At 37.0% G+C, this 57,671-nt stretch carries 50 protein-coding genes, 1 tRNA gene and 1 pseudogene (2 of these 52 only partly in view); 22 read left to right on the top strand and 30 right to left on the bottom strand.

The window, feature by feature from the left end; translation table 11 throughout:
• The 3 genes from ACFIJ0_RS04795 to ACFIJ0_RS04785 form a co-directional block, all read right to left on the bottom strand.
• Positions 1-734 carry the 5' portion of an ABC transporter ATP-binding protein gene (locus ACFIJ0_RS04795; protein WP_375624859.1) on the bottom strand. 61 nt of this gene lie to the left of the window's left edge, so 734 of the gene's 795 nt are visible here — the first part of the coding sequence; it begins with the start codon at positions 732-734; its stop codon lies off the left edge, out of view.
• On the bottom strand, positions 727-1,623 hold the full coding sequence (locus ACFIJ0_RS04790; RefSeq protein WP_375624858.1) for an ABC transporter permease: 897 nt from the start codon (positions 1,621-1,623) through the stop codon (positions 727-729). The genes ACFIJ0_RS04795 and ACFIJ0_RS04790 overlap by 8 nt, the downstream gene beginning before the upstream one ends.
• 62 nt (positions 1,624-1,685) lie before the next feature.
• Positions 1,686-2,663: an ABC transporter substrate-binding protein gene (locus ACFIJ0_RS04785; RefSeq protein WP_375624857.1), complete on the bottom strand. Its 978-nt coding sequence runs from the start codon at positions 2,661-2,663 to the stop codon at positions 1,686-1,688.
• Positions 2,664-2,847: 184 nt separating this feature from the next.
• Between ACFIJ0_RS04785 and ACFIJ0_RS04780 the strand changes: the two genes are divergently transcribed.
• A tRNA-Gly gene (locus ACFIJ0_RS04780) sits at positions 2,848-2,922 on the top strand.
• Between the two features lie 139 nt (positions 2,923-3,061).
• Here the strand turns inward: ACFIJ0_RS04780 and ACFIJ0_RS04775 are convergent.
• Positions 3,062-3,211, bottom strand: coding sequence for a hypothetical protein (locus tag ACFIJ0_RS04775; protein ID WP_375624927.1), 150 nt, complete (start codon positions 3,209-3,211; stop codon positions 3,062-3,064).
• 246 nt (positions 3,212-3,457) lie between these two features.
• On the opposite strand from ACFIJ0_RS04775, the gene ACFIJ0_RS04770 reads away from it, so the two are divergent.
• Positions 3,458-4,069: an N-acetyltransferase gene (locus ACFIJ0_RS04770; protein WP_375624856.1), complete on the top strand. Its 612-nt coding sequence runs from the start codon at positions 3,458-3,460 to the stop codon at positions 4,067-4,069.
• A 2,023-nt stretch (positions 4,070-6,092) separates the two neighbouring features.
• Here ACFIJ0_RS04770 and thiD read toward each other — a convergent pair.
• Entirely contained in the window at positions 6,093-6,947 is an 855-nt protein-coding gene (gene thiD / locus ACFIJ0_RS04765) for a bifunctional hydroxymethylpyrimidine kinase/phosphomethylpyrimidine kinase (protein ID WP_375624855.1), read from the bottom strand.
• 130 nt (positions 6,948-7,077) lie between these two features.
• Between thiD and ACFIJ0_RS04760 the strand changes: the two genes are divergently transcribed.
• The 3 genes from ACFIJ0_RS04760 (at position 7,078) to ACFIJ0_RS04750 (ending at position 11,111) form a co-directional block, all read left to right on the top strand.
• The gene (locus ACFIJ0_RS04760; RefSeq protein ID WP_375624854.1) at positions 7,078-7,884 is read left to right on the top strand and encodes a lysophospholipid acyltransferase family protein; all 807 of its coding nucleotides are present in this window, start codon (positions 7,078-7,080) and stop codon (positions 7,882-7,884) included.
• A gap of 693 nt (positions 7,885-8,577) precedes the next feature.
• The gene (locus ACFIJ0_RS04755; RefSeq protein ID WP_375624853.1) at positions 8,578-9,630 is read left to right on the top strand and encodes a D-alanyl-D-alanine carboxypeptidase family protein; all 1,053 of its coding nucleotides are present in this window, start codon (positions 8,578-8,580) and stop codon (positions 9,628-9,630) included.
• Positions 9,631-10,049: 419 nt separating this feature from the next.
• Positions 10,050-11,111: a CobW family GTP-binding protein gene (locus ACFIJ0_RS04750; protein ID WP_375624852.1), complete on the top strand. Its 1,062-nt coding sequence runs from the start codon at positions 10,050-10,052 to the stop codon at positions 11,109-11,111.
• A gap of 736 nt (positions 11,112-11,847) precedes the next feature.
• On the opposite strand, the gene ACFIJ0_RS04745 is transcribed toward ACFIJ0_RS04750, so the two are convergent.
• The 4 genes from ACFIJ0_RS04745 to ACFIJ0_RS04730 all read right to left on the bottom strand — a co-directional run bounded on the left by ACFIJ0_RS04745 (position 11,848) and on the right by ACFIJ0_RS04730 (position 14,774).
• The gene (locus ACFIJ0_RS04745) at positions 11,848-12,597 is read right to left on the bottom strand and encodes a L,D-transpeptidase family protein (RefSeq protein ID WP_375624851.1); all 750 of its coding nucleotides are present in this window, start codon (positions 12,595-12,597) and stop codon (positions 11,848-11,850) included.
• 40 nt (positions 12,598-12,637) lie between these two features.
• Complete coding sequence (locus ACFIJ0_RS04740; RefSeq protein ID WP_375624850.1) at positions 12,638-13,594, bottom strand: acetyl-CoA carboxylase carboxyltransferase subunit alpha; 957 nt, start codon at positions 13,592-13,594, stop codon at positions 12,638-12,640.
• A gap of 78 nt (positions 13,595-13,672) precedes the next feature.
• Positions 13,673-14,611 (bottom strand): site-specific tyrosine recombinase XerD, encoded by a 939-nt coding sequence (locus tag ACFIJ0_RS04735; RefSeq protein WP_375624849.1) that lies wholly within the window; start codon positions 14,609-14,611, stop codon positions 13,673-13,675.
• 1 nt (position 14,612) lies between these two features.
• A complete protein-coding gene (locus ACFIJ0_RS04730) occupies positions 14,613-14,774 on the bottom strand; it encodes a hypothetical protein (protein ID WP_375624848.1) in 162 nt (53 codons plus the stop codon).
• A 97-nt stretch (positions 14,775-14,871) separates the two neighbouring features.
• Here ACFIJ0_RS04730 and ACFIJ0_RS04725 point away from each other — a divergent pair, with 97 nt between their 5' ends.
• From ACFIJ0_RS04725 to ACFIJ0_RS04710, 4 genes are all read left to right on the top strand, one after another.
• Complete coding sequence (locus ACFIJ0_RS04725; protein WP_375624920.1) at positions 14,872-15,504, top strand: shikimate kinase; 633 nt, start codon at positions 14,872-14,874, stop codon at positions 15,502-15,504.
• Complete coding sequence (gene aroB / locus ACFIJ0_RS04720; RefSeq protein WP_375624847.1) at positions 15,479-16,612, top strand: 3-dehydroquinate synthase; 1,134 nt, start codon at positions 15,479-15,481, stop codon at positions 16,610-16,612. The genes ACFIJ0_RS04725 and aroB overlap by 26 nt, the downstream gene beginning before the upstream one ends.
• 418 nt (positions 16,613-17,030) lie before the next feature.
• Positions 17,031-17,426, top strand: coding sequence for an MliC family protein (locus ACFIJ0_RS04715; RefSeq protein WP_375624846.1), 396 nt, complete (start codon positions 17,031-17,033; stop codon positions 17,424-17,426).
• A gap of 17 nt (positions 17,427-17,443) precedes the next feature.
• Entirely contained in the window at positions 17,444-17,833 is a 390-nt protein-coding gene (locus tag ACFIJ0_RS04710; RefSeq protein WP_375624845.1) for an MliC family protein, read from the top strand.
• 16 nt (positions 17,834-17,849) lie between these two features.
• Here ACFIJ0_RS04710 and mnhG read toward each other — a convergent pair whose 3' ends face one another.
• From mnhG to ACFIJ0_RS04675, 7 genes are all read right to left on the bottom strand, one after another.
• Positions 17,850-18,260 carry a monovalent cation/H(+) antiporter subunit G gene (gene mnhG / locus ACFIJ0_RS04705; protein WP_375624844.1) on the bottom strand — a complete coding sequence of 137 codons (411 nt, stop codon included), beginning with the start codon at positions 18,258-18,260 and terminating at the stop codon, positions 17,850-17,852.
• On the bottom strand, positions 18,257-18,538 hold the full coding sequence (locus tag ACFIJ0_RS04700) for a K+/H+ antiporter subunit F (RefSeq protein ID WP_375624843.1): 282 nt from the start codon (positions 18,536-18,538) through the stop codon (positions 18,257-18,259). Before ACFIJ0_RS04700 ends, mnhG begins: the two co-directional genes overlap by 4 nt.
• Positions 18,535-19,020, bottom strand: coding sequence for a Na+/H+ antiporter subunit E (locus ACFIJ0_RS04695; RefSeq protein WP_375624842.1), 486 nt, complete (start codon positions 19,018-19,020; stop codon positions 18,535-18,537). The genes ACFIJ0_RS04700 and ACFIJ0_RS04695 overlap by 4 nt, the downstream gene beginning before the upstream one ends.
• Entirely contained in the window at positions 19,017-20,639 is a 1,623-nt protein-coding gene (locus tag ACFIJ0_RS04690) for a monovalent cation/H+ antiporter subunit D (protein ID WP_375624841.1), read from the bottom strand. Before ACFIJ0_RS04690 ends, ACFIJ0_RS04695 begins: the two co-directional genes overlap by 4 nt.
• Positions 20,639-20,980: a Na+/H+ antiporter subunit C gene (locus tag ACFIJ0_RS04685; protein WP_375624840.1), complete on the bottom strand. Its 342-nt coding sequence runs from the start codon at positions 20,978-20,980 to the stop codon at positions 20,639-20,641. The genes ACFIJ0_RS04690 and ACFIJ0_RS04685 overlap by 1 nt, the downstream gene beginning before the upstream one ends.
• Entirely contained in the window at positions 20,980-23,901 is a 2,922-nt protein-coding gene (locus ACFIJ0_RS04680) for a monovalent cation/H+ antiporter subunit A (RefSeq protein ID WP_375644256.1), read from the bottom strand. The genes ACFIJ0_RS04685 and ACFIJ0_RS04680 overlap by 1 nt, the downstream gene beginning before the upstream one ends.
• 231 nt (positions 23,902-24,132) lie before the next feature.
• Positions 24,133-24,630, bottom strand: coding sequence for a BA14K family protein (locus tag ACFIJ0_RS04675; RefSeq protein ID WP_375624838.1), 498 nt, complete (start codon positions 24,628-24,630; stop codon positions 24,133-24,135).
• 168 nt (positions 24,631-24,798) lie between these two features.
• Between ACFIJ0_RS04675 and ACFIJ0_RS04670 the strand changes: the two genes are divergently transcribed.
• Complete coding sequence (locus ACFIJ0_RS04670; protein ID WP_375624919.1) at positions 24,799-25,896, top strand: carboxynorspermidine decarboxylase; 1,098 nt, start codon at positions 24,799-24,801, stop codon at positions 25,894-25,896.
• A 53-nt stretch (positions 25,897-25,949) separates the two neighbouring features.
• Positions 25,950-27,188 carry a saccharopine dehydrogenase NADP-binding domain-containing protein gene (locus tag ACFIJ0_RS04665; RefSeq protein ID WP_375644255.1) on the top strand — a complete coding sequence of 413 codons (1,239 nt, stop codon included), beginning with the start codon at positions 25,950-25,952 and terminating at the stop codon, positions 27,186-27,188.
• A gap of 1,146 nt (positions 27,189-28,334) precedes the next feature.
• On the opposite strand, the gene lpdA is transcribed toward ACFIJ0_RS04665, so the two are convergent.
• The 8 genes from lpdA to ACFIJ0_RS04625 form a co-directional block, all read right to left on the bottom strand.
• Positions 28,335-29,741 (bottom strand): dihydrolipoyl dehydrogenase, encoded by a 1,407-nt coding sequence (lpdA, locus tag ACFIJ0_RS04660; protein ID WP_375644254.1) that lies wholly within the window; start codon positions 29,739-29,741, stop codon positions 28,335-28,337.
• A gap of 31 nt (positions 29,742-29,772) precedes the next feature.
• Positions 29,773-30,984 carry a 2-oxoglutarate dehydrogenase complex dihydrolipoyllysine-residue succinyltransferase gene (odhB, locus tag ACFIJ0_RS04655; protein WP_375624835.1) on the bottom strand — a complete coding sequence of 404 codons (1,212 nt, stop codon included), beginning with the start codon at positions 30,982-30,984 and terminating at the stop codon, positions 29,773-29,775.
• 32 nt (positions 30,985-31,016) lie between these two features.
• A complete protein-coding gene (locus ACFIJ0_RS04650) occupies positions 31,017-34,016 on the bottom strand; it encodes a 2-oxoglutarate dehydrogenase E1 component (RefSeq protein WP_375624834.1) in 3,000 nt (999 codons plus the stop codon).
• 164 nt (positions 34,017-34,180) lie between these two features.
• Positions 34,181-35,083 carry a succinate--CoA ligase subunit alpha gene (gene sucD, locus ACFIJ0_RS04645; RefSeq protein WP_375624833.1) on the bottom strand — a complete coding sequence of 301 codons (903 nt, stop codon included), beginning with the start codon at positions 35,081-35,083 and terminating at the stop codon, positions 34,181-34,183.
• 3 nt (positions 35,084-35,086) lie between these two features.
• On the bottom strand, positions 35,087-36,283 hold the full coding sequence (sucC, locus tag ACFIJ0_RS04640; protein ID WP_375624832.1) for an ADP-forming succinate--CoA ligase subunit beta: 1,197 nt from the start codon (positions 36,281-36,283) through the stop codon (positions 35,087-35,089).
• Between the two features lie 89 nt (positions 36,284-36,372).
• Entirely contained in the window at positions 36,373-37,335 is a 963-nt protein-coding gene (mdh, locus tag ACFIJ0_RS04635; RefSeq protein ID WP_375624831.1) for a malate dehydrogenase, read from the bottom strand.
• 288 nt (positions 37,336-37,623) lie between these two features.
• The gene (zapE, locus tag ACFIJ0_RS04630; protein WP_375644279.1) at positions 37,624-38,823 is read right to left on the bottom strand and encodes a cell division protein ZapE; all 1,200 of its coding nucleotides are present in this window, start codon (positions 38,821-38,823) and stop codon (positions 37,624-37,626) included.
• Positions 38,824-38,921: 98 nt separating this feature from the next.
• Positions 38,922-39,467 (bottom strand): AprI/Inh family metalloprotease inhibitor, encoded by a 546-nt coding sequence (locus ACFIJ0_RS04625; protein ID WP_375624830.1) that lies wholly within the window; start codon positions 39,465-39,467, stop codon positions 38,922-38,924.
• A 226-nt stretch (positions 39,468-39,693) separates the two neighbouring features.
• On the opposite strand from ACFIJ0_RS04625, the gene dapF reads away from it, so the two are divergent.
• The 5 genes and pseudogenes from dapF (at position 39,694) to gloB (ending at position 44,611) form a co-directional block, all read left to right on the top strand.
• Positions 39,694-40,545, top strand: coding sequence for a diaminopimelate epimerase (dapF, locus tag ACFIJ0_RS04620; RefSeq protein WP_375624829.1), 852 nt, complete (start codon positions 39,694-39,696; stop codon positions 40,543-40,545).
• Positions 40,545-41,828 carry a tRNA (N(6)-L-threonylcarbamoyladenosine(37)-C(2))-methylthiotransferase MtaB gene (gene mtaB / locus ACFIJ0_RS04615; protein WP_375624828.1) on the top strand — a complete coding sequence of 428 codons (1,284 nt, stop codon included), beginning with the start codon at positions 40,545-40,547 and terminating at the stop codon, positions 41,826-41,828. Before dapF ends, mtaB begins: the two co-directional genes overlap by 1 nt.
• A gap of 14 nt (positions 41,829-41,842) precedes the next feature.
• Positions 41,843-43,097, top strand: a pseudogene (ftsY, locus tag ACFIJ0_RS04610) (signal recognition particle-docking protein FtsY).
• Positions 43,094-43,780 carry a septation protein A gene (locus tag ACFIJ0_RS04605; RefSeq protein WP_375624826.1) on the top strand — a complete coding sequence of 229 codons (687 nt, stop codon included), beginning with the start codon at positions 43,094-43,096 and terminating at the stop codon, positions 43,778-43,780. The pseudogene ftsY and the gene ACFIJ0_RS04605 overlap by 4 nt, the downstream one beginning before the upstream one ends.
• A 69-nt stretch (positions 43,781-43,849) precedes the next feature.
• Positions 43,850-44,611, top strand: a complete 762-nt coding sequence (gloB, locus tag ACFIJ0_RS04600; protein WP_375624825.1) for a hydroxyacylglutathione hydrolase — start codon at positions 43,850-43,852, stop codon at positions 44,609-44,611.
• Between the two features lie 458 nt (positions 44,612-45,069).
• On the opposite strand, the gene ACFIJ0_RS04595 is transcribed toward gloB, so the two are convergent.
• The 6 genes from ACFIJ0_RS04595 to rho form a co-directional block, all read right to left on the bottom strand.
• Positions 45,070-45,975, bottom strand: a complete 906-nt coding sequence (locus tag ACFIJ0_RS04595) for a ParB/RepB/Spo0J family partition protein (RefSeq protein WP_375624824.1) — start codon at positions 45,973-45,975, stop codon at positions 45,070-45,072.
• Positions 45,976-46,016: 41 nt separating this feature from the next.
• Positions 46,017-46,814 carry a ParA family protein gene (locus tag ACFIJ0_RS04590; protein WP_375624823.1) on the bottom strand — a complete coding sequence of 266 codons (798 nt, stop codon included), beginning with the start codon at positions 46,812-46,814 and terminating at the stop codon, positions 46,017-46,019.
• 6 nt (positions 46,815-46,820) lie between these two features.
• Positions 46,821-47,468, bottom strand: a complete 648-nt coding sequence (rsmG, locus tag ACFIJ0_RS04585; RefSeq protein WP_375624822.1) for a 16S rRNA (guanine(527)-N(7))-methyltransferase RsmG — start codon at positions 47,466-47,468, stop codon at positions 46,821-46,823.
• Entirely contained in the window at positions 47,468-49,336 is a 1,869-nt protein-coding gene (mnmG, locus tag ACFIJ0_RS04580) for a tRNA uridine-5-carboxymethylaminomethyl(34) synthesis enzyme MnmG (protein WP_375624821.1), read from the bottom strand. The genes rsmG and mnmG overlap by 1 nt, the downstream gene beginning before the upstream one ends.
• Before the next feature lie 105 nt (positions 49,337-49,441).
• A complete protein-coding gene (mnmE, locus tag ACFIJ0_RS04575) occupies positions 49,442-50,749 on the bottom strand; it encodes a tRNA uridine-5-carboxymethylaminomethyl(34) synthesis GTPase MnmE (protein ID WP_375624820.1) in 1,308 nt (435 codons plus the stop codon).
• Positions 50,750-50,780: 31 nt separating this feature from the next.
• The gene (gene rho, locus ACFIJ0_RS04570; RefSeq protein WP_375624819.1) at positions 50,781-52,046 is read right to left on the bottom strand and encodes a transcription termination factor Rho; all 1,266 of its coding nucleotides are present in this window, start codon (positions 52,044-52,046) and stop codon (positions 50,781-50,783) included.
• A gap of 545 nt (positions 52,047-52,591) precedes the next feature.
• On the opposite strand from rho, the gene ACFIJ0_RS04565 reads away from it, so the two are divergent.
• From ACFIJ0_RS04565 to polA, 6 genes are all read left to right on the top strand, one after another.
• Positions 52,592-53,416, top strand: coding sequence for a pyruvate, water dikinase regulatory protein (locus ACFIJ0_RS04565; RefSeq protein ID WP_375624818.1), 825 nt, complete (start codon positions 52,592-52,594; stop codon positions 53,414-53,416).
• 12 nt (positions 53,417-53,428) lie between these two features.
• On the top strand, positions 53,429-54,025 hold the full coding sequence (locus ACFIJ0_RS04560; protein ID WP_375624817.1) for a Maf family nucleotide pyrophosphatase: 597 nt from the start codon (positions 53,429-53,431) through the stop codon (positions 54,023-54,025).
• Positions 54,018-54,890: a shikimate dehydrogenase gene (locus tag ACFIJ0_RS04555; RefSeq protein ID WP_375644252.1), complete on the top strand. Its 873-nt coding sequence runs from the start codon at positions 54,018-54,020 to the stop codon at positions 54,888-54,890. Before ACFIJ0_RS04560 ends, ACFIJ0_RS04555 begins: the two co-directional genes overlap by 8 nt.
• Positions 54,887-55,471: a dephospho-CoA kinase gene (gene coaE, locus ACFIJ0_RS04550; RefSeq protein WP_375624815.1), complete on the top strand. Its 585-nt coding sequence runs from the start codon at positions 54,887-54,889 to the stop codon at positions 55,469-55,471. The genes ACFIJ0_RS04555 and coaE overlap by 4 nt, the downstream gene beginning before the upstream one ends.
• 4 nt (positions 55,472-55,475) lie before the next feature.
• Positions 55,476-56,183 carry a DNA polymerase III subunit epsilon gene (dnaQ, locus tag ACFIJ0_RS04545; protein WP_375644251.1) on the top strand — a complete coding sequence of 236 codons (708 nt, stop codon included), beginning with the start codon at positions 55,476-55,478 and terminating at the stop codon, positions 56,181-56,183.
• A gap of 299 nt (positions 56,184-56,482) precedes the next feature.
• On the top strand, positions 56,483-57,671 hold the beginning of the coding sequence (gene polA, locus ACFIJ0_RS04540; RefSeq protein WP_375644250.1) for a DNA polymerase I. 1,724 nt of this gene lie beyond the right edge of the window; 1,189 of the gene's 2,913 nt are visible here — the first part of the coding sequence; its start codon is at positions 56,483-56,485; its stop codon lies off the right edge, out of view.

The following is a 57,671-nucleotide window of genomic DNA, read 5'->3' as shown; positions in this document are numbered from 1 at the left end:
ATTAAATCATTGACATCCAATCCCTTACGCTCTTCATGACAGACATCCAAAATCACTTTTCCACCATGCAACATCAAGGTGCGATCGCCATAATCAAGAGCCTGACGCATAGAATGAGTCACCATAATAGTCGTTAACTTTTTCTCTTCAACGATTTTTTCAGTCAACTGCATCACAAAATCAGCCATTCCAGGATCAAGCGCTGAGGTATGTTCATCAAGCAATAAAACATCCGCATGGGCTAATGTTGCCATCACAAGGCAAACAGCTTGGCGTTGCCCACCTGATAAACTGTCCATAGGATTATGAATATATGCTTCAAGACCAATGCCTAATTGAGCAATTTTCTCTCGAAAAAATTGCCGTTTCTCATGGTTTAAAGCCGAACGCAAACCACGACGATTTCCTCGAAGAGCAGCAAGAGCCAAATTTTCTTCAATTGTTAAAGAACCACAACTGCCTATTAAAGAATCTTGAAAAACACAAGCAACCTTTCCAGCGCGTTCACTGATTGATTGCCTAGAAACATTTTGCCCATTGATAACCACTTTCCCTGTTGAGGGAAGCGTTGCACCTGCTAACACACTGAGCAAAGTTGATTTACCAGCGCCATTTGAACCGATAACCGTAACAAAACTACCCTGATCAATTTTAAGGTTAATATCAATTAAAGCCTGTTTTTCCAAAGGTGTTTGCGGTTTAAATGTAACCCCAACATGAAAAAACTCAATCACGTTTACGCCTCCTCCAATAGCGTGGCACAATAAGGGTTAAAATAACCAACAGTGAAGTAATCAACTGAAGATCTGTCGACGTATCAACACCAATTCCATTTGCCTCAAATGCAAATTGCACCGCCACACGATAAAGTACAGACCCCACAATACAGCTGATTATAATCCAAAAAATCTTACGCGTAGGAAATAAAGTTTCACCGATAATCACAGCTGCCAACCCAAAAATAATTGTTCCAATTCCACCGGTAATATCCGTTGCGATCGCAGTTTGAATATAAAGAGAACCACCAAGTGCAACACACGCATTTGAAAGCCCCATACCAAAATAAATTAACGCCGACGTATGAACCCCTTGAGCTGTAGCCATCCGTGGATTAGCTCCCATTGCACGCATAGCAAGACCTATTTCACTTTCCAAAAAACGCCAAATCAAAAACGCCACAACTAGCAATACAATACCAATGAAAAGAGGACGCACAAAAATATCAGACAAACCAAACAGATTATAAAAGGGCGTTAACGCTGTATCAGCAAGCGCTAAATTAACATTAGATCCTCCCATAATTCCCATAATACGAAGATTAACCGTATAGAGCGCTGACATTGTTAAAATGGAAGCCAAAAGATTCAAAATACCAAAACGCAAATTCAACATAGCTGTTAATAAACCAGCTACCATACCTGCACAAAAAGCACACACCATAGCTGTCCATGCATTAAAACCTAAAAGAATCAAGACTCCACAGACACAAGACCCAAGAAGAAATGAACCATCAACTGTTAAATCAGGAAAGTCCAAAACGCGAAAAGAGAGATAAACCCCTATAGCCACAAACGCATAAATAAGACCTAATTCCACAGCGCCAGAAAACGCAAATATATTCATGTAAAGACAATCCCCATGAAAACTTAACGTATTTTATTGTATCAACATCCTATCAATGAAAGTCATGGAATCACTTTTGTCGCACGATCAATAACTGCCTGCGGAATAACAATCCCCGCTTTTTCTGCTGCTTTCATATCAATTCGAATGTCATTACTAGCCGCCTGCACAACATCAATATCACCAGGCTTTTCACCCTTTAGAATACGCACAACCAACTTCCCAGCATCAACCCCTACATCATAGAAATTCACACCTTGTGTCATAAAAGGACCGCGTCCAATAGAATTAGCATCAACAGTAAATACAGGAACATTTGCTTCCTGTGTGACCTTTACTGCACCCTCTAAAACAGAAAGAACCGTATTATCAGCAGGAATAAAAATGATATCTACCTTACCGATTAAAGCCCGTGTTGCTGCCTGAACATCTGAAGGTTTTGGTGCTGATGAAGGAATGATTTCAATTCCAACTTTTTTTGCCACATCCTTTAACACCTTAAGTGTTGAAACAGAATTTGCTTCAGAAGCATTATAAAGATAACCAATTTTTTTCAAATCTGGTTTTACTTCTTGTAACAGTTTAACACTTTCTGCAACATCTATACGATCAGAACTCCCCGTCATATTACCGCCAGGTCTGGTAAGCGAAGAAACGATTTTAGCTCCGATAGGATCAGAAATCGCCGCAAAGACGATAGGAATTGTTTTTGTTGCCGCAAGCATTGTTTGTGCTGAAGGCGTGGTAATCGCTACAATAACATCAGGTTTATCACCAACAAATTTACGTGCAATTTGCGTTGCTGTTGAAATATTGCCTTGCGCTGATAAAAAGGTGAGTTGGAAATTTTTACCTTGCTTATAACCATTTTCTGCAAGAACATCTTCCACACCTTTACGAACGGCATCCGCAGCAGGATGGACCATAATTTGTGTTAGCGCAACTTTAACGTGTCTAACTTGGTCATCCGCTTTTGCAACACTGTTCATCATAAAAACAGCTGCAATGATAAACCCTAATATATTTATTCTCTTCAACATTATACTCCACCCCTCTCTATGCAAAATTAAAAAAGGAATAATCTATTACTGAAGAATCTTATAAAATCAATCTTTATTTCATTTTATTAAAACATGGACAAAATAAATCAAACTAAAATGATATTTTTTGTTGCAATTCGTAAAAGCCTACGCCATACAGGCAAGATATATATCGAATCGGTAAGCGGGTGTAGCTCAGGGGTAGAGCACAACCTTGCCAAGGTTGGGGTCGTGGGTTCGAATCCCATCGCCCGCTCCATTGAATTTTGTATTTATTCGTTCTTGCGTGGAGCTTGTAGCTTGCCAGCAGGTTTTGTATAATTTGCCACTAGGTTTTGTACCAATTTATTTTTTTCAAAGAGTTTTAAAGGTGTTCTTAAAGGGTCTTCAAAGACCTTTCAAAAATCATTTAAAGCTCCCTTTAACGAGTTTTTTCTGCTTCTATTTTCCAGATCGCTAAAGCGTATAAAGTCGGACTGAAACGCAAGGGGGACGATTCCTGTCGAACCATGGCGTTGTTTAGCAACAATAACTTTATTTCTCGCCATCCTGAGAATAATTTTTCAGTATTGGCGGCAGATCGTTTACGACCTTGCAGGTTATAGAAGCTTATGCAAAAGAATTTGGAATTACTTTTGAGTTGACGAATTTTTTACAGCCCCAGTATTAAAAGATCAATTAGAAATGATGAGCAATGACAAGAAAAACAAATGTTAAATAAATCAAAAATTGACTTATCGTTAGATGAATAATTTTTGTTCAAAGGTATGTTTTTACCAAAATTGTGCACCAAAATGAAAGTTGTTTATTTTTCAAATGGCGTGCCTTCTGTTAATTCAATATTTGCTTCAGACACATTCAATATTATTTATGCTAAAAATTTGCAAAAAACTATACCTGTAGAGCAGGCAAAATCTATAATCGATTCCTTTAATGCACAAAAACTACCTTTAGCTTGGTGGGTTGGACCTCATTCGTCTCATTACAAAGCTAATGAAGTTCTCTTATCTATTGGCTTAGAACATGTTGAAACAAAGGTATGGATGGCGGCTTTAGCTCAAGATCAAGATATAGATATAGACTTACATGTTACTTCTATGCTGGATAACTTCAAAATCAAGGAAGTTGAATCACTTCAAGATTTTATAGATTATGGAAATGTTATGGCATCAGTCTTCGAGACTTTTGATGAGGAGGCGGTAATATTTTATGAAACAATAGGAAGCTGTTATAAAAAAGATACTAATATAGATATGTTCGTTGGTTATATAAATAACAATCCTGTAGCAATATGTTTTTGTATTAAAGCGGATGGAATTGGTGGAGTGTATGATATTGTCACCAATTCATATTTTCAGAAAAGAGGTGTTAGGGACTTTCATGAAAAAATTGCTATTGAGCATTAAAAAAAAGAAATGTCATGTTATTGGTATGCAAGCCTCTCACGAGGAAATTGGCATTTATAAAAAATTGGGTTTTATAAATTTTGGTGAATTCAAAGTTTATTTCAATAAACACATGATCGTTGAGCTATGAATTCTTTTCATCGATAAACAAATTTATTATTTTCAGCAAAACTCAAATATAGAAAACCAATCTATACAAAAAAGAAATTTTAGCCAATCTCCTTTAATAATGATAGTGAAAAGCTAAAATCAGTTATTACAAATATAATTGTTCCAAATGACTCACTCAAATTTTCTTACTTTTATGATTTTCAGGATTATTGTCTTAAAAAAGATATCTATCACAGATCTAAGTTGAACAAGTGAAAATTTTTTATTTGATATGATCTATAATTTACTGTTTTTTAATGGTATTTATGAAGAACTCGAAAGCAAATATTTAAAACTATAGTTGCATCATAATTTATTAGATGGTTAGTCTGTTAGTCAATTAATAGAAAAAATCTTAGCTTTATACAATAACCAAAGGAGCTTCAAAACCCTTTCAAAGATCATTTAAAGGTCCTTTATGTATATTGTTTCTTTTTTTAGATTAAAGTTGATGATGAGAAATCTCTCACGCTAATTGTATTATTTTTACACGAAATAAACTGTTTTCACCTATTATTTAGAGTAAATTACGTTTTTGGGATTTCTGGCACATCATTTGATAATCTTCGTGCTTGAACAAATTCTTATCCGGAATAATCTTCAATACAAAAATAAATCAATAATTTGATTCATAAAGATAATTTATCATTATTTATATTGAGCAAGCGTCTCAAATATCATAGGATTATCTCATTTCAAATCTCTATATTCAATCACTCACAATCATCTTCTTACACATCACAAGCGGAATTGACGGATCAATAAAATTCACTTGAAGAAAGGGATAAAAATTCTTCTTATGAACGCTCTGAAATATCAAAGCTTATCGCAACATTGGGAGCTAAAAATAATATAGGGCACACCCCTTTCACCTTAAAAACGTAAAAATGGGAAGCATAATAGCTTTATACACTTCGTAGAGGCTTTAGACCATTCACGTATGTTATTATAAAATGGATATGACACACATTGAGAGAAATCTCTTTAAAATAAACATGTTAATTAACAATATAAGTGCGTTCTATTTGAAGCATACTATTTTATATTGAGGAACATAACTTCAATCAACGTAAAATAAGGTGTTAAACAGTCATAGCACACAATAAAATCAAATAATTTTAAATAGTTAATGATGAAATCCATTAAATGACAGAATAAAATTCAAGTTTGAAAATATTAAACCACACGCTACAGGTCTATTAAATCTCCGATTGTGCGATCGACTACCTTCTCACTAAAACTTAATCACTATAAATATAAAAACCTTAAAGATCGCTCTAAATCGGTGAAAGTTTCTAGAGCTTGCTGTATTAAATGTTGAAAGTTCTCACAGCTGCTCATCTGAAACGCCAGCAGTTCCATAAAAAGAGGATAATGACGTTGTAATATCTGAAAAGATTCACCACATCACCTGAAAGATCATTGATAATTCCATCAGGAAGTATCAATTTCCATTTAGAAAACCCTACCCATGCCGACAAAAAACTCTGTAAATGTTAAATATATTCAATAATTTTGATAACGATTTTGGCTCATCCTGTTTTGCCACAAATATAAGAAACAGCAAATATAGCGGAAACAGCCAGCTTTAATATCGCCTTGTAAAAGGTCTCTCCCTCTACCCTTTTGCTATCAAATCCTGATTTTCAATTCCTCACTCCCTTTGTTTATACTCAAAATTGCCTCTTAAACAGGATACATTAATCGTAAAAAATATACAAAAGAACGAATTATAACATTTTTTCTCATCCTTCTTAAGACAAAATAACTGTTAAGCTACAATGCGCTAACATTTATCAGTCATAAGTCCAAAACAGCATATAATGACGAAACAAATTCATAGAGTGGAGACTTTTCACAATCAATTGTTGTATTAATCTTTCCATAATGCATAAAAATGATGAAGCGGCCCTCGCCCTTTCCCTACTTTTAAAGCATTTGAGGCAGTTAAAGCGCCATGCAAATAGTCTTTTGCTTGTCTAACAGCGCAATCCAAAGGTTGGGTAGGTAACAAAGCTGCAATAGCGGCAGAAATGGTACACCCTGTCCCGTGATCATGAGTGGTTGAAAGACGAGAAGCTTCAAGTATAATAAGGTTTTCACAATCACAATAAAGATCTGGACTAGAACAATCGTAATTTTCTGTGCTATTCTTGGTAAGCATATTCAAATGTCCCCCTTTTAACAAAACTGCGTGACATCCTAGCGCCAAGAGTCGTGGAGCATATTGATACATAGTCTCTAAAGACCATTGCACTTCACCTCCCAATAACAGTGCAGCTTCAGGCAAATTTGGCGTGATCAAAGTTGACATCGGCACAAGAACATCACGCATAATTTCAATTGCATCAGACTTTAAAAGAACATCACCACTTTTTGCAATCATAACCGGATCAAAAACAATGAAACGTGTTTTATGATAAGCAAGACGTTCTGCAATAACCTGTGCAATCTGAGCATTTGCAACCATACCAATTTTAACGGCATCAACATGGATATCCTCAAAAACAGAATCAATTTGATCTGCAACAAAAGAAGCATCTAATGCCTGAAAAGAACGCACACCCTGAGTATTTTGTGCAACAACAGCTGTAACCACACTCATACCATAAGTTTTCATAGCTGAAAAAACCTTCAAATCCGCCTGCATTCCAGCGCCACCAGAAGGATCTGTTCCCGCGATAGATAAAATCCGTGGAATAAAAAGTTTATCTTTTTGTAATTCCATCAACCTCTTTCCTTCTGTTTTTAAATATCGAAAAATGAGTTACCGAAAAAATAGATGCTTGAAAAAATATAAAGAAGATGTTTTCTCATGTAAATTATATTAATATATGAAGTCTTCATATAGATATAAAATGGAAAATGTAGTGCTTATCCTTCGTTCTATTCTTTTTACGTTCGCTTTTTATACAACAACTTTCATACAAATGATTCTTTACGCTCCCGTTTATTTTTTAATGCCCCGCAAAAAGGCATGGATTGTCCCTAAAACATGGGCGCGCGTTACACTCTTTTTGCAAAAATACATCGCAGGCACAAGTTATGAGATTGAAGGATTAGAAAATCTTCCCAAAGGAGCCTACATCATTGCTCCAAAGCATCAATCTGCTTGGGAAACTTTCAGTCTCGTTCCCTATTTTGATGATCCCACTCTCATTTTAAAACGTGAATTGATGTGGATTCCATTGTTTGGCTGGTATATGGCAAAAACACAAATTATCCCCATTAACCGCACAACGCCCATAAAAGCCTTAAAAATGATTATACAAAAAGCAAAAGAGAAAGTAAAACAAGGGCGCCAAATCTTGATTTTTCCCGAAGGGACACGCCGACAACCCGGTCAAGAACCAGATTATAAGTCAGGAATTGTCGCACTCTATAATGAATTAGGACTTCAAGTTGTCCCTATTGCACACAATGCGGGTTTATATTGGCCACGCAACAATTTTCGCCGCTATCCCGGAACAATTCGTGTCCGTATTCTTCCTCCGATAGAAGCTGGTTTAAGCAAACGTGATTTTCTAGATCAACTTGTCCAAAAAACTGAAAAAGCGTGTGATGAACTGCTTCTCTTAGCAGCTCAAGATCCTACCCCTCCTCCTATGCCACCATACGCTGTTCAGAAGCTTCAAAAACTAAATCATCATGAAACAATGCACTGATTGGTCAGAATAGCGCATCACTTTCTATATTAAACGGAGTATATGGAACAAAAATATAAGAAAGATACTTCAAACTTTCTAATTCAAAATTATAAAACACATGTACATTATAAGAAATGATCAATATGTGAATTTTTTTGAGAAAAAATTCTTCTTCTCTTTAAAATCGTTTAAACAACATAAATCATATTGATTTATAAGGATATTTTAGAGTTATTCAACTTGAATGAGAACCCTGAATACCGTAAAATTCTCTCATTTCAAAGCTGTTCCATGTTGAATCAATTAAAACCATTTGCTTGCACATTACAAGCGGGAATACCTGTGTGAATAAAACGATACAAGAAACGATTAAAATGCTTTTTACGAACGATCTCAAGTGCCAAGGGCTGTCCTAACAGGAGAGCAAGAAAAATGCATCACTATGCCGATTCGTTCCTTCCTGAGAAACATCAATCCCCCCAAGAATCTAAAATCTTTTACAATCTTCATTATTTAAAAAGTATTTCTTAAGATACTTAAGTCATCAAAACAAATTCAAAGGGAAAATAAAAATGAATGTTAGTTTTTATCTCCGAGACACAACGGATACAGCAATTAACCATCTTTCCTCCTTAACCTAGACTTAAAAGCTTTGTGTACCACATTAAAACAATTCTAAACAACGAATAAGAAGGAACTGGATTTAAATTAATGCAACGTCTCTTCTATAATTTATTTTTTTCTGTGATTTTGAGTTTATCCAGCGCTGTTGCTCTAGCGCAGCCTTTTATTTCTGTTGATGTTACAACGGGGCATATCTTAAAACATAATCAAGCTTTTGAGCGTTGGTATCCTGCTTCCTTGACAAAATTAATGACCGCTTATATTATCTTTCGTGCCATGAGCCGAGGGGAAATTTCACCAGACAAACATATCACCATCAGCGAATATGCAGCAAAAGCTCCCTCATATCGTTCAGGCTATAAAGCTGGTTCTCTACTCACACTTGATACAGCCTTAAGTATCACCATGGTTAAATCTACCAATGATTTGGCCATTGCCATGAGCGAAGCTGTGGCAGGTTCACAGAAAAATTTTGTACGTAAAATGAATAGCGAAGCTAAACGTTTAGGCATGTTTGGCACCCATTTTGCTAACGCAAGTGGTTTACCAGACCCTCAAAACTACTCCACAGCACGCGATATTGCTCTTTTAGCCGTTCAAATACGTCGAGAATTTCCACAATATGCTCATTATTTTTCTATTCCAGCCATTGATTTTGGTAATAATCGAAAAATCCAGTATAACTCAAACAACCTCATTGGCCGTTTTTATGGAATAGACGGTATGAAAACAGGTTTTATTTGTGCCTCTGGTTTTAATCTTGTTGCCTCAGCCACCCGCAATAAACGTACAATTATTGCTGTCATTCTAGGTGCTAACAACATAACTGAAAGAGAAGAAAAAGCTGCACAACTTCTTGAAACAGGATTTTTGCACCAAGGAAGACCCCAATTAACACTAGCAACATTAAAACCTTATGGGAGAAACATAACACAAGCCAAAAATATGAGACAACAAACATGCACACCTGAAGCTATAAAAATGCATGCAAATTCATATGATGATCAAGGAAATATTATTCTCACCTCACCTTTTATCACTGCTCCACCTCCTTTTTCTCATCCTTTACCAGTACACCTCATTCGTACGCCACAAAAACCTAAAATAACAGTAAAGCCACTAAGAAAGCCCCCTAGTTAGTATAAAAGACGTGCAAACCATTCTATAAAAAAGCCATAAATCATAATCTAGGATTAATTATTTTGTACCTTATATCAAAACCACAAATATTGTAAGATTCTCTCATTTCAAATTTGTATTTGTTGAATCAATAAAAACCAATCTCTTGCACGTCACAGGGTAGATGAATATGTAGATAAAATAATTAAAACAAGGAATAAAAATTCCTCCTATAAATCCTTTCAAGAACCAAGAATGATCATAACATTGACGCTAAAAAGTGTATGATATACGCGCGTGCACTTACCTTTATAAGCGTAAAGATAGTGATACAATGGATTTCATGGGGGATTAACCATTATATCCCTCACGGACACCATTATAAATTGGTTAGACGTACTGAGATATGTTTTAAAACAAAACCACAGTTGATGATTAACATGAAAATAAAGCGCATCCCTCTCACGCTTATTACTGGTTTTTTAGGCTCTGGCAAAACAACTTTACTCAACCGTATGCTACAAGACCCTCTTTTAACAGAATGTGCTGTTATCATTAATGAATTCGGCGAAATCAGTATTGACCACCTTCTAGTTGAAAAAACGACAGAAGGAATTATTGAGCTTGCCAATGGTTGCTTATGCTGCAATTTACGCAGTGATCTCATCGACACATTAATTGATTTAATAAATCGCATTCAGACAGGACAGATCAAACAACTCCATCATATTATCATTGAAACCACAGGGGTAGCTGATCCTGCCCCTATTTTACAAATACTTTTAAGCCACCCGTTGTTTATTCAAACATTATCCATAAATGCTGTTCTTGCAACATTTGATACATTAAGCACACTTTCCATATGTGAGCGCTATCCTGAAATATATAAACAATTAATATTTGCTGATAAAATTATTCTTACCAAAACAGATCTTATGGCTCAACAAACGCTTTCAGATACGCTCCTTAACACACTTAATACGATTAATCCTACAGCACAAATCATTGACGCCCATTCTGAAGATTTCTGTTCAAATCTATTAATAAATAACACATTATGGGATGAAAAAGTAGAAAATACAAAACTTAAACAAAATCTTACGACTACCCCATATAATCATGCCCCCCATAAAACCATTCGTACCTTTTCACTAAACTGTGACGGTTCTTTTGATTACGCTACAATTGAAGCTTTTTTAGATCTCCTACAAGACTGTTATGGTACAAAATTATTACGTATTAAAGCAATTATCGCATTGCGTGATGACCCTTATCGCCCACTTGTATTACATGGGGTACAAACATTTTTTCATCCTCCCATAAGATTATCAGCATGGCCAAAAGGAATAAAACAAACACGTTTTGTCATCATTGCCGATGGTGTTGAAAAAGAAGCAATACAAAAGCTCCTCAATGCTTTTTTTAATAAACCAGCAATAGATACTGCAGACAAAACAGCTCTCTTAGAAAATCCTCTGGTCATTCCAGGAATAAAATTTTAATTTTTTCTCCCCTCCAATGATATAACATTAAATTCATTGGCATCACCATCTTTATGCTTTTAAAGGAGCAAACCGGCACCATCACACACTTGGCTAATCCCCAATATTGAACAGCTCTTGGCACTTTATATAGCTCATAAAAAACGTTTTAGTTTTTTCTTGCACAGTTTTACCCACGCAGCTATGCCCGCTTGTAATGTGCAAGCAAATGGTTTTAATTGATTCAATATGGAACAGCTTTGAAATGAAAGAATCTTACGGTATTCAGGGTTCTCATTCAAGTTGAATAATAAATTATCTTTATAATCAATATGTTATAAATTTATAAAAACCTTTCATATATATTCCTATTCAAGTTTATTCACATGCTAATCCAATTTTATGGTGTGCAAAAAATGGTTTCGATTGATTCATTATAAACAGATTTTAAGATAAAAGAATCTTATGATATTAAGTCCCTAATTCAAACTGAAAAATGATAAATTGTCATTATGAATCAAATTTTTATGATAAAAATTTTTAATATTCATCAATCTGTAATCAGATTGTTTTCTTTCTAAATGCGCTTCACCTGCGAACCACTTCATGTGATTTACCTACATAAGAATCTATGAAAAAACTCTGCGCTTTAAAATATTGACTACTCACTTAAACACCTTATGCGTAAAGCTTTTGCATATCCTGTATCGCCATTTATAAGTGATCGTGTTTACGGTGCAGCAGAATACAATAACACTCACTGCATTAGAGAAACTGAAGTTTTATCAATATCGCGATTAAAAACGTAACGTTTTCCATAAACTTCAACAGTTGGAGGTTGACGATTTTTTTCAAAAAAATCATAACCTTTCTTAAGCATAACCCAGAATTGATAATGAGGATCATTGCTATGACGTGACATATTATCCTCGGTCATGCGGAAAGGAAAAGCCTGCAACTGAAACTCTCTTTGTCCTCCTTTAAAAGCATCCCGTGCAAACGCATAAATCTGAGCCATGTTCTTATCACTCATAGAATAACAACCTGCGGAAAAGCAAGAACCATGCACCATAAGATTGCTTCCTGTACGACCATTTTCCTGATCATAAAGGTTAGGAAATCCTATATTAAAAGAAAGATAATATTTTGAATAAGGATTCATTTGGTTTGCGCTAATAGTATAAAAACCCTCTGGTGTCTGAAGATCCCCTTCTCTATATTTAGGTCCAAGCTTACCAGACCATTTGCAAATACCATAGCGAGCAACCAAGATAAAAGGTCCTGAACGAGATTGCTTCCAAACTTCAGCAAGATTTTCTTCCTTGAAAAATCGCATTACAATTGGTGCATAAGGATCAATATCGTACAAAGCCATTCTATTCTGGATTTCTTGTGGCAACGGCTGCTCAACTTTAGCACGAATAGAAGCTGGTAATCTTCCTTCACATGCCGTCAATATTCCCATTACAAACAACACACACACAGCGAGGAATTTGCTAAATGTCATCGAATAAAACTCCAATCCAACACCCCTCACAAAAAATAACCTATGTTAGAGATCGACCAATTTGAAGGTATTTTTCCCTTCGCTCTTGTTTAAGAGCTTCCCCATCTTTTCCAGCCATAGCTTTTAAAGCCTCTGAAATAATATCACCCGTTGCATCAATGACAATCTCTTTGCCACGATGCGCTCCCCCTAAAGGTTCCGAAATAATGCCATCAATAATCTTTAAGCGATATAAATCTTGAGCGGTAATACGCATATTCATTGCAGCATCTTTTGCACGAGCTGGATCACGCCATAAGATAGAAGCTGCTCCTTCTGGTGAAATAACAGAGTAAATTGCGTGCTCCAACATATAAACTTTGTTGGCAGCCGCGATTGCTATCGCCCCTCCAGAACCGCCTTCTCCAATAACAACGGAAACCACAGGAACTTTCAAACGCAAAGTTGCAGCTGTTGATTGAGCAATTGCTTCCGCTTGCCCACGTTCTTCAGCGCTTACCCCAGGATAAGCACCTGCTGTATCAATAAAAGTGAGGAGTGGCAAACCAAAGCGGTCAGCCATTTCCATAATACGTACAGCTTTACGATAGCCTTCTGGACGTGCAGAACCAAAATTATAGCGCAAACGTGTTTGCGTATCGTAACCTTTCTCTTGACCGATATAAGCAACGGCCTCACCTTTAAAGCGTGCAAACCCAGCTTGAATAGCCTCATCTTCAGCAAACTTGCGATCTCCTGCCAAAGGCGTAACATCACTCAATAGGCGTTTAGAATAGTCCATAAAATGAGGACGATCAGGATGACGAGCGACTTGTGTTTTTTGCCACGGCGATAATTTTTTATAAATATCGCGCAACGCTGTTTGAGATCGCGCTTCAAGACGAGCAATCTCATCACTCATATCAAGACTGCCTTTTTCCTGAGAAATTTTTTTTAATTCAAGAATTTTCCCATCAAGATCAGCAACTGGTTTTTCAAAATCAAGATAATTATACATTTGTACCAACTCATTTAGTATCACTTATACACTTATAATTTTCTTTATAAAGTCTTTTTCAAAAACATCACCTTTTCTTTAACGAGCCTTTTGCTCATCGGCAAGTGGATGATGCTCATTGACTAAACGATAAAGTCCCTCTTCCAACACATGGGTATAAATCTGAGTGGTAGCAATATTAGAGTGACCTAACAAATGTTGAACTGCACGCAAATCGGCACCATTTTGCAAAAGATGACTGGCAAAAGCATGACGCAACACATGGGGAGAAAAGCTATTACTTTCTATTCCTGCTCTTCTAGCGAGATTTTTCAACTCCCGCGCAACGACTTGACGAGAAATATATCCTGTCTTAGAATGTGCAGGAAAAAGATAAGGACTTGCGGCATCCTTTTCCTGATCACGGAAATTTAACCACTGCGAAAGAACTTGGCATGCTTTTTTTGATAAGAGCACCATTCGTTCTTTTTTGCCCTTACCACGAACCAAAACGCTGTACTCCTTCCTTCGAACAGACTGAACCGGCAGACTCACCAACTCACTAATACGCAACCCTGTTGCATAAAGCATTTCACTCAATAGCAGAAGACGCAATGCGCGCAGATAATCCTTAGATCCATAATCTGCTTGATTAACCTCAAACTGCGCCAAATCAAGCAATTTTGTCACCGCATCTTCACCAATAATTTTCGGCAAAGGGCGCCCCTGACGAGGTGCATCAATATCATGAGAGGGATCATCCGCTCTCAACCCTTCAGCATAAAGGAATTGATAAAACTGACGCAAAGTTGATAAACGGCGCGCTTGCGACGATGCCGCAAAACCAAAAGTATGCATAAGCGACAAAAGGGCAATTAAATCTTCTTTTTGTGCTGAAAAAAGCGAAACAGAGTGTGAAGACAATTCATCTTGTGCCCACTGCAAATCATGCTGATAAGCCGCAAGCGTATGAGATGAAGCCCCCCTCTCCGCGCTCATCATCTCAAGAAAATGATCTATCACAGCACCACTTTTCATTTCATTGATTCGCTTCCATAGAAAGATTCCATGAATCCAAAGGAACATCAATGTACATATCTACAGTTACTGGTTCAACCCAAATCACAAGAGCACCCATTATAATGAAAAGAACAGAAAGCAAAATGAAAAGAATCATCAAAAATCTGGTCAATGTTGGCATAAGACAATAACCTACCCAAAAATATTCTATCTCGTATTATGCCTCACAAAGATTAACAGGAATTGACTTTAAGATGGATAAATGCCGAAATAAAGTTATGAAAAGCAATCGACCAAAACGCATCCCCATAACACAAATAAAGAATCAACTCTTATCATCCCTTGATAAAAGAGCTCTTGTCCTTGTTGGTCTTATGGGGGCAGGCAAATCAGTAATCGGAAAACGCGTCGCCACCATGCTCCGTTTACCCTTTTATGATTCTGACCAAGAAATTGAAAAAGCTGCGCAAATGACAATCACTGAACTCTTTGAAATTTATGGTGAATCAGAATTTCGTGCTCTTGAACAGAATGTTATTCTAAACCTCATAAAAAAAAGTCCCCTTGTTTTAGCAACAGGTGGTGGTGCCTACATAAATGAAAATATCCGAAAAGCCATTCATCAAAATGGTATATCCGTATGGCTAAAAGTCGATCTTGATATCCTCATGCAACGTGTCTCGAAGCACCCAACACGCCCCCTGCTTCAAACAGCCAATCCTAAAGAAACCATGCAAAAACTCATGGAACAGCGTTATCCTATCTATGCAAAGGCAAATTTAACAATTAACAGTCATAAAGAAAGCCGTCATACTGTAGCACAAAATGTTATACGATCTGTACAGCACTACCTATACACAGAAATTAACAATAGGAAAAACCAGCATGCAAACAAAGACCGTCACTGTTAAACTCAACAAACACTGTTACAATATCATCATTGGTTCGGGTCTGATTACACAAGCTGCTTCACAGATTAAACATGTTCTTAACAAAAAAGATCCTCATCCAACGCGCTTGGCACTTGTTACAGATACAAATGTTGCTTCCCTTCATTTGGAAATATTACAAGCAGAGTTAACAAAAAATAAAATTCATACTGTCCCTGTTATTGTAGAAGCAGGAGAACAATCAAAATCATTTTCAACCCTGCAAGTTGTCATCGATCAAATTCTTGCTGCGCGTTTAGAAAGAAGCGACTGTGTTATTGCTTTTGGCGGTGGTGTCATTGGCGATCTAGGAGGATTTGCGGCAAGTATAATCCGCCGTGGTATGAACTTCATTCAAATGCCCACAACGCTTCTCGCACAAATTGACTCCTCCGTTGGTGGAAAAACGGGCATCAACAGCCGATATGGTAAAAATCTTATTGGTACTTTTTATCAACCGCAATGCGTTATTGCTGACACATGTCTTCTTGATACCCTACCATCGCGCGAATTTCGTGCTGGTTACGCGGAAATAGTCAAATATGGACTCATTAACCAGCCTGATTTCTTTGAATGGCTTGAAAAAAATGGACAAGAAGTCTTTTCCAATGGACCTATGCGAACAGAAGCCATTATTCGTTCATGCCAATTTAAAGCTGCCATTGTAGCGCGTGATGAACACGAAACAGGAGAGCGCGCACTCTTAAATCTCGGACATACATTTGGACACATGCTTGAAACAGCAACGGCTTATAACTCAAAGCGTTTAATCCACGGTGAAGCTGTAGCAATTGGAATAGTTCTAGCGCATCAATTCTCTGCTCAACTAAATTTAATAAGCCCCACACTTACACAACGTATTGAAGCACACTTCAAATCTATAGGTTTGCCTACACAATTAAAGGATATCCCAGGATGTCTACCAGATGCTGAAACTTTAATGACTCTCATTGCCCAAGATAAAAAAGTTTCACAGAATAATTTGACCTTCATTTTAACACGCGGACTTGGCCAATCATTTATTGCAAAAAATGTTTCACCAGATGCAGTTTTGACTTTTCTGGAACAAAAATTAGCAGAAATTCGTTAATTCATATTGAATATAATTGATTCGTTTTTATACTTCTATTAAAGGAATAAGTATGATGATGTCTGCGTAGCTCAGTAGGATAGAGCACAGGATTCCTAAAGAAATTGGGCACTTTTAGGAGAAATCCTCAAAGTGGATCTGCTCAAATTCGGGGAAAGCTTCATGGGAGACTATATGCCAATCCCGAGCCAAGTCTCTCTTCAAATGAGAGAAAGGTGTAGAGACTGAACGGGCAGCACCTAACGAGCTAAAAGCTTCAAGGTGAAGAGACAGTCCAGACCACAAACAGCCGGATAAGGCTGGCGGTGAAAATCGAAGTGGTATGAATCCTGGGGTCGCAGGTTCGAATCCTGCCGTAGACACCATCGTATCAATCAAATTATTCTTTGTGCGCAATATAGGAATATAGGGAAGCATTATGAAAAAAACTTTACATATTTTAGGATTTTTCACCGCTTTAAGTTTATCACTCTTCAGCTCAAACAATAGCTTAGCTCATTCTTTTATCATTGAGGTACCAGACAATCCAGAGCCAAAAACAGAGACCATTACCTACCAGTGCAATACTGGAACAAGTAAAGAGCGCGTTGAAGCAATCTATCTCAATGCTGATAATATTTCGTTGGTTGATTTCAAATGGAAAAGCGATCGCGTCATTGCTGCAAATGTAGTCGCCGACACAGGGGAAAAATACGAAGGAAAATGGTATGTTTGGTGGAAAATGAACAACGAAGTCACACTTTACGATCATCTTCATGATCCAGAAAGAAAAAACCCCATCCACTGTCAAGATGAATCAACATTGTTGTTCTAAATAATCAGGTAAACATTATGAAAAAAACTCTTTTTAATTTACAATTTTTAGCCGTTTTAAGTCTATCGCTTTTTGGCTCAATGAGTGCCTTTGCTGGCTCTTTAGTCATTGAGGTACCAGACGATCCAGAACCAAAAAAAGAAACCGTTGTCTATCAATGCAGCAATGAAACAAAAAAAGAGCGTGTTGAAGCAACCTACTACACTACCGATGATATTGCATTAGTTGATCTCAAATGGAATGGAAATCGCATCATCGCTTCCAATGTCGTTTCTGCTTCTGGAGCGAAATATGTAGGGGGTGAATATGTTTGGTGGACAAAAGGAAACGAGGCCTCATTCTACAATAGCCTTGCTGAAGACCACACAACGCCCCTCACATGTGTAGAAGAAAAAAGCGCAGAATAAAGAAGATTCTTACATTTCAAGAACCGCGCTGGCTCTCATCGCTTGATGTTCCTTCTGACGTAGGTAACTTTTCCTCCGTCTGGTGTAATAAAAGAGCCAGCGGTTTTTCTGACTGTTCTTCTGAATGATGTCGATAAGCTGCTGTATGTGAGAGCAACATGGAAGCTACCGGTGCTGTTAAAAACAAAAAAAACATCAGCAACACTTCATGAAAAACAAAATAATGGTCCACAAATATTGAATAAAGAAATGAAGAAATAAGAATGCTACCAACGCCCCAACTTGTACATACTGAAAGCATATGCAAACGCTCATAAAAACTGGAAAAACGCACCAAACCTATCGTTGCGATCAGTGTCAATCCAGACCCTAATATTAAGAAAACCGTGATAGCAATAGCAACCACAAGCGATACATCATCTTTCATTCAATAATCTCCCCCCGCATAAGAAATTTCGCCAAAGCGATGCTTGAAACAGCCCCCAACAACCCAATAATGAGAGCCGCAACAAAATAAATGGTTGTTCCTGAACGGATATCGAATGTAAGAAACAAAAGAACAGTGGTTATATAAAGAGCATCCAAACCAACAATTCTATCCTGTGCCCGTGGACCACGAATCAACCGAAACAATGCGAAGATCACCGCCAAACTTAAAAAAAACTGTGAAAAGAAAAGTCCCCAATAAAGGATCACCATACTCATAAGAAAATCTCCAAAAGTAATTGCTCATACCGTTGTTTGATCAATCTTTGATAATCATATCCATTTTCAAAATTTAAGACATGAAGCAAAAGTTCACCCTTTTTACTATTATAAGCAACCCAAGCCGTTCCAGGAGTTGCCGAAAGGATGCACGCTAAAATAGCCAAAGCAGTGTGATTATGAAGCAGAAGAGGCACAACAATAAAACCAGATTGCTGTTTTCGAGACCTTTTTGTTAGAACAAACCAAGCCACCGAGATATTTGAGGATATAGAATCTGTCAAAACTCGAAAAATAAGACGAAAAACCGCACTCCAGCTTCTGATAGCAACCTTCTCCGGCTCAAGAAGCCGTATCATCCAACCACAAAACAAAGCTGTTATAATACCTAAAAGCAATTGCCCTAAACTAAAACCATTTAAAATAAGCCACATAAGGACAATGACACCACTGAAAAAAGGAGAAGGACACAAACGATTCATTTATTCATCTCCCTCTTTTCGAGAGAAAAATCTGTTAAAACGCTCCCAATATAATTCTGAGGTTCATACAAAGTCTTAGCAGTTTCAGACATATAACGACTAACAGGACCGGCTACAATTGTTATAAGAAAACACAAGGCAAGAAGAAAGGTAATAGGCGCAAATTCTATCACCTGCACACGGGGAACGCGACCTTCAAGAGAAACCCAAAAAGTTCGAATTCCCGTTCGTGTCAGTGCAATCAAAGCTGCAAAACCAGAGAGGGTGACAAAAACCACAAAAAGCCAATCATGGTAAACCGGAAGAGAAGCAAAAAAATCTTCTCTACTATGGTTTAAAACTGCCATGAACATCATAAATTTAGCAACAAAACCAGAAAAAGGTGGCAATCCAATAATCAAAATGGCACAGATACCAAAACAAGCCCCAAGAATTGCCAAGGTTACAGGGAAATATGTGCCAACTTCATCTTCTTCCTCCTCTTCATCGTCACCATAAACCTCCATTGTGACAGCCAGAACATTAGCAGCCACATCTTGACAGCGTTCAACCAGCTCTACCAAAAGAAAAAAAGCCCCCAATGCTAAAGTTGAAGAAACAATATAAAAAAGTGCACCTGCTGTCAGTGCTGCATTGCCGATCCCAAGCGCAGTCAACAATGTACCAGAAGAGACAAGAACACTATAAGCTGCCAAACGTACCAAAACTTGGCTCGCCAATACCCCAATAAAACCAAAAATCATAGTGGCAAGCCCACCATAAAACAAAACCGTATGACCAAAATGGTTAAAATATTCACTTTCAGGACTAAACCATAGCAGCGTTAAACGTAAAATAATATAAATACCCACCTTACTCAAAAGTGCAAAAGAAGCTCCAACGGGCGCTACTGCTGCGCTGTAAGTTGGCACCAACCAAAAATTAAGCGGCCACATACCAGCCTTAAGCAAAAAAGCAATACCTAGAAGTGAAACACCTATTTCGAACAAAACAATATCTGTAGACGATATGTATTTTATTTTAACAGCCAAATCGGCCATATTAAGAGTACCAGTCACTCCATAAATAAGTGCTGTACCAACTAAAAAAAGTAATGAGGCAACAAGATTAACTACTACATAATGCAACCCTGCACGCACGCGTGTCTGACCAGAACCATGCAAAGCAAGCCCATAGGAAGCCGTTAACATAACTTCAAAAAATACAAATAAATTAAATAAATCACCGGTCAAAAAAGCGCCATTTATCCCCACCATAAAAAATTGCATCAGTGACTGAAAATGAGAACCCGATTTGTACCAATGAGCCCGCGCAAAAACCAGTGCGCTAGTCACCAACAAACTTGAAAGTAAAAGCATCATGGCGCTTAAACGATCAAGAACCAAAACAATTCCGAAGGAAGAAGGCCAATTTCCAAGCCGATAAACATCGCAAGCCGGTGCTATTTCAAGAGTACGTATAATCAATAAAACAGCAATAACAACCGACAATCCCGCCGAAAAAAGACTAATCAATGATTTAAGTTTCCAACGCCGTTCATCATAGAAAAGTAGAACAGCTCCAGTACTTAATGGCAAAAGAATAGGCAAAATAAGGAGATGGTGCACCCCTACTTCCATCACTGCACCTCACGTCCATCAACGTGATCTGAACCCGTTAAACCGCGTGAAACCAAGAGAATAACTAAAAATAAAGCTGTCGTTGCAAAACCAATCACAATCGCAGTTAAAACCAAGGCTTGAGGGAGAGGATCGACATAATTAGCTGGATTAATAACAGCATTAGGACCAACAATTGGCGCAGCATTACTACGCGGTCTACTCATTGAGAACATAAAAAGATTGACACCATAGGAAATCAAAGACAAACCAAGAATGACCTGAAAAGTGCGTGGACGCAAAACAAGCCAAATTCCTGATCCAACAAAAATACCAATACCTAAAGAAAGAACAATTTCCATTAATTTTCCTTCTCTTTCAAAACAGGTTTCTTACCGATTCGGTAACTCCGAATTGACTGGTGTGCAAGTGCAATTAAAATGAGAACAGTTGCTCCTAACACAAGAGAAAGCACACCAAAATCAAACAAAAAAGCAGACGCTATGGGAACTTTTCCAATTAACGGAAGATGAATATATCGAAAAAAGGATGTTAAAAAAGGATATCCAAAAAACCAAGAGCCCATCCCCGTTACGACTGACAACAATAAGCCAAAGCCTATCCAACGCAAAGGTAAAACTCTCAAATGCGTTTCCACCCACCGAATATCGCGTGCAAGATATTGTAAAATAAATCCTATCGCCAAAGTAATACCACCGACAAATCCACCTCCTGGCAGATCATGCCCTCGCATGAATAAATAAACAGCAAAAGCGATAATAATCGGAAAGAGCCAACCCATAATAACAGCAGGAATAGCTAAATAATTCAATACTGTATCTCCCACATTTCGATTAGGCTGTGCCATATCAAAGGCTTTCTGAACACGTTGTTGAAAAGGTGCATCAATACTTTCAGGAGCAGGACGAAACCGTCGTAAAAGGGCAAAAACAGTAAGAGAAACAACACCCAAAACGACAATTTCTCCCATGGTATCAAAACCACGGAAATCAACCAACAACACATTCACAACATTGCGACCACCAGCATCAGAATAAGCCTTGGTGAGAAAAAAATCAGAAATCGTCGTACCTTGAGGACGTGTCATCACTGCAAAAGAGAGCCATGCTACACCAACACCACCCACAAGGGCTATGATGAAATCACGGATACGACGCAAGCGCACAAAAAAACAAACAGGCGTTGGAGTAGGATTATGCAAGCGTTTAGGCAACCACCGTAAACCAAGCAATAATAAAACGACTGTAACAACCTCAACAACTAATTGTGTTATTGCTAAATCAGGAGCAGAAAGCCATAAAAAGGTTGCACAAGTCATCAAACCAGCTCCCCCCGACAACATAAGTGATGCAAGACGATGAAACTTTGCTTGCCAAGCAACTAAAAGCGCACATAATCCGCCAACTAACCAAAGAGCAAGAAAAGGAATATCAACTGGAAAAAGCGGTAACGTCCCTGCTGAAATGAAACCATCGCACCAAAGTAAAAGACCAACAAATGTAAAACACACCCAAAAAATCCAGTGCAACTGTATCTGCAAACGGCGTGTTGACAAAATAGATTCCACCGCACGCGCCCATTTCCAAGAAATAATTACGAGAATGCGTTCAAAAATACGCGGTCCATTCAAGTGACGAAAAAAAGGCGCCCCATCATCACAGGATAAAAAATAACGATGCCCGACAGCATAGAGCAATCCGCCTCCTAATAACGCAACCAAACTCATCACTAATGGAGTATTAAACCCATGCCAAACAGCCAAACTATAAGGGATTGTCATTGTTCCTAAAACAGACACGACCGCGTTATCTAAAATAGGTCCTATTGTTAAATTAGGAAAAACACCAACTGCTAAACAAATAAACACCAAAAGCTCCATCGGTAAACGCATGAAATGGGGTGGTTCATGGGGAGTTTTGGGTAAATTGACAGGTTTTGGTCCTAAAAAAACACCATGAATAAAGCGTATAGAATAGGTTACACTAAACAGACTAGCCAGCGTTGCTACATAAGGTGCAACCCAATCGAGCCATGATTCCATATGCGTTTCAACAGCTTCAGCAAAAAACATCTCTTTCGATAAAAAACCATTCAACAAAGGAACTCCGGCCATCGCTGCACTTGCAACTAAAGCGAGAGTTGCTGTAATAGGCATAGAACGATAAAGCCCTGACAATTTACGCATATCACGTGTTCCCGTCTCGTGATCAATAATACCAGCAGCCATAAATAAAGAAGCTTTAAAAGTAACATGATTGGCCATATGGAAGATCGCCGCAACACATGCAAGTGGACTACCAAGGCTTAAAAGCGTAGTAATCAATCCAAGATGACTAATAGTCGAGTAAGCAAGCAGTCCTTTCAAATCTTGCTGAAACATGGAAAAATAGGCACCAAGAAGCAACGTCGAGAGTCCTGAAAAGCCAACCAGCCAAAACCAAGATTCTGTCCCAGAAAGCACAGGCCATAAACGAACAAGCAAAAACAATCCGGCTTTTACCATGGTTGCCGAATGCAAATAAGCCGATACGGGGGTTGGAGCAGCCATCGCATTGGGCAGCCAAAAATGAAAGGGAAACTGCGCACTTTTTGTTAATCCCCCCAATAAAATACAAATAAGGACAAGACGATAAAGAGAACTTGACCGAATCATATCTCCAGACTGCAACACTTTATCCAAATCAAAACTGCCAACAATATACCCAATCAATAAAACCCCAATAAAAAGGGCAAAACCACCAAAACCTGTGATTGTTAGAGCCATACGCGCACCTTCACGCGCACTTGCATTATGGTACCAATAGCCAATCAACAAAAAAGAAAAAATACTGGTGAGTTCCCAAAAAACAACCAAAAATACAAGATTGCCTGATAAGACTATTCCCGTCATTGATCCCATAAAGGCTAAAAAAAATGAAAAAAAACGTGGTACAGAATCCGCTGGATCCATGTAATAACGTGAATAAATGACAATAAGCAGCCCAATTCCTGTAATGAGCAAGCAAAAAAGCCACGACAAACCATCTATACGGAGAATCAAATCGCTCCCCCATTCTGGAAGCCAAGAAATATCTAAACGCACTACGTGGTTTCCGCGAACCTCCGGATAAAGCATTATTGTAAAAATAAGACAGAAAAGTGCAACAATCCCAGCAAACCACGCTTCATTATTTTTTGCTGTCGAACGAAAAAAGCCAATGATAGCACTTCCACCAAAGGGAAGCAAAACAAGCAATACCAACATTGCTTCCCGTGTTGTCATTCTTTCAGCTCCATCCTGTTCTTAATATTTTGTCATCGACAAAACAAAAACTTATATTCTCACCCCCCATTCCACACTTAATGATAATAAGATTTAATAAAACTTAAAAGCATTTAAATTTTTCAAAAAAAATGCTTGCATAAAAATGCTGCGCACCACACAATTTTTCCCTTTATTGTAAGAACAATGACGCCCACGACAAGAAGCAATTAAAATTTTATTTAATAATTTCTATCCTTTAAAAAAGCGTGATAAACACTGTTTACGTCCCCCATGAAAAGGCTGAAAACTATTATCATTTTTATTATAAGAGCGATAACGCGCACGGCAAGATTCAATATGTTGTTTAAGCATCCATGGCTCTTTTTTTTCTAATTTTTCTGAAGAAGACGTTAAAAACACTTTTTTAACATCTGATACAACTTTTAATGATGCGCCTTTTGTGCTTAAGTGCGGTGATGTAACAAATGCCACTTCAGGATACCACCAATTATCACTGTATTTACGATAACCACGCCGATAATGACGATACCCTTTGAAACCATTAAGTTCTCTACGCCCCGTAAAAATCAAAGGCACCGAACTATCTTGGACAGAAGTATGAGTAACCAGTTTGGCTTTAGCATCACTCCTATTTTGCCCCCAATTAACAAGAGTAGTTGCTATAAAGAAAAAACTGCTAACAAATAGAAAAGCTAAAGCATAATATAATTTTTTTTTCATACTCATAACGCAAAACTCAAAATAATAAACAACAGTAATTACAGAAAGCCTTTCTCTTGCTAGACAGAAACAGATTCTTTTCTTAAGACTCTTTTTTTCTTGAGACATTCTGTTACTCTTTGTACTAAACGTTGATTTTGGCAATAAGATCCTTCAAAAAAGAATGAATAAATGATGATAAAAACCCCCTATTATCTTATAGACAAATCGAAACTCATCAAAAACATGCAAACAATTTCTCGTTTACGGGAAATGTCCGGAACTAAAATTTTACTTGCTTTGAAATGTTTTGCCACATGGAGTGTTTTTGATTTAATGTCTGAGTATATGGATGGAACGACCTCATCATCTTTATATGAATTGCGTTTAGGAAGAGAAAAATTTGGCAAAGAAACTCATGCCTATTCTGTGGCTTGGGCCAATCATGAAATTGATGAAGCCTGTGGTTATGCAGACAAAATTATCTTTAACTCAATCCAACAGCTTCAACGTTTTGCTAACGCTAGCAAGACCATCCAACGAGGCTTGAGGTTAAATCCAGGAATCAGTGCATCCAATTTTGATCTTGCTAATCCTTCCCGCCCTTTTAGCCGCTTAGGCGAAACCAATCAAAGCGCTATAAAAAAAGTTCTACCACTCATAAATGGCTTAATGATCCACAATAATTGCGAAAATGCTGATTTTAATCTTTTTAACCAAATGCTAAATTATATGGAAGAAAAATTTGCAGAACTTTTCGCTGCAGTTGACTGGATAAGCCTTGGTGGTGGTATCCATTTTACAGCTGAAAATTATCCTCTAGAAGCTTTCGCAAAACGTTTAAAACAATTTTCTAAAACCCATGGTGTTACTCTTTTTCTAGAACCAGGAGAAGCTGCCATCACCAAAAGCACCACATTAGAAGTCAGTGTTCTTGACACATTGTATAATGAAAAGAATCTTGCCATCGTTGATAGCTCAATTGAAGCACATATGCTTGATCTTTTAATTTATCGTGAAAATGCCAAATTAGAACCCAATCAAGGACCATACGAAATTATGATTTGTGGAAAATCTTGTCTTGCAGGCGATATTTTTGGAACATTTCAATTTAAAAAACCTCTCAAAATAGGCGACAGACTATCTTTTCAGGATGCAGCAGGTTATACAATGGTCAAGAAAAACTGGTTTAATGGCGTTACAATGCCTGCTATTGTTTTCAAAGAGTGCGATGGTACATTAACACTTCGACGCCAATTCAGCTATAACGACTATCAGAAAAGCCTTTCATAAAGATCAACCATAAAAACGTCATACAACAGTATTAAAAGGGAGATGAACCTGCAATGAAAAAAAATGTTCTCATTATTGGTGCTGGAGGTGTTGCACAAGTTGTTGCACACAAATGTGCTCAAAACAATGATATTCTTGGTGAAATTCATATTGCTTCACGAACACTCAGAAAATGTGAAGCCATCATTGCTTCTATTAAAGAAAAAAACACAATGAAAGAACAGGGTGTTCTCAAAAGCCATTCGCTCAATGCCATGAATGTAGAAGAAACTATAAAGCTCATCCAAAAGACCAAATGCGAAATTGTCATTAATGTTGGTTCTGCCTTTCTTAATATGTCTGTTCTTTCAGCTTGTATTGAAACCAAATGCGCTTATATCGATACAGCGATTCATGAAGACCCCTTGAAAATTTGTGAAACACCTCCTTGGTATGACAATTATGAATGGCCTCGGCGTCAAGAATGTGAAAAATCTGGTATCACTGCTATTTTAGGAGCAGGTTTTGACCCAGGTGTAGTAAATGCTTATGCAGCATTAGCGCGCGATGATTATTTTGATAAAATCACAGATATTGATATTATTGATATTAATGCCGGAAATCATGGACGTTGGTTTGCTACAAATTTTGATCCAGAAATTAACTTCCGTGAATTTACAGGACAAGTATGGTCATGGCAAAATAAAAAATGGACTTCCAATAAAATGTTTGAAGTCAGCCATGAATGGGATCTTCCCGTTGTTGGAAAACAAAAAGCCTATATGACAGGACATGATGAAATTCATTCACTTTCCAAAAATCTCGATGTCCAAAATGTCCGTTTCTGGATGGGATTTAGTGATCGTTATATCACTGTTTTTACTGTTCTAAAAAACATCGGACTCTTATCCGAACAACCGATAAAAACGGCGGAAGGTCAAGAAGTCGTGCCCTTGAAAGTCGTGAAAGCCGTCTTACCCGACCCTTCCTCTCTCGCCCCAGATTACACAGGAAAAACCTGTATTGGAGATCTTATTAAAGGTGAAAAAGGTGGAAATCCGAGAGAAATTTTTATCTATAACATAGCCGATCACAAACAAGCTTTTCATGAAACTGGGGCACAAGGTATTTCCTATACAGCTGGCGTACCAGCAGCCGCAACGGCCCTTCTCATTGCTACAGGTGAATGGGATGTTAAAACTATGGTCAATGTAGAGGAATTACCACCCCACCTTTTCCTTAAATATCTTGATCATATGGGGCTTCCCACTTTTATAAGAGAACAACAAGAGGATAAAAAATTACAATTTTAAATTTATACCTATAGAAAGCATATGCTTGATTTTTTAAGTTATCAGAAAACTGTCCAATGAAAACAGACTTAATATTCTCATGTAATTATGGTTTTCAAAAAAATTTTAGCTATTCATTATATTTTGGCAACATTGCGATTTCTTAACAACCTTAAAGAAGAGACATATCATCTTTTTAAGACATACAAGCAATGATCAAGAAAAATAGAGAAACAAAAACTAATTTAATCACACTGTATAACTTGTCATCAACATCAAAAAGATATTGTCATAAACAAAAGATATAAAAATACCGCTCTTTTAAAAAAGAGCGGTATTTTGTAGAATATTCAATCCCTCCCCTCTTCATCTTAAATGACAAAGATCCTTAACTCACACCAATCATTAAACAATTCAATTTCTTTGAGCGAATTCCTTTTGGCTTCCCTCTTCATATGATTCATAATCATACATAAAATATTGATTTATAAAAATAAAATATCATTTTCAACTTGATTTATAACGCTGAAAACTGTAAGATTTTCTTATCACAAACTCTCTCACATTGAATCAATTAAAATCTTTTGTCTGCACATCACAAACAAAACGAGCGTGTGAGTAAAAATGATGAAAGAAAAGAATTAAAATTTCTCTTATAAAAACTGTCAAATAATAAAGAGCTTTAGCAATATTGAGAACTGAAAAAGTGTATTATAATGTCAGCGTATACTTTTACTAAACATAAAGATAATTGTGCACAATAGGTCTTATAACAGTTTGAATGAATTTTATATATTTCAATAGGAACTTTACAGCTATACCATTCACGAGCACCATCGCGAAGTAGACTTGGGCATTTTAAGAGATGTTTTCTTAAAACGAAGCACGCAAATAGGTTCAGAACCCTATCCTAAATATTTTATAATAGTATAAAACCACCCCATATGGAAAACTTTACACATACCAAACACCACCGCTCTAAACGATAGTGCACAACAGGATAATCAATCGAAACTGCACAACTGAGTTCTAAAACAGTAATTACCGAAAAGCATACAACAAATGGAACAGTTCAATACAATTGGTTGTATTCCTTTTTAAATTTTTAAAATATTGTTTCATGCTTCACAAATATTTTCTGCCTCCTGTGCTTTTTAAAATGTACTTTTAAATATGAAGTGGTTTAGCAAATGTTGCCAAAGCTGCCTCACGCACAGCTTCTGATAAGGTAGGATGTGCATGGCAACAACGTCCCAGATCTTCTGATGAACCACCAAATTCCATCAAAACTGCTATTTCATGAATCATTTCACCAGCACCAAACCCAAGAATATGCCCTCCTAGTACCCGATCTGTTTTTTTATCGGAAAGGATTTTAACGAATCCATCACTCTTTTGCATTGCACGTGCACGACCATTGGCCATAAAAGGAAACTTGCCAACATTATATTCAATACCAGCAGTTTTTAGCTCTTCTTCTGTTCTTCCTACACTCGCAACTTCCGGCTGTGTATAAACAACATTAGGAATAACATCAAAATTAACATGCCCTTTTTGACCTGCCAAAATTTCTGCCACAGCAACGCCTTCTTCCTCTGCTTTATGCGCTAACATTGGTCCTTTTACGACATCACCAATCGCATAAATTCCTGGAACATTCGTCTGCCAATGGGCATCAATTGCAATAAAACCGCGTTCATCCAACTGAACACCAACCTCCCCTAAACCAAGACCATCGGTGTATGGAGAACGTCCAGTAGCAATGAGCACAACATCAGCCTCTAAAGTTTCAGCAGCACCACCTTTGACGGCTTCAAAAGTCACCTGAGCAGTTGAGCCAGATTGTGTAATAGCTGTTACTTTTGTTCCCGTCTTATATTCTATTCCCTGTTTTTCCATTAATTTCTGAAATTGCTGTGAAACTTCACCATCCATTGAACCCAAAACTTTATTAAGATACTCAATAATGGTCACCTTAGCACCTAAACGGCTCCAAACTGATCCAAGTTCTGAACCAATGACACCAGCACCCACTACAATCATATGCGCTGGTACTTTTTCAAGTGAAAGGGCTCCCGTAGAAGAAACAATAGTCTTTTCATCAATTTCAACATTCACCCCTGAAATGCCCGAACTCTCTGAACCCGTAGCAATAATAATATTTTTTGTTTCAATTGTTTGTTTATTACCATCTCTGGCAACAACTTCCACACGACCCGCACTCAAAATTTTGGCTGTCCCTAAAAAAGTATCAACTTTATTTTTTTTCATCAAAAAAGAAACGCCACTTGTATTGGCTGTCACCACAGCTTTCTTATGAACCATCATTTGTTCAAGATTAAGCTTAGACTTACCAATAGAAATACCAAGCGTTTCAAAACCATGCTGGGTTTCAGAAAACACTTCTGAAGCATGCAACAACGCTTTAGAAGGAATACAACCAACGTTGAGACATGTTCCTCCTAATGTTGTACGCTTTTCAATAATCGCTACTTTAAGTCCCAATTGTGCAGCCTTTATTGCTGCTACATAACCACCTGGACCCGCTCCAATCACAGCCACATCATAAGACATCCGTTTCTCCTTTCATCCTGAAAACTGTATTTTACAAATCAAGAACAAGGCGTTCCGGATCTTCTAAGCTTTCCTTAACACGCACAAGGAAAGTTACAGCTTCTTGCCCATCCACAATACGGTGATCATAAGAAAGCGCTAAATACATCATGGGGCGGATCACAATTTGGCCCTCAACAACCATTGCTCGCTCTTTAATTGCATGCATTCCCAAAATACCAGATTGTGGTGCATTCAAAATCGGTGTTGACATCAACGATCCATACACACCTCCATTGGTAATGGTAAAAGTTCCGCCCTGCATATCAGAAACGGCTAATTTTCCATCACGCGCAAGACGCCCCAAACGACCAATCTCTTTTTCAATCTCTGCCAATGACATTTGATCTGCATCTCGCACTACTGGAACAACAAGCCCTTTATCCGTTCCAACAGCAATTCCAACATTGACATAGTTTTTGTAAACAATATCTGTCCCATCAATCTCGGCATTAACAGCAGGAAGTTCTTTTAATGCGTGACAAACAGCCCTGGTAAAAAAACTCATAAAACCAAGTTTAACACCATGTTTCTTTTCAAAAAGATCCTTATAACGCTTGCGCAAATCCATCACTGCTAACATATCAACCTCATTAAATGTGGTTAACATTGCTGCTACATTTTGTGCATCTTTAAGACGGCGAGCAATTGTTTGACGCAATTTCGTCATACGAACCCGCTCTTCACGTGTTTCTCGGACAGGAGTTGCCGAAGAATTCGTCGCAGAAGAAGAGGGTGTAGGGGCATTTATACCTTGTTTTAATCCACCAAGAACATCTTCTTTAAGAATTTGTCCACGTTTTCCAGAACCTGAAATATCGCTTTTTGCAACATTATTTTCAGCCATCAATTTTGCTGCTGAAGGAGAAGGAGGCATTGTACTGCTCAAAGCAGGCTTCTGCGATTCAGATGAAGCCGCTGGAACAAGTGTAGCAGAAGGTGAAAATGATTGGGAGACATCAGCTTCTCCAGCTTCCACCACTCCTAAAAGAGCATTTACTTCCACCGTATCGCCTTCTTTTGCAATGATTTCAGATAATTTCCCCGAAACAGGAGAAGGAACTTCAACGGTTACCTTATCAGTTTCTAATTCAACCAAAGGCTCATCCATAGCGACAGCTTCGCCAAGTTTTTTAAACCATTTGCCAATCGTTGCTTCGGTAACCGATTCGCCCAAAGTAGGAACACGAATTTCAGTAGTCATAATATTTTTCCATACATCAGAGTAGTAATAAATTAAGAACCTAACGCGTCTTTAAGAAACGCAGCCAGTTGTTCAAGGTGTTTCACCATTAACCCAGAGGCCGGTGACGCACTCGCAGAACGTCCTGCATAACGAGCACGTGAATATTGCGCATTAATATGCGTCAAAACCCATTCCAAATAAGGCTCAATAAATGACCAAGCCCCCATGTTTTTTGGTTCCTCTTGGCACCAAAAAACTTCTGCCTGCAAAAAGCGTGACAACACATTCACCAAAACTTTAGCAGGGAAAGGATAAAGCTGCTCAACACGAAGGAGGTAAACATCATCAATACCCTTTTTTTCACGTTCTTCATAAAGGTCGTAATAAACCTTACCAGTACAAAGAACGACACGGCGAATTTTATTATCTTTTTGCAACTTAATGACAGAATCTTTGAGACATTCTGCATCATCAAGCAATACACGACAGAAACTTGTTTCTGGCCCCATTTGATTGAGAAGAGAAACAGCTCGCTTATGACGTAAAAGTGATTTTGGCGTCATCAAAATCAATGGCTTACGGAAATCACGCTTAATTTGTCGACGCAAAATATGAAAATAATTTGCAGGGGTTGTACAATTAGCAACCTGCATATTATCTTCCGCACAAAGTTGAAGAAACCGTTCTAAACGTGCAGAAGAATGCTCCGGCCCTTGCCCTTCAAAACCATGAGGCAATAAACACACAAGACCAGACATACGAAGCCACTTACGCTCTGCGGATGAAATAAATTGATCAAAAATGACCTGTGCACCATTAGAGAAATCACCAAATTGTGCTTCCCAAAGTGTTAATCCTCGTGGTTCAGCAAGAGAATATCCATATTCAAAACCAAGAACAGCTTCTTCAGAAAGCATAGAATTAACAACTTCATAAAGCGCTTGCCCCTTTTGTAAATGATTCAAAGGAATATAGCGCGCCTCATTTTCTTGGTCATAAAGAACTGAATGACGTTGTGAAAAAGTTCCCCGTTCAACATCCTCACCGGAAAGACGAACCGGTGCTCCTTCCAAACAAAGTGAACCAAAAGCTAAAGCTTCAGCAGTTGCCCAGTCAACACCCTGACCAGTTTCAAAAATTTTAGCACGATTATTTAAAAAACGTTGAATGGTTTTGTGAACGTGAAAATCTGCCGGAATTTCGACAATTTTCTGACCAATTTCCTTTAAAATTTTTAATTCAACACCAGTTGTTCTAGAATGTTGCTCTTCAGAACTACTAAAAGCTTTGAGTCCCGTCCAGCTTCCATCAAGCCAATCAGCCTTATTAGGCTTATAAGAAGCACTTGCTTCAAATTCACCTTCAAGCTTATCGCGCCATAATTTTTTTTGTTGCTCAATCTCTTCTAAAGAAATCACCCCTTCTGCTACCAATTGGTCACTATAAAGTTGAAGTGTTGTTTTATGATTACGAATTGCCTTATACATAAGCGGCTGCGTAAAGGAAGGTTCATCACCTTCATTATGCCCATAACGGCGATAACAAAACATATCAATAACCACTGGTTTATGGAAAATTTGGCGAAACTCCGTTGCTATTTTGGCAACAAAAACAACTGCCTCAGGATCATCACCATTCACATGGAAAATTGGCGCGTCAATCATTTTTGCGACATCTGATGGATAAGGCGAAGAACGTGAAAAACGTGGAGCTGTTGTAAAACCAATCTGATTATTGATAATAACATGAAGTGAGCCTGCAACACGATAACCTTTAAGACCTGAAAGACCAAAAGTTTCTTGGATAACGCCTTGTCCTGCAAAGGCAGCGTCACCATGAATAAGCAATGGCATCACTTTTGAACGCTCACTTAATGAGAGTAAATCAGTATGCGCAGGTCCCATAAGTTGATCTTGTTTAGCACGTGCTTTTCCCATAACAACCGGATCAACAATCTCAAGATGAGATGGATTGGCCAACAGTGATAAATGAACTTTTTTACCCTCAAATTCAAGATCAGCTGAAGTTCCCAAATGATATTTGACATCACCCGATCCTTCCACATCATCAGGCTTATAAGATCCCCCTTTGAACTCATGAAAAATAGCTCGATGTGGCTTAGAGAGAACTTGTGAAAGAACATTTAAACGACCACGATGTGCCATTCCTAAAATAACTTCTTGCACCCCTAAAGCACTACCACATTTGATAATCTGTTCAAGAGCGGGAATCAGCGCCTCACCACCATCGAGTCCAAAACGCTTTGTACCTTTATATTTAGTGTCTAAAAACTGTTCGAATCCTTCTGCCTGAATAAGCTTTTTCAGGATAGCTTTCTTGTCTTGTTGTGTGAAAGATTTTTTTTCATCTCGCCCTTCAATGCGTTCTTGAAGCCATGCTTTCTGAACTGGATCAGAAACATGCATATATTCCACACCGATTGTTGAACAATAAGTACGGTTGAGAATTTCAAGCATTTGTGGAATAGTTGCATATTCCAACCCTAAAACATTATCAATAAAAATGGGACGCTCGTAATCAGCTGGAGTAAAACCATAAGCTTCAGGAGAAAGTTCCTTATAATCTTCTTGTTTTTCGGCCAATTGAAGAGGGTCAAGCCGCGCACGAAGATGCCCCCGTGCTCGAAACGCACGAATCATCATAATCGCATGAACGGAATCACGTGTTGCACGAATAATATCTTGCTCACTGGAAATTTTTCCCTTTTGCACAGCACCTTTTATTGCTTTTTCCTTTAACTTATCACCAAGATATTTTTCAAGAGAAGACCAATCACCATCAAGAGCAGAAATCAATTCACTCTCTGCTTTTAATGGCCAATGATCACATTGCCATGTTGCTCCTTCAGCATTTTTAAGAACATCTTCTTTACTATCATGAAGTCCTTCAAAAAAAGCACGCCACTGTGAATCAACACTGGTAGGATCTTTTTCATATTGAGCATAAAGTTGATCTATATAATCCGCATTTCCACCATAAAGAAATGATGTCTGTGCAAAAAGGCTATTTATTTCGTCCTGCCTTGCCATATACCTCTCCGGAACATCTATTCCGTCTCCTTATATCTCTTTTCAACCTTTAAATGCTTACAAAACAAGCAATGATTCGAACATTCAAAAAAGTTTTACCTTTTTATACTCAAGTTTCTTCACCTGAATCTAAGAACTTTTTCTTATTCAGGTGAAATTTTCTTTTAACCTTTCAAAACTGACATCAAAGTCTTACCTATCTGTGATGGTGAAGGAGACACTCGAATCCCTGCTGATTCCATTGCCGCAATTTTATCTTCTGCTCCACCTTTACCACCAGAAATAACAGCACCAGCATGTCCCATTGTACGTCCTGGAGGAGCTGTGCGGCCAGCAATAAAGCCAATAACTGGTTTTTTACGACCTTTTCTTGCTTCATCTTTCAGAAACTGTGCTGCTTCTTCTTCAGAAGAACCACCAATCTCACCAATCATAACAATAGACTGAGTTTCATCATCCGCTAAAAACATTTCTAACACATCAATAAATTCAGTGCCCTTAACAGGATCGCCACCAATCCCTATCGCAGTTGTTTGCCCGAGACCTTCTTGACTCGTTTGAAAAACGGCTTCATAAGTTAAAGTTCCCGACCTCGAGACAACCCCAACAGAACCTTTTCTAAAAATAGAACCAGGCATAATACCAATTTTACATTCATTTGGTGTAAGAATACCGGGACAATTAGGACCAATAAGACGAGACTTTGAGTTTTCTAATCGCGTCTTCACTTTAACCATATCCATAACGGGAACACCTTCCGTAATACAGATAATTAAACGAACCTCAGCCTCAATAGCCTCTATAATAGCTGCCGCAGCCCCTGCAGGAGGAACATAAATAACGGAAGCATCCGCGCCTGTTTTTTCTTTTGCTTCTGCAACATTAGCAAATATAGGAAGAGTTTCGCCTTTTGAACCTTCCCATGTTTCTCCACCCTTTTTAGGGTTAACGCCACCAACCATTTGCGTACCATGATAAGCAAGCGCCTGTTCTGTATGAAATGTTCCTGTTTTTCCTGTAAGCCCTTGAACTAGAACTTTTGTCTCTTTATTCACAAGAATCGACATAGCTTAAGCTCCCTTCACGGCTGCAACAATCTTTTGGGCAGCATCATCTAAATCATCAGCAGAAATAACATTCAAACCACTGTCATTGATAATTGCTTTACCTTGCTCAACATTAGTGCCTTCAAGACGAATAACCAAGGGAACCTTTAAACCAACCTCACGAACAGCAGCAACCACACCTTCAGCAATGACATCACAACGCATAATACCACCAAAAATGTTAACCAAAATGCCCTTAACATTTGGATCGGCCGTAATAATTTTAAAAGCAGCTGTCACCTTTTCTTTTGACGCTCCACCACCAACATCCAAAAAATTCGCTGGCTCTGCTCCATAAAGCTTAATGATATCCATTGTTGCCATAGCAAGACCCGCACCATTAACCATGCAACCAATCGTGCCCTCAAGAGCAACATAAGCAAGATCATGCTTTGATGCTTCAATTTCTTTTGGATCCTCTTCTGAAAGATCGCGTAATTCTAAAATATCTGGATGACGAAACAGAGCATTATTATCAAAAGAAACTTTTGCATCAAGAACACGCAAGTGACCATCTTTCATCACAATAAGCGGATTGATTTCTAAAAGGCTCATATCTTTTTCACAAAATGCTTTATAGAGAATCGGAAAAAGCCTTTCACCATCTTCTCGCGCACTACTTTGTAGTTTCAACGCATCACAAAGTCTTGCACAATCAGCAGAAGTAACACCCTCTACAGCATCAATCGGAAGCGTGAATATTTTTTCTGGTGTCTCTTCAGCAACTGTTTCAATATCCATTCCACCTTCTGTTGAAACAACAAAAGCAATTCGACCAACGCTACGATCAACCAAAAGTGAAAGATAAAGCTCTCGTTCAATATCGGCACCATCTTCAATATAAAGACGATTGACCTGCTTACCCTCTGGACCCGTTTGTTTGGTTACCAAAGTTTTACCAAGCATTTCTTGAACATTTGCAACAACTTCTTCAACAGATTGTGCAAGCCGAACACCACCCTTTGCATCAGGACCAAGTTCTTTAAACTTACCCTTACCACGACCACCAGCGTGTATCTGACTTTTAACCACATAGAGAGGTCCAGGCAGCTTTTCCGCCCATTTTTCAGCTTGCTCTACAGAATAAACAGCGACACCATTTGCAATTGGTGCTCCATATTCATGAAGCAGACGTTTGGCCTGATACTCATGGATATTCATGCATTCGTCCCTTTCTTTTATGGATTATTATTAATCCTAAAGTTTTAATATTCTAAATATTTATTTTAATGAATTAAATCTTGTTCAATTTACTTGAGACTAGGCACAAGAGAAATACAAGCTTCACAAAGCTTTTTAACCGCATTTACTGAATGAACAAAAGCATCTCTTTCTTCTTTATCAAGATCAATTTCAATGACTCGTTCAATACCACCTGCACCAAGTACAACAGGAACACCAACATAGGTATCATTAACCCCATATTCTCCTGAAAGATAAGCTGCAACAGGCACAACACGCTTAGTGTCCTTTAAATAGGCCTCAGCCATAGAAACAGCAGAAGCTGCTGGTGCATAGTAAGCAGAACCTGTTTTTAATAAACCAACAATTTCCGCACCGCCATCACGGGTACGCTGGATAATTTGATTAATTCTTTCCTGTGTTGTCCAACCCATCTTTACAAGATCAGGCAAAGAAATACCACCAACCGTTGAGTAACGCACAAGAGGAACCATTGAATCACCGTGCCCTCCTAAAACAAACGCTGTTACATCTTTAACAGAAACCTTAAATTCCTCAGATAAAAAATGACGAAAACGTGCTGAATCAAGAACACCAGCCATACCAACCACTTTATGTGTAGGGAGACCTGAAAATTTCTGCAATGCCCACACCATTGCATCAAGGGGATTGGTAATACAAATAACAAACGCTGAAGAAGCGTATTTTTTAATTCCAGCTCCAACTTGTTCCATAACCTTTAAATTAATGCCCAAAAGTTCATCACGGCTCATACCAGGTTTTCGCGCAACGCCTGCTGTTACAATAACAACATCAGCACCTTCAATTGCTTCATAAGCATTAGCACCTTTTAAACTGATATCAAAACTGTCAACAGGCGAAGATTCGGCGATATCTAGAGCCTTACCTTGTGGCACACCTTCTGCAATATCAAATAAGATAACATCACCAAGCTCTTTAAGCCCAATAATATGTGCTAAAGTACCACCAATCATACCTGAACCAATGAGAGCTATTTTTTTTCGTGCCATTTTAGTTTTTCCTAACTTTTAGATAATTCAGCGCACACCCCTCAGCGTCCATATACTGAATATTTTTGACTTCAACCATATTCAAACAATATCATAAAAAAGAGTAAAGAAATGAAATTCACAAATTTTTCTCCTTACAGAAACAACAACCCTCCACTGAAACAACTATTAGAAAATTATCACGATGTATCGATAAAGTGAATTTAAAAAAAATACAACAGAATTATTACATTTCTTTAATTTCAAAGATTTATTGTTTTTACAGTTTACGTAAAGGTAAAAGTATAATCAATGCTTCTTCTTCAAAAGAAAATGTTCTTCCCAAAGTTTTAAATAATCGTGGCTTTGCATTTCAAAAAGACGTGACTGTGTTCTTTGAAATTCAAATGTTTCCGCAATCTGCGCATGCCCTTTATACAAATCCCCCACCCCTGCCGCTGCCGACATAAATAACCGTATGTGGCGCTCATAAAGAATATCAATAAGCAAAATAAACCGTTTTGTTTCATTGCGACATGCATCATCCATGACCGGTACATTATCAATAAAAATCGTATGATAACGTTCCCCTAATACCAAATACTCAGTCGCTGCTAAAGGCTTTGCACATAAATCTCCATAATCAAAGCGTGCACATCCTGCACCAACGCGCGGAATAGGAATAAAGCGGCCTTTTATAGAAAGCTCATCAGATATCTCCTTATGTCCTTGCAATACAAGTGCCCATGCTTGATCCATGCATTCATCTGCTTTTTTCCCTAAAGGTGCTACATACACAGGCTGTAGATTTGATTTTGCAAGACGATAATCTGTTTTTGCATCAAGATTAACAACACGAACATATGCTTTCAAAACTTGAATAAAAGGCAAAAAGAGTTCACGATTTAAACCGTTATAATAAAGGTTATCCGGCGCCACATTTGAAGTCGCAATAAAGAAAATTTCTTTATCAAACAAAGCAGAAATAAGCCGCCCCAATACCATAGCATCAGCAATATCTGTTACACTAAACTCATCAAAACAAAGTACCTTTGCTTCTCGTGCAAGATCTTCAGCAACAGCTAAAATAGGATTATCTTGTTTAAATTTTACACATCCAGATGCTTGACGATAAAAATTAATACGCTCATGCACATCAGTCATAAAATCATTAAAATGGGCACGCTTTTTATGACCTTTAGGCAAACAAGAAAAGAACAAATCCATCAGCATGGTTTTGCCCCGTCCTACTTCACCACAAATATACAATCCCTGAAAAGAGTCTTTTTCATCCCATTGTTTTCCAACACAAGAAATATTTTGTTTTTTCCTTTTAAATATTCTATTAAAGAAAGAGCAAAATATCCAAGTCCAAGGACGAGAGATATTTTGTTCCGCGATTTTTTTTAATAAAAGATCAAAATATTCTGTTATAGCTAATTGAGCAGGATCAAAACAAACCTCTCCTTTCGAGACAAGCTCTTTATAACGTGTTGAAACGAGAAGCATCCAAGTAACCTTTTTCAAACCGTTCTCAATGAAAAATACAAATACTTTTCACGAATCTGTCCGTCTAGCTTAATTTTTCATAAACGATCAAAAATGATTTAACGACTTAAAACAACGGGATGATCATCAAGTGTACGTCCCTCAAAACGATCGACATTTGAAGAGTAAAGAACAAAGATAACACGTCCAGAGTTATTATAAAAATATAATCTTTTTCCTTTAACAGCCCACGATCTCACTTGGGAAGCAATTCCTGGACATTGTAAAGGGCCAGCACGGTACCCCTGTCCAAACTTTGTTTGCGGTGTTGCGATCCGGCAAACTTTTCCCCCCATAGAAAGATTCCATACGCCAGCAATACTTGCAGGAAATAAATCAGTAGCATTACTTGGCAATTCGAGATTAGCCATTCGTCCATCACTCTGAGAATCTCCTTTCTCATACATCGAAGCGTTTGCTGACTCAGATATCGACGAAGAAGTAGATGACAGATCAGACACTTCCAATGTTGTCATTTGTTGAGATGGATAAAAAACTTCTAATGCGTTACTACCGTCATTACTGTCAAACCGTGTTGTCGAACATCCCCCTAAAAGCATTACAGTTGATAGTGCAACGAAAAACGAAATTTTTGAAAACGACATATCTGTACTCTCTCCCACGACAATAAATAAGTTCACAAAAAAATTAAGTGAACTTTTATTATAGTTACAAAGATAAATTAACAAATTAAAAAAAACAGGTTAAAATCACTTAATTTTAAAAGAAATAATTTATGCACCCGATTTTATATTTATTAAACACTAGAAATTTATAAGATTTTCAGTCATATATCTCTTTATAGGTAATCATTAGAAATAGAGAAGTTTCATGAAAACGCCATTTAGCAAAATGGACGGTCTTGGAAATCAAATTATTGTTGTTGATATGCGTGAAAGTACTCATACTCTTACACCACAAGCAATCCTTGCTTTGTCGACAGATCCTGAAATGCATTTTGATCAAATCATGGCCATCCACACACCAACCCAGAAAAAAGCCGACTTCCGCATAGAAATATGGAACTCTGATGGTTCAAAGGCTAAAGCTTGTGGCAATGGTACCCGCTGTGTCATTGCATGGCTTAAAGATCACAATTTTGATGAAAAATTTCGTTTAGAAACTCCCACTGGAATTATTGAAGGGAAATACCAAACCGATAATCTTATTTCTGTTGATATGGGATGCCCAAATTTCAATGCAAAAGAGATGCCTGTTTCACGTGAAATAGTTGATACCAATCACGTAGAAATTACGGCTGGTCCCCTAAAAGATGCTTGTCTCATATCCATTGGCAATCTCCATGCTATCTTTTTTGTTGAAAATGATATTCAACATATTCCATTAGAAAAATATGGGCCAAAACTTGAACATGATCCCCTGTTTCCCGAACAGTGCAATATTTCCATTGCTTGCATAAAGTCAAAGAAAAGTCTAAATTTACGTACATGGGAGCGAGGAGCAGGATTAACACAAGCATGTGGGAGTGCTGCTTGTGCAAGTGCAGTGGCTGCTTATCGTCGTGGTCTTACACAACGCCATATTGATGTAAACTTACCAAAGGGAACACTTAATATTTTTTACCGAGAAGACGATCACGTTATTATGACAGGACCAATAAAATATCAATTTAGTGGTTTTTTAAGCCCTTTAACAGGGTTTTACAAAAAGGATCACTCCTGATGGCAATAGAAATTGTGACTTTTGGTTGTCGACTTAATAGCTACGAATCAGAAATCATTCGCAAAGAAAGTACTTCTTCAGGGCTAGATCAGCTTAAAGATGGTGCTATTATTTTTAATACCTGTGCTGTCACTGCTGAAGCCGTACGACAAGCAAAACAAGCTATCCGCAAAGCACGACGTGAAAATCCTCATGCACGTATCATTGTAACAGGATGTGCAGCCCAAACAGAAGCACAAAATTTTGCCTCCATGACAGAAGTGGATCTCGTTTTAGGAAACGAAGATAAACTTCACGCTCATTCTTATCGTCAACTTCCTGATTTTGGTATTAACCACTCCGAAAAGGTGCGTATCAATGACATTATGGAAGTACAAAAAATTGCTCCACATATGGTCAGTGCAATACAAGAGCGCACCCGCGCTTTTGTACAGGTACAAAACGGATGTGATCATCGCTGTACATTTTGCATTATTCCTTATGGACGTGGACCATCTCGTTCAGTTCCCATGGGTGCTGTCATAGAACAAATTAAAAAGCTGATAGATGAGGGTATCCAAGAAGTGGTCCTTACAGGTGTTGACCTTACAAGTTATGGCCACGATCTTCCTGGAAAAGCCACTCTAGGAAAATTAACTTCAGCAATTTTGCATCATATCCCTGACTTAGCGCGATTACGCCTCTCATCTATTGACTCTATTGAAACAGACGAAGAACTCATCAATCTTTTAACTTATGAAACAAGGATCATGCCCCATTTGCATTTATCTTTGCAAGCAGGTGATAATATGATTTTAAAACGGATGAAACGACGCCATCTGCGCGAACATGCCATTCAATTTTGCCAAGAATTGCGCGCTAAACGTCCTACAATGGTTTATGGTGCCGACTTAATTGCTGGTTTTCCTACAGAAACAGAAGAGATGTTTCAAAACAGTCTTGTTTTAATCAAAGATTGTAATTTAACCCATCTCCATGTCTTCCCCTTTAGTCCAAGAGAAGGAACACCTGCCGCACGTATGCCACAAATCAACCGTAAAATAGTTAAGATGCGTGCTGAAAAGTTGCGTAAAGCAGGGGATGAGGCTTACCAAAAGCATCTTGCTCATTTACAAAACAGTCTACAAACAATTCTTGTTGAAAAAGATGAAATTGGACGAACAGAAGATTATACTCTTGTACAAGTTAAAGGTGCAAAAGCAGGAACAATTGTTCAAGCTCTTATCGTTGATCATGATGGCGCTAAATTGATTGCTGTCCTTCCAAAATTAAACGCTGCTTGAGCAGGAAAATTCTTATGACGAAATCTTTTATTAAAAAAATATTCTATTTTAACAAATCTCAAGAGCAGGAAATAGAAAAACAGACTTCTATTCCTGATAAAAGCGATATAATAGAAGAAAATAAAGACAAAAATGAAAGGACAAAAAATAACCAAATCTCTACAGACACAGAAAAAGAAGAACAAACAAAAAATCGAGAGTCAACACTTACAAAATATGACGAAAAATCTCCATTTCTAGAATCCCATTCTGATAAAATTCCCTTTTCTGGTAAAATTATTGTCACAGACAACATCCTTGAAAAAAAAAAATGAAGAAATTTTATCTGAATCTTCTGTTGAACAAAAAAAGATAGCGTGGTTTGGGCGCCTAAAAAAAAGTCTATCCCTTTCTTCACAACGCCTAAGCGGATCAATCGGCGACCTCTTTGTTAAAAGAAAACTTGATGAAGATACATTGCAAGAGCTCGAAGATATCCTTATCCAAGCTGATCTTGGAGTAGAAACGGCGACATGCATCATAAATACTTTAGCTTCCAGTCGTTACGGAAAAGACCTATCCCCAGATGATATTCATTCTATTGTAGCTGATGAAATCAAAAAAGTTCTGGAATCTGTCGCAATGCCTTTAGAACTTGATCTCAGCTATAAGCCTCATGTTATTTTGCTGGTAGGTGTAAATGGCACTGGAAAAACGACAACTATCGGAAAACTTGCAGCAAAATTAACAGCAGGGGGATTAAAAGTTATGCTTGCAGCTGGTGATACTTTTAGAGCCGCAGCTATTGAGCAATTGCATATTTGGGGTAATCGTACTGATTCTCCTGTTATTTCGACAAAATTGGGTGCAGATGCCGCCAGCTTAGCCTTTGATGCCTATGAAAAAGCAAAAAAAGCAAACAGTGATGTATTAATTATTGATACAGCAGGGCGTTTACAAAATAAATCTGAATTGATGGATGAGTTGGCAAAAATTATTCGTGTTTTAAAAAAACACACCCCCCAAGCACCCCATACGATCCTTCAAACGCTTGATGCAACTACCGGACAAAATGCACTCAACCAAGTGGAGATTTTCCGTGATATTGCTGGTGTTAATGGTTTAGTCATGACAAAGCTGGATGGGACTGCACGAGGAGGAATTCTTGTCGCTATAGCAGCAAAATATAAATTACCCGTTTATTTTATCGGTATAGGAGAAAATATTGAAGACCTTCAACCTTTTTCTGCTTCTGACTTTGCCGAAACTATCGCAGGAAAACATACATGAAACAGCCTTTATCTAACCCTAATTCACACAATAATTCTGAAAAAAATATGAATAACAATAAGAAAACCCCTCTCTCACCAACATTTAAGTTCCTCTTAGAAATGGGCCCATTGGTTGCCTTCTTTTTTGCCAATTATAAGGGAGAATGGTTGATAAAAAACATTGGATTTTTTCAAAATTTTAGTAAACCTATTTTCCCTGCAACAGCTATTTTTATGATAGCGATTATTATTTCTCTAAGCTTATCATGGATCCTTGCAAAACAAATTCCTATTATGCCTCTTATTTCAGGAATATTTGTTCTAGTCTTTGGGTTTTTAACTCTTTGGCTTCACAATGATACTTTCATCAAAATGAAACCAACAATTATTAATAGCTTATTTGCGTTCATCCTCTTTGGTGGTATGTATTTTAAAAAACCACTTTTACGTTATGCTCTTGATTCTACCTTAAAACTTGATGATTTAGGCTGGCAAAAACTTACCTATCGTTGGGCATTCTTTTTCGTTTTTCTTGCTCTTTTGAATGAAATCATTTGGCGCAATTTTAGCAATAATTTTTGGACAAGTTTTAAAGTATTTGGCGTTATGCCTCTAACAGTCCTCTTTATACTTACCCAAATGCCTATCATTATGAAACATTCAAAAGGACTTTTCACAGAAGAGGATAAATCTGATTCTTAAATATAATGCGTCCATAACTCTAGATTATTTTGTAGATTTAGGGCCGCACGCTGTTCATGGAGAAAAGATATGTTAATTGAACAGTTTATTTGTCGAAAAGATAATTTTGGTGTACTCATTCATGATGAAAAAAGCGGCTACACAGCTGCAATTGATGCGCCTGAAAGTGAAGCGATTCATAACGCCTTAAAACGCCGTAACTGGACACTTCAGACTATTTTTGTAACTCATCATCATCACGATCATGTAGAAGCCCTAAAAGAATTAAAACAAGTATACAACGCTATGGTTATTGGACCAGAAGCAGAGAAAGAAAAAATTAATCATCTTGATCAAACACTTCAACCTGATGAAAATCTTTTCTTTGGCACGTACCCGCTTTTAGCTCTTTCAACACCTGGTCACACTTTGGGTGCATTATCTTATTATTTTCCCGAGGAAGGTGTACTCTTTGCTGGAGATACACTTTTTTCTCTCGGTTGTGGACGCCTTTTCGAAGGAACACCCGCTCAAATGCTGAACTCTTTAAAAGAGCTTCGTCAACTTCCCGATAAGACACTTCTTTATTGTGGACATGAATATACAAAAGACAATGCTCTTTTCGCATTAACACTTGATCCACATAATCAAAAACTTCGTCAAAGAGTAGAAGAAGTTTTTTTTCTACGTGCAAAAAACGCTATGACTTTACCAGTAACCTTAGAACAAGAAAAAGCCACCAATCCTTTTCTCCGCTGGGATGATGCTACGTTGCGAAGAAACCTTGCAATGGAAGAAGAAACAGATGAAGACGTCTTTGCTGAAATTCGAAGAAGAAAGGATAATTTTTAAACATGTTCAAGTTCGTATTACATTTTTTTTCTTTTCATAATATACACTCAACTAATAATGACAGAGGAAAAGGAAACAGATAGTCAATTCGATTTCACGCATTTCATTGAAAATTATCCTTTAACAGAAGAATTCCTCTCAAAAATAGAATAATTAAAACAAATAAATTGAGGATTTATCTCCAGAGCCAGAGGCATCCAATACCGGAAATGATAACAGTATTGAAGGGTTCATTGCTTCTATTTCCGCTAAACCAAAACTAACGGATCTTTTAAGAAAACATAATATCTCACCTAAAGATTATGTTATTGGTCCCATGGCTATTCAAACAACTTTAGCTGCAATAATAGTCTTTGAAGATAAAGAAATTCTCTTCATAAAAAAATACTATATCTTCAGATAATTAAAATTTCGATCAAAAATATACTGATAAAATTCGTACTATTTTAGATAATTAATTAGTTTTGCAAACGCTGGCAAATATCATCCAATTGTTCTAGTGAAGAGTAGCGTATTTTTAAATCACCACCTTTTTTGCCATGCCTAATAGTAACTTTCATTCCGATCACATCTGCAAGTAATTTTTCTAAAGATTTTGTTTCTGTATCTTTCTCAACAGCAGTTCGTTTTTTGACTTTTGGATTTGCCTGTTCATATGCAAGTATTTCCGTTTGGCGCACAGAAAGCCCTTCGCGAATAATTTTTTCAGCTAAATCCTGTGGATTCTCAGCAGTGATAAGACAGCGTGCATGACCAGCGGAGAGTTGCCCATCGGTTAAGAATTGTTGTACTTTTGGTGGAAGTTTTAACAAACGAAGCGTATTAGCAACATGACTACGACTTTTTCCAATAACTTGCGCTAAATCTGCCTGCGTATATCCATGTTCATTCAGCAAAATTTCATATCCCATTGCTTCTTCGATAGGATTAAGATCAGCACGTTGAACATTTTCAATAATTGCCAATTCTAAAGCCGTTTTATCATCTACATCGCGAACAATAACCGGCAATTTATTTAAATTGGCTCGCTGTGCAGCACGCCAACGCCGTTCGCCAGCAATTAATTCAAACCGATGAGGATGATCACGTGATGGTCTTACAATAACAGGTTGAACAACACCGTGCTGGCGAATTGATTGTGCTAAATTATCAAGTTCTGAATCGGTAAAATGGCGCCGCGGATTATGTGGATTGCATGAAATAGATTCAAGTGGAACAAATAGTTCAGAAACAGAAGAAACTGTATTGGACTCTGTAAATTTGTCAGTATTTGATAAACGTGTAAGATCGTTGTTTAAACTGATATCCCCAATTAATGCCGCTAATCCACGACCCAGTCTTTTTTTTGATTGATCATCATTCATAATTTTGCTCTTTGAGTTTTCTTACAAAAATTTTTACATTTTTAAGCAGCAGCACGTGCTTGTTTTTCACGTTGAATCATTTCTGATGCTAGACGCAAATAAGCTTGGCTCCCAGCACATTTGAGATCATAAAGCAATACAGGTTTGCCAAAAGAGGGTGCTTCTGATACTCTCACATTTCGCGGAATAACAGTACGATAAACTTTATCTCCCATAAAAGAACGTACATCTTCAACAACTTGATTTGAAAGATTATTACGTCCATCATACATTGTTAGAACGATACCTTGGATTTCTAAAGATGGATTAAGTACGGATCGCACTTGTTTTACTGTTTCAAGTAATTGACTTAAACCTTCAAGTGCTAAAAATTCACATTGCATGGGTACCAAAACAGAATCTGCAGCCCCCATAGCATTAAGCGTAAGAAGATTAAGTGATGGCGGACAATCAATTAAAACATAATTGAATTTTTTTTCCATTTCCGGATCATCATAGAGAGCTTTACGTAAGCGTTGTATGCGATCTTGTGATGAAGAAATTTCCATTTCCACACCTAAAAGATCAAGTGTAGAGGGAACTATATGAAGATTGGGTACTGCTGTTTTTAAAGCCGCCTGTGTAATTGAAACTCCCGAAACCAAAACATCATAAGAAGATAAAGGACGGTTATTACGATCAATCCCTAAACCTGTACTAGCATTACCTTGTGGATCAACATCCATAATCAGGACATTTTCACCAATAGCCGCTAAAGCTGTTGCAAGATTAATTGCTGTGGTTGTTTTTCCGACTCCACCCTTTTGGTTTGCAATAGCGATAATTCTTGTTTCGCTCATTTTGCTCTACCCTCTATATGATCTAATATGAGAAATTTCCAAAATAACAGAATTTTCATCAACTTTACTTTTATGTTCTAACAGATCAAAGTGCCAATTGGCAGAGGCATTTTTTATTTCTGTAGCGTAATCCCGACCTTTTTGCAAAAGAGCGATTGTTTTTTCTGTTAATAAAGGAAAAATAAGTTGTAAAAGAGTATTGAGCGGCGCTAATCCCCGTGCCGTTATAATATCTGATATGGGAATTTTTTGATATACATCTTCAATTCTAGCGTGATAAACTGTTGCTGGAAGATTAAGTTGAGCAATAACTGTTCGCAAAAAAGAAACTTTTTTCCCATTACTTTCAACAAGATTAATATGTCCTATTTTTTTTTCTTTCAAAAAGATAGCAATCACAATTGCAGGAAAACCTCCTCCTGATCCTAAATCACACCAATGTAAAGAATGAGCATACAAAGGAAAAATTTGTGCTGAATCTAGAATATGCCGTGTCCATAGATCTGGTATTGTTGTAGCAGATATCAAATTAATATGCGCATTCCATTGAAGTATTAAAGACTCAAACTGAATTAAATTTTCCATCGTTTCACGTGAAACAGAAGGAATAATATTTAATAATTGTCGATATTTTTTTTCTGTAGAAAAATCCATTAAGCTGTTTTAGCCTTTTCACGTCGTTGACGTTGAATATATGTAATAATAAGCGATAACGCGGCGGGTGTCATACCATCAATTTTTTGTGCATCAGCAATTGAACGCGGCGACACTTCTTGAATTTTTGATTTAAGTTCATTTGAGAGACCTGAAATTCCCTGAATATCAAGAGAAGAAGGAATTTCTAAACGCTCATCTCTCTGAAGAGAGGCAATATCTTGTGCTTGTTTATCTAAATAAACCGCATATTGTGCTTCAATTTCTAAAGATTCTGCTGTTTTAGAATCAATTGTTTGTAATTGTGGCCAAAAATCTGAAAGACACTCTAAAGTAATATGAGGATAAGCAAGAAAATCATAAGCCGAGCGTCGAATTCCATCATGATTAACGTGTAATCCATGAGCAGAAGCTTCATTAGGTGTTAAAAAAAGATTTTGACATATTGATCGAGCTTGATCAAGCTGTTGTTGTTTTTTCTGGTAACGTTCCCAACGTATTTTACTCACAATACCCCATTTTTGTGCCAAAGGTGTTAAACGCGTATCAGCATTATCAGATCGTAAAGATAAACGAAACTCAGCACGTGATGTAAACATCCTATAAGGTTCACAAACACCACGCGAAACTAAATCATCAACCATAACACCAATATAAGCGGTAGAACGACTTATAAGTATTTCATCTAATTTACCTACTTTACGTGCCGCATTTAATCCAGCTAAAAGTCCTTGTGCTGCTGCTTCCTCATATCCTGTTGTACCATTAATTTGGCCTGCTAAGAACAAACCCGGTAAAGAACGTAATTCTAAGCTTCTCGTTAATTGTTGTGGATTAACAAAATCATATTCAATAGCATAACCAGATTGCAAAATTATAGCATTTTCCAATCCTTCAATGGTTTTCAATAGAGAAATTTGTACATCTTCAGGAAGAGAAGTAGAAAGACCATTTGGATAAACAGTATCATCATTTAATCCTTCTGGTTCCAGAAAGATCTGATGTCCATCACGTTCTCCAAATTTAACAATTTTATCTTCAACAGAAGGACAATAACGTGGTCCTAATCCTTCAATATTTCCAGAATATAAAGCAGAACGATAAATATTATCGCGAATAATTTTATGTGTTTTCTCATTTGTACGTGTTATTGCACATTCAATTTGTGGCTGTTCAATTTTCTCTGTTAAAAGAGAAAAGGGAATGGGATTTTCATCCGCTTGTTGTTTTAGAAGATGATCCCAAGAAATTGTTTTTTTACTTAAACGAGCAGGGGTTCCTGTTTTTAATCGACCAAGTTTTATATGATAATTTTTTAAACGTTGAGCAAGTTGCACACTTGACTGATCTCCCATACGTCCAGCAGCCCATGTTTTATCACCAATATGAATAAAGCCATTTAAAAATGTCCCTGTTGTTAAAACAACAGCACCAGATAAAATTGTTCCTTGTTTTTTTAAAATAACACCTGATACACAATTATCTTTAACAACCAGATCAATAACTTCATCCTCAATAAGAGTAAGATCTTCTTGTTCTTTTAATAATTTTTGAATTGCTTTTTTATAAAGTTGCCGATCCGCCTGTGTCCGTGGTCCCCTTACTGCCGGTCCTTTACGTCTATTAAGTAGTCTAAACTGAATTCCAGCAGCATCTGCTGCTCTTCCCATGAGACCATCTAACGCATCTATTTCACGAACTAGATGCCCTTTTCCAAGTCCTCCAATAGCAGGATTACACGACATTGTTCCAAGTTCTGATATTTTATGTGTAATAAGCACTGTTTTGGCTCCTACACGCGCTGAAGCTGAAGCCGCTTCACAGCCAGCATGACCACCACCAACAATAACAACATCATATGATTGCATTTTATTCATTCCGTAGAAAATATTCTAGGTTTCACGTGAAACAGTATATAAATTACACAATCTTTGTAATCTGTCTATGAAATAATCAATGTTTCACGTGAATCATTATTTACCAACACAAAACTCTGAAAAAATAATATCAAGTAAATCTTCAACATCAATATCTCCTGTAATTCTCCCAAGAAAATCACTTGCACAACGGAGATGTTCTGCACGTAAACTAAGATCAAGAGAATGATAATTAAGAGAAAATTCAATCTCTTTAACAGCCTCCTTTAATAATTGAAGTTGTCTTTTACGCGCCGGAACAATATTTCCTATTTCAGAAGCACGATGATGGCAAAACGATTCAAGTTCTTTGATAAAATAATCAAAATTTAAACCAGTTAATGCGGAAAATTGTATAGACCAACGCTGATCATTTTTTTCATAAAGATCAAGCTTATTGCCAACACACCATATTTCAGCCGATGTTTCTGGTAAATCAACTTGCTTAGGATTTCCTATATCATAAACCAAAATAACCAAATCAGCTTCCCTAACATGCTGTTTAGCAATTTCTATTCCCATTTGTTCTATTTTATTTTCTGTTTTTCTAAAACCAGCAGTATCCGTTAAAAAAATAGGTAAACCACCAAGAATAATTCTCATTTCTAAAGCATCACGAGTTGTTCCTGCCTCTTCTGTTACAATAGCAACAGATCTTCCTGAAAGACGATTCATAATGCTTGATTTTCCGGAATTTGGAGCACCAGCAATAACAATTTTTAATCCATCACGTAAAATACTCGCACGCTCTCCTTCAATAATATATTCTCTAAGAGAAGTACAAAGATCCTCAACATCTTTCCAAATTTTATCAGATATTGCGTTGGGGATATCTTCTTCATCAACAAAATCAAGTTCTGCCTCAATAAAAGCACGCGCCTTCATAAGCTTATGACGCCAATCACGATAAAGCGTCGTTAAATGTCCACTTGCACCCATAACAGCTAAACGCCGTTGGCTTTCCGTTTCTGCCTCTATTAAATCAGCAAGACCTTCTGCTTGAACAAGATCTAATTTTCCTTCCATAAAAGCACGACGTGAAAATTCACCTGCTTCTGCAATACGGCATCCAGAAAATGTCGACAATTCATCGAGAAAACGACTAACAACGGCTTTTCCTCCATGTAAATGGAATTCTGCACAATCTTCCCCCGTAAAACTATTAGGAGCAGGAAAAAAAACAGTTAAAGCAGAATCTAAAAAACTACCATCACGAGCAGTAAGATTTCCATAATGCATAAAACGTGCTTTAGGTAAACGACCACAAAGCGTTTTAACTATATCTACGACATGAGGACCAGAAAGCCGAATGACTGCAACCCCTGAAGGTAACAACCCACTCGAAACAGCAAAGATTGTATCCACAGGTTTTATCCTAATAAAAACTTTAATGACTCTACGTATTCATTGAATCAAAAAATTCACTATTATTTTTTGTTTGCTTTAATTTATCAATCAAAAATTCAATTGCATCTGTTACATTCATAGATGCTAAAATACGACGAAGAACAAAAATTTTGTGCAAATCTTGTCGTTCTACTAGAAGTTCTTCCTTACGCGTTCCTGACTTTAAAATATCCATAGCAGGGAAAATACGCTTATCAGCAACTTTTCTATCAAGAACAATTTCCGAATTACCTGTTCCTTTAAATTCTTCAAAAATAACCTCATCCATACGACTTCCTGTATCAATCAAAGCCGTTGCAATAATGGTTAAAGATCCGCCTTCTTCAATATTACGTGCTGCTCCAAAAAAACGTTTTGGACGCTGGAGAGCATTTGCATCCACACCACCTGTTAAAACTTTACCCGAAGAAGGAACAACTGTATTATATGCACGCCCAAGACGTGTAATAGAATCGAGAAGAATAACAACATCGCGTCCATATTCGACGAGGCGTTTGGCTTTTTCAATCACCATTTCTGCTACTTGTACGTGACGTATTGCAGGTTCATCAAAAGTAGAAGAAACTACTTCTCCTTTTACTGAACGCTGCATATCAGTAACTTCTTCTGGTCGTTCATCTATTAAAAGAACAATGAGATAACATTCAGGATGATTAGTGGTAATAGAATGAGCAATATTTTGAAGTAAAACTGTTTTTCCTGTTCGAGGAGGAGCCACAATTAATCCTCTTTGTCCTTTTCCCAGTGGAGATATCAAATCAATCACGCGTGATGACATATCTTTCTCTGTAGGATCTTGTATTTCCATTTGGAAACGCTCATTTGAATAAAGAGGAGTAAGATTATCAAAGTGAATTTTATAACGAATCTTCTCAGGTTTTTCGAAGTTAATTGTATTAATTTTAAGGAGAGCAAAATAACGTTCTCCCTCTTTTGGACTGCGTATAGGTCCTTCAATGGTATCACCTGTTTTCAAAGAAAATGACTGTATTTGTGTAGGTGAAAGATAAATATCATCAGGACCAGGAAGATAATTAGCGTCAGCAGATCTCAAAAATCCGAATCCATCTTGTAAAACTTCAACAACACCCTCTCCTATAATTTCTACATCTTGTAGAGCAAGTTTTTTCAAGATAGCAAACATTAATTCTTGTTTGCGCATAAGGGAGGCATTTTCAACTTCTAATGTTTCAGCAAAAGAAACAAGTTCAACGGGATTTTTGCTTTTAAGTTCTTGTAGTTTCATTTTTTGCATGAAATATGCTCTTTGTAATTAAGGAGAAGATTATCTTAAATAATTTATGGAAATTTATGAATGAAATATTCTAAGAAAAAGAAATATTTTACACTCAATTTTTTCAATCTGCAAGTACCATTTATATGAAATTTATTCCTATAATATTTAAGTAATTATATGAAAAAATGTAAAATACAAAAAGTATTTAATTATTTTATAACAAAAACGTGAATTAAAATTATAGCATTAATGAAATGCTATTCAAAAGTATTTTACACAGAAATTTATATTAATAAATTTATATTAAAGAAAGGATTCTTCTTATTTATAACTGTGTTTAATGTGGATTATTATTTATCCTCAATTTTATCCACAAAAGTAACTAAAAAAAGAATAAAAATAACATTATCTTAAAGATATTATCCCCTCTTTTTTTATAAGAGGAGTTAAATTATCACAAGCATTTAATTTGTGCATAAAAACGGAGAATTTTTCCTAAATTTTAGTTTTATAAAAAACGGTAAAGATATATACACATTTCTTAACAAGGAGTTAAAATTTTTGTGACAAAAGAAAAAAAATTCTTTCATTTACACATGCTTTCTGATGCAACGGGAGAAACATTAATTTCTGTTGGAAGAGCTGTAGCATCACAGTATGCAATGAGTCAGGCAACAGAGCATATCTATCCTATGATTCGTAATAAAATACAGTTACAAAAAGCTCTTGATGAAATACAACAAGAGCCAGGTATTGTTCTTTACACAATGATTGAAGAAGAACTTAAACTTCTTCTTCAAAAAAGGTGTAAAAAAATAAAAGTTCCCTGTATTGATATATTGCATCCTGTTTTAAATGCTTTTCAGTCTTACCTTGGAATGCCAACACATTTACGTGCAAGCGCACAACATGATCTTAATGCAGATTATTTTCGCCGTATTGAGGCATTGGATTTTACAATAGAGCATGATGATGGACAGTCTTCCACTAGCTTATCCGAAGCAGATGTGATCCTTGTGGGAATTTCAAGAACCTCTAAAACGCCAACAAGTATCTATTTAGCAAATCGCGGAATAAAAACGGCTAATGTTCCTCTTATTCCTAATATTGATTTGCCAAAATCCCTTTTAGAGGCAAAAAACTCTTTAACTATTGGTTTAATTGCTTCAGCTGAAAGAATCTCACATATCCGCCAAAATCGAGATTTGGGAGAAGGTTTTGCTCTTGATAGTTATACAAATCGTATCAACATAGCTGAAGAATTAATCTATGCAAAACGCATCTGCGAACGTTTTGGTTGGCCTATTATTGATGTCACAAGACGTTCTATTGAAGAAACTGCTGCTGAAATATTTGAACTTTTATCACGATTTCGTGAAGGAAAATGAGTAAAAATTCTTATGAACGCAGATACATTAATATTAGCATCTCTTAGTTTTTATCGTGCAAAATTATTAAAAAAAGCAGGTTTAAATTTTTTCATTGAAGGAGCTTCTTTTGATGAAAGAGAAGTAGAAAAAAAAGCAAAAGAAAAAACACCTAAAGAACTCAGCTGTTTTCTTGCGAGCACAAAAGCAAAAAATGTTTCAGATCGTTTTCCTGATGCTTTCGTTATTGGTTGTGATCAAGTACTTGATTTGGAAGGTCAAGTTTTTCATAAAGCAACAAATATTAAGGAAGCACATCAACGTTTATGTGAGTTATCAGGAAAAACCCATTCTCTTCATAGTGCGGTAGCTTTATTTAAAAATGGTCAAAAAATTTGGGTTGAAGCTTTTAGTGCACATATGTCCGTTCGTTTGCTCTCGTCAGAATTTATTGAACGTTATTTAGCACGCGTAGGAAAAAATGTTCTAAATAGTGTGGGAGTATATCAAATTGAAGGGGAAGGGATTCATCTCTTTGAAAAAATTGATGGAGATTTTTTTACCATTATTGGTTTACCTTTGCTGCCTCTACTCATAAAACTGCGTCATTTAGGAATTATTGATGGTTGACTTAACAATAAAAAAAACAAATTATCCGCGTGCTTTTGTTGTTGGTTCTCCAATTAATCATTCAAAATCGCCAAAAATTCACAATTTTTGGCTTAAAAAATATGGTTTACAAGGAGAATATCTTGCACAAGAAGTAACATCTGAAGAATTCAGTCATTTTATTGAGTCTTTACAAAAAATAGGCTTTTGTGGAGGAAATGTTACTTTGCCTTATAAACAGGAAGCTTTTCGTTTAGCAGATTTTAAAGATGAGAAAGCAACAATGATTGGTGCTGTTAATACACTTTGGTACGAAGGAGATAAGCTTTGTGCTACGAATAGCGATGCATATGGTTTTAGCGCTAATCTTGATGATTTTGCATCTGATTGGGGAGGGGAAACAGCTCTTATTTTTGGAGCAGGTGGTGCCGCACGCGCTATCATATATGCCTTAAAAAAACGCGGATTTGAACAGATTTATTTGATTAACCGGACAAAACAACGCGCCGATAATTTAGCTCAGCATTTTGGAAAAAACATTAAAGTTTATGATTGGCATAAAATCCATGAAATACTTCATCAAGCTGATTTGATTGTTAATACAACCTCTATTGGCATAAAAAATCCAGAAGAAAAAAGTGATTCTTTTTTTTGCGACTTTCATAGAGTAAAAAAAACGGCGTTAGTAACAGATATTATTTATACACCATTGATAACTCCTTTTTTACAACAGGCAAAGGCTTGTGATCTCAAGACGGTTGATGGGCTTGGGATGCTTCTACATCAGGCTGTTATAGGGTTTGAACAGTGGTTTGGAATAAGACCACAGGTAACAAAAGCGTTACGGACAGCCATTTTAGAGGATATGAGTGAAAAAAGAGAATGAAGATCATAGGATTAACGGGATCAATTGCTATGGGAAAAACAACAGTTGCTGATTTTTTCAAGCAAGCGGGTATTTCTGTTTTTAGTGCTGATGAAGCAGTACAACAGCTTTATAAAAGTGAGCCATCTTTGTCATTCATAGAGCGTATTTTTCCTGGTGTTGTGGAAAACGGTGAAGTTAACCGTTTGAAACTTTCTGAAATTTTGATTGATGATAAGGAAAAATTACAAACATTAGAAAAAATAATTCATCCTTTGGTGCAAGAAAAAGAAAGGGAATTTATTGATATAGCGCGTGAACAAGGAAAAAAATTAGTTATTCTTGATATTCCACTTCTGTTTGAAAAAAATAGTGAAAGTCGTGTGGATAGCGTTATTGTTGTTTCTGCTCCACCAGAAATACAAAAAGAACGTGTAATGATTCGCCAAGGTATGAATGAGAAAAAATTTGCCTTTATCAATGCTCAACAAATGCCGGATGAAAAAAAACGAGAACGTGCTGATTTTATTATTTATACAGGGAAAGATTTAGAGAATACACGTCAACAAGTTTTTGATGTGATAAAAAAACTAAAGAATTGAAATCATGCGGGAAATTATTTTTGATACAGAAACAACAGGTTTAGATAAAGAAAAAGATCGCATAATCGAAATTGGTTGTGTAGAAATGGTTGATCGTTATCTTACGGGGCGCCAATTTCATGTTTATTTAAACCCTGAAGACGTTATTATTCCTGATGAAGTTGTAGCAATTCACGGATTAACCAATGAACGCCTAAAAAACGAGAAAAGTTTTATTGATATTGTTGATGAATTTTTGGAATTTATCAAAGGCGCGACAATGATTGCGCATAATGCGAGTTTTGATATTGGTTTTATTAATGCAGAATTAAAACGCGTCAATAAACCGCTTATCAGTGTTGATAATATTCTTGATACACTGGCTATGGCACGGCGTAAATTTCCTATGGGTCCTAATTCGCTTGATATTTTATGCAAACGTTTTGGAATTGATAACAGCCATCGTGTTCTTCATGGTGCTTTGCTTGATGCAGAGATTCTAGCCGATGTTTATATTGAACTGATTGGTGGAAAGCAAGGTGTATTGGGTTTTGATAATAGAAGGGGTGTTGATGAACATATCCAGAATGATAAAGATACATCTTATGCAGTTAAAATTCGCCCACAGGCTTTACCTTCAAGATTGAGTCCGCAAGAAAAAAGGTTGCACGCTGATTTTATCAAAAATATGGGTGAAAAAGCTCTGTGGAATAACTTCAAAATTTATGAATAACATCATCTTTTCTCTAAAAAAGTCACCATTTAAATTAGAGAATATGGATGTCAAAAAAACGGTCGTTGTGGGGAGGGGAACACCACAACGACCTTGTCGCTACATCGTACCTCAGCTATCATAGGAGGAGCAAAATGAAAGCTATTAATCCTGTAACAGCAAAGAAAAGCTCTAGGTACTTAATATAAAGTGCAACGACTTCATGTCTTATGAAAAGAAAAAATGGCTTTTTAGAGGCAAAATAAAAAAATATATAAGGGTCATTTGTTTTTTAGCTGAAATGGAGAAATAAAATTGTCATGAAAGCAACAGATCATCTTTTTTTGGTTGACGGATCAGGCTATGTTTTTCGTGCTTATTATGCTTTGCCACCTTTAAAACGTAAAAAGGATGGACTTCCTGTAGGAGCAGTAGCTGGTTTTTGTAATATGTTATGGAAATTACTTTGTGATGCTCGTAATACAGCTATGGGTATTGTTCCAACACATTTTGCTGTTATTTTTGATTATTCATCTGATACTTTTAGGAAACAAATTTATCCTGAATATAAAGCGAATCGTGCTGAACCTCCTGAAGATCTAATTCCTCAATTCGCGTTAATACGCCAAGCAACGAAGGCTTTTAATTTGCCTTGTATTGAAAAGGAAGGCTTTGAAGCGGATGATTTAATTGCTACCTATGCAAAATTGGCAACAAAGGTTGGGGCAAAAACAACTATTATTTCTTCTGATAAGGATCTTATGCAACTCGTAAATACGCATGTATCTTTGTATGATGGAATGAAAGACAAGCATATAGGTATCTCAGAAGTTGTAGAAAAATGGGGTGTTGCACCTGAAAAAATGATTGATTTACAAGCATTAATTGGAGATTCAACGGATAATGTACCGGGTATTCCAGGCATTGGTCCAAAAATTGCAGCTCAGTTGTTAGATCAGTTTGATTCTCTTGATTTTTTATTGAAAAATGTAACAGAAATTAAACAGATAAAACGACGTGAAAACATTCAAGCTTATAGAGAACAAGTTAAAATTTCTCGTGAACTTGTTAGGCTTAAAACAGATGTTCCTATAGATAAGGATTTAGATGATTTTATTTTGGAGCCACAAGATGGTCCACGTTTAATTGCTTTTTTGAAAGCGATGGAATTTTCAACATTAACGCGTCGCGTGGCAGAGGCAACGACATGCGATGCAGCTGTTATTGATGCACTTGATGTAGATGTTGAATGGGAAAAACTGAGCCACGGACATGATTCTGATATCAATAATACTGAGCGCACATCTCTTCGTAATTTTTCTGAAAATTCTCCACAAGTTTTTGCACAAAAACGTAAAGATCAAGCGCTGACTCAAAAAATTACAAGAGATGCTTATACAACAATTCTTGATGAGGAAATTTTAAAAGAGTGGTTATCACAAGCACACGAGCAGGGTTTTTTCGCTTTTAATACTAAAACAACCTCTCTTGATCCGATGCAAGCAAAGC

Origin of the sequence: Bartonella sp. OC68QHHN, from assembly GCF_042193875.1 — a bacterium.
In the GTDB taxonomy this organism is placed as follows: domain Bacteria; phylum Pseudomonadota; class Alphaproteobacteria; order Rhizobiales; family Rhizobiaceae; genus Bartonella; species Bartonella grahamii_A.
The sequence above is the reverse complement of the archived record's forward strand: the minus strand, read 5'-3'. Positions and strand labels throughout refer to the sequence as shown.

Coding starts and splice junctions, on each gene's coding strand:
- ACFIJ0_RS04685 (WP_375624840.1), bottom strand. CDS start 20,980: ATGGAAATTGTTCTTTCTTTAGGTATTGGTATTTTTGTTGGATCAGGA.
- mnhG (WP_375624844.1), bottom strand. CDS start 18,260: ATGAAAGATGATGTATCGCTTGTGGTTGCTATTGCTATCACGGTTTTC.
- ACFIJ0_RS04735 (WP_375624849.1), bottom strand. CDS start 14,611: ATGAAAAGTGGTGCTGTGATAGATCATTTTCTTGAGATGATGAGCGCG.
- ACFIJ0_RS04590 (WP_375624823.1), bottom strand. CDS start 46,814: ATGAGCGAAACAAGAATTATCGCTATTGCAAACCAAAAGGGTGGAGTC.
- ACFIJ0_RS04710 (WP_375624845.1), top strand. CDS start 17,444: ATGAAAAAAACTCTTTTTAATTTACAATTTTTAGCCGTTTTAAGTCTA.
- ACFIJ0_RS04755 (WP_375624853.1), top strand. CDS start 8,578: ATGCAACGTCTCTTCTATAATTTATTTTTTTCTGTGATTTTGAGTTTA.
- ACFIJ0_RS04595 (WP_375624824.1), bottom strand. CDS start 45,975: ATGAATGATGATCAATCAAAAAAAAGACTGGGTCGTGGATTAGCGGCA.
- sucC (WP_375624832.1), bottom strand. CDS start 36,283: ATGAATATCCATGAGTATCAGGCCAAACGTCTGCTTCATGAATATGGA.
- ACFIJ0_RS04790 (WP_375624858.1), bottom strand. CDS start 1,623: ATGAATATATTTGCGTTTTCTGGCGCTGTGGAATTAGGTCTTATTTAT.
- dapF (WP_375624829.1), top strand. CDS start 39,694: ATGAAAACGCCATTTAGCAAAATGGACGGTCTTGGAAATCAAATTATT.
- aroB (WP_375624847.1), top strand. CDS start 15,479: ATGCAAACAAAGACCGTCACTGTTAAACTCAACAAACACTGTTACAAT.
- ACFIJ0_RS04670 (WP_375624919.1), top strand. CDS start 24,799: ATGATAAAAACCCCCTATTATCTTATAGACAAATCGAAACTCATCAAA.
- ACFIJ0_RS04555 (WP_375644252.1), top strand. CDS start 54,018: ATGGTTGACTTAACAATAAAAAAAACAAATTATCCGCGTGCTTTTGTT.
- ACFIJ0_RS04715 (WP_375624846.1), top strand. CDS start 17,031: ATGAAAAAAACTTTACATATTTTAGGATTTTTCACCGCTTTAAGTTTA.
- ACFIJ0_RS04560 (WP_375624817.1), top strand. CDS start 53,429: ATGAACGCAGATACATTAATATTAGCATCTCTTAGTTTTTATCGTGCA.
- ACFIJ0_RS04675 (WP_375624838.1), bottom strand. CDS start 24,630: ATGAGTATGAAAAAAAAATTATATTATGCTTTAGCTTTTCTATTTGTT.
- ACFIJ0_RS04745 (WP_375624851.1), bottom strand. CDS start 12,597: ATGACATTTAGCAAATTCCTCGCTGTGTGTGTGTTGTTTGTAATGGGA.
- ACFIJ0_RS04605 (WP_375624826.1), top strand. CDS start 43,094: ATGAAACAGCCTTTATCTAACCCTAATTCACACAATAATTCTGAAAAA.
- rsmG (WP_375624822.1), bottom strand. CDS start 47,468: ATGGATTTTTCTACAGAAAAAAAATATCGACAATTATTAAATATTATT.
- mtaB (WP_375624828.1), top strand. CDS start 40,545: ATGGCAATAGAAATTGTGACTTTTGGTTGTCGACTTAATAGCTACGAA.
- mnmG (WP_375624821.1), bottom strand. CDS start 49,336: ATGCAATCATATGATGTTGTTATTGTTGGTGGTGGTCATGCTGGCTGT.
- ACFIJ0_RS04730 (WP_375624848.1), bottom strand. CDS start 14,774: ATGCCAACATTGACCAGATTTTTGATGATTCTTTTCATTTTGCTTTCT.
- thiD (WP_375624855.1), bottom strand. CDS start 6,947: ATGGAATTACAAAAAGATAAACTTTTTATTCCACGGATTTTATCTATC.
- ACFIJ0_RS04680 (WP_375644256.1), bottom strand. CDS start 23,901: ATGACAACACGGGAAGCAATGTTGGTATTGCTTGTTTTGCTTCCCTTT.
- ACFIJ0_RS04695 (WP_375624842.1), bottom strand. CDS start 19,020: ATGAATCGTTTGTGTCCTTCTCCTTTTTTCAGTGGTGTCATTGTCCTT.
- ACFIJ0_RS04785 (WP_375624857.1), bottom strand. CDS start 2,663: ATGTTGAAGAGAATAAATATATTAGGGTTTATCATTGCAGCTGTTTTT.
- sucD (WP_375624833.1), bottom strand. CDS start 35,083: ATGTCGATTCTTGTGAATAAAGAGACAAAAGTTCTAGTTCAAGGGCTT.
- ACFIJ0_RS04650 (WP_375624834.1), bottom strand. CDS start 34,016: ATGGCAAGGCAGGACGAAATAAATAGCCTTTTTGCACAGACATCATTT.
- ACFIJ0_RS04775 (WP_375624927.1), bottom strand. CDS start 3,211: ATGGCGAGAAATAAAGTTATTGTTGCTAAACAACGCCATGGTTCGACA.
- ACFIJ0_RS04770 (WP_375624856.1), top strand. CDS start 3,458: ATGAAAGTTGTTTATTTTTCAAATGGCGTGCCTTCTGTTAATTCAATA.
- ACFIJ0_RS04625 (WP_375624830.1), bottom strand. CDS start 39,467: ATGTCGTTTTCAAAAATTTCGTTTTTCGTTGCACTATCAACTGTAATG.
- ACFIJ0_RS04725 (WP_375624920.1), top strand. CDS start 14,872: ATGAAAAGCAATCGACCAAAACGCATCCCCATAACACAAATAAAGAAT.
- ACFIJ0_RS04690 (WP_375624841.1), bottom strand. CDS start 20,639: ATGGAAGTAGGGGTGCACCATCTCCTTATTTTGCCTATTCTTTTGCCA.
- ACFIJ0_RS04750 (WP_375624852.1), top strand. CDS start 10,050: ATGAAAATAAAGCGCATCCCTCTCACGCTTATTACTGGTTTTTTAGGC.
- ACFIJ0_RS04665 (WP_375644255.1), top strand. CDS start 25,950: ATGAAAAAAAATGTTCTCATTATTGGTGCTGGAGGTGTTGCACAAGTT.
- gloB (WP_375624825.1), top strand. CDS start 43,850: ATGTTAATTGAACAGTTTATTTGTCGAAAAGATAATTTTGGTGTACTC.
- dnaQ (WP_375644251.1), top strand. CDS start 55,476: ATGCGGGAAATTATTTTTGATACAGAAACAACAGGTTTAGATAAAGAA.
- zapE (WP_375644279.1), bottom strand. CDS start 38,823: ATGCTTCTCGTTTCAACACGTTATAAAGAGCTTGTCTCGAAAGGAGAG.
- odhB (WP_375624835.1), bottom strand. CDS start 30,984: ATGACTACTGAAATTCGTGTTCCTACTTTGGGCGAATCGGTTACCGAA.
- ACFIJ0_RS04760 (WP_375624854.1), top strand. CDS start 7,078: ATGGAAAATGTAGTGCTTATCCTTCGTTCTATTCTTTTTACGTTCGCT.
- lpdA (WP_375644254.1), bottom strand. CDS start 29,741: ATGTCTTATGATGTGGCTGTGATTGGAGCGGGTCCAGGTGGTTATGTA.
- ACFIJ0_RS04740 (WP_375624850.1), bottom strand. CDS start 13,594: ATGTATAATTATCTTGATTTTGAAAAACCAGTTGCTGATCTTGATGGG.
- mdh (WP_375624831.1), bottom strand. CDS start 37,335: ATGGCACGAAAAAAAATAGCTCTCATTGGTTCAGGTATGATTGGTGGT.
- coaE (WP_375624815.1), top strand. CDS start 54,887: ATGAAGATCATAGGATTAACGGGATCAATTGCTATGGGAAAAACAACA.
- ACFIJ0_RS04700 (WP_375624843.1), bottom strand. CDS start 18,538: ATGAGTATGGTGATCCTTTATTGGGGACTTTTCTTTTCACAGTTTTTT.
- rho (WP_375624819.1), bottom strand. CDS start 52,046: ATGCAAAAAATGAAACTACAAGAACTTAAAAGCAAAAATCCCGTTGAA.